A 57,671-nucleotide genomic window follows, 5' to 3' on the forward strand; every position below is an offset into this window, starting at 1 on the left:
AACGCGTGTCCTGGATTCCTGGCGGCAACACCCCCCGGATCATCAATAACAGGGCAAAATAGCCATACCAGGACCAGCGACCAGACCCCACCATGGGGCCTACCAATGAATATAGGGGCACCCCCCAAATACTGGTCCACGGTTTCGGGTAGTCGTCCGCTCCGCGCCTGCGGAGATGAGCCCGAGGTGGCGACGCTGATGAGTGAGGCCCGCACGTCCGCTCCGCGCCTGCGGAGATGAGCCCCGGACGGCAAGCACACGGACAAGCGGGGTTTCGTCCGCTCCGCGCCTGCGGAGATGAGCCCCTGACGTGAAAATCATCCGCTCGGGCAATGACGTCCGCTCCGCGCCTGCGGAGATGAGCCCCCCTCGCCGGAGACGGCCACCACTTACTGGGCGTCCGCTCCGCGCCTGCGGAGATGAGCCCGGGGTTCACACGTTCTCTCTGTCGGTTGACGGGTCCGCTCCGCGCCTGCGGAGATGAGCCCTGGAAGTCGCCGGCGGAGAGCTTGTCGACCTCGTCCGCTCCGCGCCTGCGGAGATGAGCCCTACCGCGGGTCCGCCTACATGATCTCGGTCGAGTCCGCTCCGCGCCTGCGGAGATGAGCCCATCGGGTGAGGATGCGGGTGTGTGGAAACCCAGTCCGCTCCGCGCCTGCGGAGATGACCCCCAGAAATCAGCCACACCCGCGCATACGGGCAAGTCCGCTCCGCGCCTGCGGAGATGAGCCCGACTCGTGGTTCGTGGGGCAGGTGGGTCGAGCGTCCGCTCCGCGCCTGCGGAGATGAGCCCGAAGTCCTCCGTGTACGGCATCTACGTTGGTTGTCCGCTCCGCGCCTGCGGAGATGAGCCCATTCGGCGTGAACGCCTCACCACCAACGGCGAGTCCGCTCCGCGCCTGCGGAGATGAGCCCAGTGGGCAGCCGACAACGTCGATATGTCGCAGGTCCGCTCCGCGCCTGCGGAGATGAGCCCTCGATCGGCTTCAAACTCTCCGACGAAACGATGTCCGCTCCGCGCCTGCGGAGATGAGCCCCCGACCGGTACTCGGGCAGCTTCTCGGGCGGAGTCCGCTCCGCGCCTGCGGAGATGAGCCCCGAGATGGATCTCGGGATTGATTGGCGATCGCGTCCGCTCCGCGCCTGCGGAGATGAGCCCGAGGTTCGGCGGCAAGTCGGTAGCGAGGTCGGGTCCGCTCCGCGCCTGCGGAGATGAGCCCCACCCGGACACGGGGCACGTGTGCGCCGACCTGGTCCGCTCCGCGCCTGCGGAGGTGAGCCCCGCGTTCACGTTTCTTTCCGCGCTCATCGCCTGTCCGCTCCACGCCTGCGGAGATGAGCCCAAGTGCATCATCGACACGTTCGTCATCCCCGGGTCCGCTCCGCGCCTGCGGAGATGAGCCCATGATTTCGGAGGTGGTCTCCTCTACGTTGTTGGTCCGCTCCGCGCCTGCGGAGATGAGCCCGCGGGGTGCCAGGTCCAGTTGTCCTCGTCGTCGTCCGCTCCGCGCCTGCGGAGATGAGCCTCGAAATCGAAGCGAAAGCAGCGGGGTTCGTCCGTCCGCTCCGCGCCTGCGGAGATGAGCCCGGCATCAGTGCCGCCGTGAACGCAGCCAAGGGGTCCGCTCCGCGCCTGCGGAGATGAGCCCGCTCCGGTGCCCTGGCCGCAACCGTCAGGGCAGTCCGCTCCGCGCCTGCGGAGATGAGCCCCCGGAGATCCCCGAGGATAAGAAGGCTCCGACGTCCGCTCCGCGCCTGCGGAGATGAGCCCGCCGAGGCGCGGTAGTCGGAGAGTTCGACCCGGTCCGCTCCGCGCCTGCGGAGATGAGCCCTGTTGGGCGTTCGCGTAGCTTCTGATCGGGGCGTCCGCTCCGCGCCTGCGGAGATGAGCCCGACGAGCCGCACAGCAGGCCACCAAGCAGGCCGTCCGCTCCGCGCCTGCGGAGATGAGCCCCCGGCCAGCAAATCGACGCGACCGGCATCTATGTCCGCTCCGCGCCTGCGGAGATGAGCCCCACAACAAGCGCTGAGGAGATCAACCATGGCAGTCCGCTCCGCGCCTGCGGAGATGAGCCTTACTCGACGCCAGTGGCACGGTAACATGTGTGGTCCGCTCCGCGCCTGCGGAGATGAGCCCCTCCTTGCCAGTCTCCCGGTCCGTGGTGGAGCGTCCGCTCCGCGCCTGCGGAGATGAGCCCCATGGCTGATATTCCATCGACTCCGGCGGACGGTCCGCTCCGCGCCTGCGGAGATGAGCCCAGCCCGGACCACTACGTCATTCCCGTCCTCGGGTCCGCTCCGCGCCTGCGGAGATGAGCCCGCGCGGTAGGCGGTCGCCTGGGACTTGTACGGGGTCCGCTCCGCGCCTGCGGAGATGAGCCCGCGCGGTAGGCGGTCGCCTGGGACTTGTACGGGGTCCGCTCCGCGCCTGCGGAGATGAGCCCCCCTTGGCGAAGTCGAGGAAGCGTTTCCAGTCGTCCGCTCCGCGCCTGCGGAGATGAGCCCGCGAGTTTCCGTGCCGCTACGACCATTGAGTCGTCCGCTCCGCGCCTGCGGAGATGAGCCCTGCTCTGCGAGTCCCTCCATGAGGATTGTCGGGTCCGCTCCGCGCCTGCGGAGATGAGCCCGCGCGTGTCCTGTCTGCGTGGTGGAGGGTTGGGTCCGCTCCGCGCCTGCGGAGATGAGCCCATATTGGTGATTCGTTCCATGCCGTGCGTGTAGTCCGCTCCGCGCCTGCGGAGATGAGCCCACCATAACGACTCCACTCGACTACCTGGTCAAGTCCGCTCCGCGCCTGCGGAGATGAGCCCCGGAATCGGCTCAGTCCGCCGACGACGAGGGCGTCCGCTCCGCGCCTGCGGAGATGAGCCCTGCTGCGCCTCAAGCCACAAGGCATCCTTGGGGTCCGCTCCGCGCCTGCGGAGATGAGCCCCGCACGGTCTGCCCGTTCGGGGTGACTTTCGAGTCCGCTCCGCGCCTGCGGAGATGAGCCCGAGGAACGATTTCGTCGCGAATGAAAGCGACCGTCCGCTCCGCGCCTGCGGAGATGAGCCCTTCCAAATCCACCTACTCCACCGATACGACGAGTCCGCTCCGCGCCTGCGGAGATGAGCCCACCCCGATCTCCTTCCCATACTCGTAGTGCTTGGTCCGCTCCGCGCCTGCGGAGATGAGCCCTAGCGAAAGGACAGAACGATGACTGAGTACACGTCCGCTCCGCGCCTGCGGAGATGAGCCCTAGCGAAAGGACAGAACGATGACTGAGTACACGTCCGCTCCGCGCCTGCGGAGATGAGCCCCTCCATGACCCGTCCGCAGGTGCGGCTGCAGCGTCCGCTCCGCGCCTGCGGAGATGAGCCCGGCCATGAGCGAAGAAGACTACATGCTCACCCGTCCGCTCCGCGCCTGCGGAGATGAGCCCATGGCTGTGTCTCTCTTTCGGTGTGGTGGGTGGTCCGCTCCGCGCCTGCGGAGATGAGCCCGCCGAGTGCGGTTGGAGCGTTGCCCCAACTCCGTCCGCTCCGCGCCTGCGGAGATGAGCCCCGTTTTGCCACATCACCGAAACGTGCAAACAAGTCCGCTCCGCGCCTGCGGAGATGAGCCCGAGCATGACATGCGACTCGCCCTGCAGGTAGCGTCCGCTCCGCGCCTGCGGAGATGAGCCCCCACGCGGGCCGTTACATGCCGGTCGTACAGAGTCCGCTCCGCGCCTGCGGAGATGAGCCCTCGATGCACGCCTGGTCTCGGGGCGATGCAGCGGTCCGCTCCGCGCCTGCGGAGATGAGCCCCGCACCCACGTCGCCGACAACCCCCGATACGAGTCCGCTCCGCGCCTGCGGAGATGAGCCCTCGACCACAGTGGGTCGTTCGGGGTGATCTTCGTCCGCTCCGCGCCTGCGGAGATGAGCCCGTCACCGCCTACCGCGAGACCGTCGCCAGCGAGTCCGCTCCGCGCCTGCGGAGATGAGCCCAGGGGCCTACGAGGGCGTTCTTCTGGGCGGTGGTCCGCTCCGCGCCTGCGGAGATGAGCCCCAGGTGCCGACCTCGACGGGTGCGCACCGTTCGTCCGCTCCGCGCCTGCGGAGATGAGCCCCACGTTGGCCGGGGGATTGTCGTCGCCGGGGGGGTCCGCTCCGCGCCTGCGGAGATGAGCCCTACGGCAAAGAGACCGTGAGCAAAGGTGACTAGTCCGCTCCGCGCCTGCGGAGATGAGCCCCCAATCGCCTTGTGAGCATCCGGTGCTGAGCAGTCCGCTCCGCGCCTGCGGAGATGAGCCCAGCCGCGATCAAAGCCGCCGACGAACTCACCAGTCCGCTCCGCGCCTGCGGAGATGAGCCCTGAGCTTGCGGATCTCATGGCCGAGGTCTTCGGTCCGCTCCGCGCCTGCGGAGATGAGCCCTTGTCCGGCGAGAGCGCGAGCTCCTGCAGGTCGTCCGCTCCGCGCCTGCGGAGATGAGCCCCCTCGGCTGCGCGTCGGTGTGCAGACGAAGGCGTCCGCTCCGCGCCTGCGGAGATGAGCCCTTGCTGTATTTGATTCCCATCCCGGCTCTGTAGTCCGCTCCGCGCCTGCGGAGATGAGCCCAGACGGATCGAACGCGATCTGGATGGACCCCGGTCCGCTCCGCGCATGCGGAGATGAGCCCTCTGGCTCCTCGGGCGGCTCTCCTGGGCACACGTCCGCTCCGCGCCTGCGGAGATGAGCCCGTGGACCGCTCCCCGTCGATCGTCGCCGTCAGGTCCGCTCCGCCCCTGCGGAGATGAGCCCGCCATTCTGGACGAGTCGGTGACGGCCCCGAAGTCCGCTCCGCGCCTGCGGAGATGAGCCCAGTCCCTGCCAGGGAGTCGAGCTCGATGGACTGGTCCGCTCCGCGCCTGCGGAGATGAGCCCCGAGCGGGGCGGTCGCCATACTGGGGGTCGCAGTCCGCTCCGCGCCTGCGGAGATGAGCCCGACCCGATCAAGACGAGACCACTTCATCCAGTGTCCGCTCCGCGCTTGCGGAGATGAGCCCCCAAATCAGCAGCCGCCCGGCTGCTCCTGGTGGTCCGCTCCGCGCCTGCGTAGATGAGCCCTCCCCATCTCCGAAACCGTCCTCGAAGCCACCGTCCGCTCCGCGCCTGCGGAGATGAGCCCTCCACACCAACGCCGCCGGTATCCCCGACAAAGTCCGCTCCGCGCCTGCGGTGATGAGCCCCTCGGAGCAGGTGCGGCAGAGTCTCGGAGCAGGTCCGCTCCGCGCCTGCGGAGATGAGCCCGTGCGATTACGGGTGCGTACTGTCCGAAGTCGGTCCGCTCCGCGCCTGCGGAGATGAGCCCGAGTACAGGTGCACCAAGTCCCGGTCACCGTCGTCCGCTCCGCGCCTGCGGAGATGAGCCCACCGCGTTGTGCCCACCGAATGGTGGAACGCGGTCCGCTCCGCGCCTGCGGAGATGAGCCCGCCTCACCGTCGTGTCCGTACCGGGAAACCATGTCCGCTCCGCGCCTGCGGAGATGAGCCCGCCGACGAGAGCAGCCCGGTCAGCAGCCCGGCGTCCGCTCCGCGCCTGCGGAGATGACCCCCCGAAGCCGACCCTGCCGCGTACTCCGTGTACGTCCGCTCCGCGCCTGCGGAGATGAGCCCTCCACGGCGGGTTCTGCGACGGCCACTGCTGCGTCCGCACCGCGCCTGCGGAGATGAGCCCGCAGGCGAGCACGTTCGCCGCACACAACACCGGTCCGCTCCGCGCCTGCGGAGATGAGCCCCCATCGAAGCGTGCGCCCTCCGGCACTCCCAGTCCGCTCCGCGCCTGCGGAGGTGAGCCCGACACCATCCAGGCCGTCCACTGCATCCACAGGTCCGCTCCGCGCCTGCGGAGATGAGCCCTTGCCTGCACTGCCCCAAGTCAGGTACCAGTCGTCCGCTCCGCGCCTGCGGAGATGAGCCCCCGTCGCCGACCCGAATGCCGCCATGAAACTCGTCCGCTCCGCGCGCGGAGATGAGCCCCAGGCCCGGGTAGTAGCGGAGGTAGACCTGTGATCCGCTCCGCGCCCGCGGAGATGAGCCCGGGCCGACGATCATGCCGGGCTGTCCGTCTTGGTCCGCTCCGCGCGTGCGGAGATGAGCCCTCGACGGGCATGAGGGCCTGCGGGTTCGGGGTGTCCGCTCCGCACGTGCGGAGATGAGCTCATCGGCGGCGACGTGAACGCCGAGAACAAGTCGTCCGCTCGGCGCCCGCGGAGATGAGCCCAGTGGAAGGCAGTCAGGACGGCCTCCACAAAAGTCCGCCCCGCGAGCACAGAGGTTTATTTCGCTGGTCCCGCTCGCTTGATAGAATCGTCCGTGCCCTAAATTCTCCGCGTGCGGAGATGACCCTATTGCCCTCGAAGAGTCTCCGGCAAGGATCTCTGGCCCCGCTTCTGCGGGGATTGGAGCAAGTTGAAATTGCGCTGATCGTCATACTGCATTGGCTTCCGCTCCAGCCAAGCATCAGCAACAAACTAGGAAAGCAGAACGATTCAGATCAGCAACGGTGGATCTCAAAACTTATCCAACATTGCTCTAGACGAGTCTCCGAACATCCTGCTACAGTTGTCATCAGTTGCCGGGGCCACCTCACAACCCGCGTTCCAGGCGAAGCCCGGCAACTACCCAAACCTTAGACGTCAGCGCTGACATAGGAGGCAGAAGACGATGGAGCTCGACACTGTGCGTGCCCTGTGGGCCAAGTACCTGTCCGAAGAGGACCAGTCGCTATCACTCGTCCAGCACATGGAAGACAGCGCCGATGTCGCACGCAAACTATGGCGGACATACGTTGCCAAGAGCACCGCTGACTGGATCGAGTCCGAACTCCAACTCAGCCCAATCAGTACAGAGAACCTCGTTGCATGGATCATCGGTTGTCATGACGTAGGCAAGGCCACTTGGCAATTCCAGTCTCAGGTCGACCACACACCTCAAGGCCGCAGCAAAGTCGAAAAAGTCAGACGTGCCGGATTCGGATTTCCGCAGATGAAATCCAAAGACGACAAGGTTCCGCATTCCCACTTCAGCCAACTGATCGTCGAGGGCTACTTGTGTGCGAGATTCGGCATGGAGATCGACGAGGCCGAGACGTTCGCATCCGTGGCTGGCTCACACCATGGTCTCCCTCCGTTCTCAAACAAACTCAGTCACGCCTCGAGAAATATGGACGAGAGCCGCCTTAATGCCACTCATTCATGGAAAGACGCTCAGACCACGCTCCTCGACCACATGACCACCTATACGAACGCCGAATCGGCATTAGAACGTCTCTCCACGATCAGACTCTCAGCTCCGGTACAGTTCATGCTGACCGGACTTGTTCTCATGGCCGACTGGATCGCATCCAGCGCGGAACTGTTCCCGCTGGACCAGGTCCTACCTGACCGAATCGACACCGCGTGGGAGAGGTTGAACCTTCCCCAGAAATGGCACCCCGACAACGGCAGCACCACCTCGGCGAGCAACTTCTACCGTCATCGTTTCTCCTGGCCACCCGAGCGAACTCCATTCGATGTCCAGGACTCGGCCTTCCACGAGGCACGACGAACAGATCCTCCGATGCTGATGTGTGTCGAGGCAACCATGGGCCAAGGCAAGACCGAGCTGGCATTGGCAGTGGCAGAAATTCTCGCCCATCGCTGGAACAAGAACGGCATTTTCTTCGCGGCCCCCACCATGGCCACGACCGACGGATTATTCCAGCGTGTATTGGCCTGGGCTGCGATTGTCACCCATCCCGATACGATCGCTTCGATGTATCTCGGACACTCCAAGAACAACCTCAATCAGTGGTTCCGCCAGCTTCCCAAAGTGACCTACGCTCCGATCGGCGACGACTACGGCAATCGCACGGGGGCCCACTCCGAGACGCAGGGCGATGTCATTGCCCACCAGTGGTTCTCGGGCCGGAAGAAGGGGATCCTCTCCAATTTCGTGGTGGGCACTATTGACCAGGTGCTCTTCTCAGCGCTTCAGTCCAAACACGTCATGCTTCGTCACTTGGGCCTGGCTCAGAAGGTCGTCATCATTGACGAAGCGCATGCGTATGACGCCTATATGAATTCCTATCTGGAAGCTGCACTGGAGTGGCTGGGTGCGTACCGAGTCCCGATTGTGCTTCTCTCGGCCACCCTCCCTCCAGCCATACGTGACTCCCTCATCTCTGCATATCAACGAGGATTGCACCCGCGCAGTGATGCAGTTTTGCTGCCCGAGGCTGACCCATTGGAGTATCCACGATTGACCACAGTCGATCGCGCCGGCCAACGACGAACGATAGAAGTCCCACAACCCACTGCAACGACAACTGTTCAAGTCAGTGTCATCGACGACTCCACGGCCTCGCTCCTCGACGCACTCTCACCTTTCAAAGATGAAGGCGGTTGCGTGCTTGTCCTCTGCACCACCGTTGCTCGAGCGCAGGAGACATTCCTTACCCTTCGGGAAAATTTCGGAAAGTGCGCGGAGCTCCTCCATGCTGGTTTCACCGCGAACTCTCGGGTCGACAAGGAGACGCGGTTGCGCAAAGAGCTCGGTGCCGACGCACACCGAGGTGAAGACCGCCCGTTCCGTAGACTGCTTGTCTCAACGCAGGTGGTGGAACAATCACTGGATCTCGACTTCGATCTCATCGTGACCGACTTCGCTCCCATGGACCTCCTTTTACAGCGGACCGGTCGCCTTCACCGCCACCAGCGCCCTGAAATCGATCGCCCGAGGTGGACGCGTCAACCACGAATCCTGGTGCGCGGAATTTCATCGCATTCCGTCCTCACTCAGCCTCCCACGTTTCACTGGTCACTGACTCTCATCTATTCCGAATACATCCTGCTGAAAAGCTGGTGGCAGCTCGGCGATATCCTGTCCGGAACGCCGCTGAGAATTCCTCAAGACATTCCTCGACTGGTCTCACTCGCGTATGGGGATGGCACCATGTTCCCGAATCATACGGACATCGTCGAGGAGGCGCTCAACACACATAACACAGCTGTAGAAACCAGCCGAAAACGCTCACGCACGTTCCAACTGCAGCTCACCTCCAACGGCTATCCAGCAACCACGATCGCGGAGGCTTTCCCAACTCAGGGAGCCGACAACGAACTTGATGGTCCCTCCGGCGAGATTCGGGGCGAGGCTATCGTGCGTGGTTCCGATCCGACGATCGAAGTCATCGTAGTCCAGAGGTACGGGTCGGGGTATCGAGTGCTTCCATGGCTTGCCGATGACGAGGATCCGCCGACACTGTTCCCCGACAGAGAACCAGATACAAGCTCTTCGTATCTGCTGGCCACGTGTACTGTGCGTCTTCCTTACAAGTTCGGAAAAGACTATCTATTCAATGAGGTGACCGACCAACTCGAATCGCAAACCTACGCCGGGTGGAGAAAGTCCTACCTGCTCGGTGGCATGTTGGCACTCGAACTCGATGATGACTTCTCATGTGTTGTTGCGGGCAAGACCCTGCGCTATGACGAACTTCTGGGACTGCACGAAATCAAGAACGAATCGATCGAGGACCAATCGTGAATAGACAATCAGGCGAAAGAAACACTTTCAACTTAGTCGACGAACCATGGATCATCTGCCTGCGGCGTGACGGGGTCATTGAAGAACTGTCGATCTCTGATGTATTTGCCAGGGCGAAAGAGATCCGAGAGCTTCTTGGAGAACAGCCGACGGAGAGCTACGCCATCCTCCGAATCCTCCTCACGATCTTCTGGCGGTCATGGCTCACCGGTAGTTCGAAACACAGCGATCCGAGATCATGGTGGAAAGAACTCTGGAACTCTAACGGTGATGGATCAGCCATTCCAGCAATCACCGATTACCTGGATGAGTGGAAGCACCGATTCGACCTACTCGATCCCGAACAACCATTCATGCAGGTCCCTGACCTTCACACGGAGAAGGGAGAGTTCAAGTCGCCACGACAGATCATGAGCGATTGCGAGTCGGAGTTCCTGAGCATGAGCGTCGGCGCATGCACGGAGAACTTGGAGCTTGCTGAAGCGGCTCGTCGTCTCGTCGCAACACAGGCCTGGGACTACAGCGGAATCAAGTCCGGAGCGGTGGGTGATAAACGAGTGAAGGGAGGCAAAGGGTATCCCATCGGCACCGGCTGGGCAGGAGAAACCGGAGGGGTCGTTCTTCATGGCTCCAACTTGTACGAGACGATTCTGCTCAATACCCCCGCACAATGGCTCAGCCGAAACTCCGGAGATGAGGACCTTCCTGCATGGGAGCGTGACTCTCAAAACGCAGCCGCTCGTTTGTCAATGATGCCCGATGGCCCTTGTGACCAACTCACATGGCAGTCGCGACGCATTCGTCTGATCGAGGATTCTGCACATATCGTCGCGGTGCTCGTCTGCAATGGCGACAAGATCGAAACCAAGAACCAGCACGCCGACCCAATGACCGGCTACCGATTCTCGAAGAACCAGTCGAACAAGTCGCAGAAAGTGCACATGCCTCAGCGCCACCCATTGGAACGCACGATGTGGAAAGGAATACAACCGCTCATCATCAGGGAGTCTGTATCGAACGGATTTCCTCCTGGTGAAGAGCCTCGGGCACCAGAGACGGTCGAACATCTGCACGACATGACTCGAAAAAATCGCATCGATCGCTCTTTCGTCGTGGGATTGGAGATGATTGGAGTCGAGTACGGAACGCAGAATTCCTCGGTTTCCGCCATAATCCATGAGCGCCTCGACTTGGCCACAGCGATCTTGGCATCAGGCGAACAGCCCTGGGCCAATATCGTGCTCAATGCGGTTCAGCGCACCATGGAGGCGGCAGTTTCTCTGGGTAGATTCCACGGAATGGTAATGCAGGCAGCCGGTGAAACCTACACATTCCAACCACAGCCGGTCGAAAGTGTACTGGCTGACCTCACCGTGCCATTCAAGGATTGGCTGGGAATGTGGCACCCCGACATCGACCCGGAAAAGTGGCAGGACGCCTGGTACCGGAGAGCTCGACGGCTGATCCTGACCGTTGCAAACGAATTCATCGCCGGTATTGGACCAAGGGCCACAATCGGACGCTTCATCGCATCAAGTGATGGCCGTGAAACGCTCATCACCTCGGGCACTGCATTCGGTGCTCTGAACAAGAAGCTGAATGATCTGTTTCCGCTGAACAGCCACTTGCCATCTACTCCGCAGAAACCTGAAATGGAAGGAGCTCTACTGTGACAGACTCCAACACAGTCGAGAAGCCGGCTCTCCGGCAAGTTGTCGGCAAAGCAATCGCAAGTCTGCAGATGGACTTGCTCGAATCGCCGCCGGCGAAATCTGCAGCAGCGCGAGCCACCCTCGCAAAGCTGAGACGCGCGGCAGGCGAAGCGGCGGAATCGAATCCTTTGGCATGGGCAGCCGCGTTCGACATCCTCGGCGAATCATTCGTGCAACGATACGAAAATTCTCCCAGCCATACGATGCCCGACGAATTCGCAGCGTTCACCGCCTTGACTCTCTATGCCGTGCATCAGCAGTCACAGTCGAAACCTATGCACTTCGTCAGCAATAACACGAGTCCTCTCCGCAGCTTCGGTCATGCGGCGGGTGAGTTGGCCCGAACTCGGGACAGCAACTCGATCAAGAAGAGATTCGATGCGATCGTCACTACTCGCAATGCATCCACGCGACTGCATCATCTCAGAGGCCTCACTGAAATTCTCAGCACCGACGGCATCGGACTCAATTATGGGAACCACGCTGAAGACATCCGCTCGTCCCTCTTCCCGGAGTGGGATCAGACCGTCCTACGCTGGATCCGTGATTTCGCGCGCTCCTACAACTCACCCAAGACCGACCAAGTGTCCAAGTAGTTCCCCTTCTCGAAAGGAAACGCCATGTCCCTCTACATCGATATCCACGCCCTGCAAACACTTCCTCCCAGCAATATCAACCGCGACGAGTCAGGAGCCCCGAAGTCGGCCGTCTTCGGTGGGGTGAATCGTCAACGAGTTTCGTCGCAGGCGTGGAAGCGAGCAATCCGCAACGAGTTCAAGGACGAACTCGACAAGCTTCAGGTCGGCACTCGAACCAAACGCATCGTCGACATCACCATCGCTCGGATCGAGGAGATCGACAAGAGTTGGCTCGAGGCGACTGGCAAAGAGGCTGTGGTCAAGACCATCACTGAAGCGTTCAAAAGTGCTGGCATCAAGAAGATCGAGCCGCCGAAAGCCAAAGAGGGTTCGGAAGAGGAGCCCGAGCTTCCTCGTACCGACTATCTGATCTTTCTGAGCAACCATCAGATCGATAAGCTGGCACACTGGATCGTCGAGAATAATGGCGCAAAGATCTCGAAAAGGGACGCGCAGGGCATCTTGGACAGCGATCACAGCATCGATATTGCCATGTTCGGCCGCATGATCGCCGATCTCCCGGACTACAATGTCGACGCCTCGGTCCAAGTCGCCCATGCCATTAGCGTGCATGGTGCTGAGCCCGAGTTCGACTACTTCACCGCGGTCGATGATGAGGTGGAAAAGAAGGAAGAGACCGGCGCGGGCATGATCGGCACCGTCCAGATCATGTCGTCGACCCTCTACCGATACGCAACGATCAACATCGAACAACTCAAGGACAACCTCGGCGAAACCATGGCGACCTCGGCGGCCGTTGCGGCGTTCCTGAGGTCGTTCGTGACATCGATGCCTACAGGCAAGATCAACTCCTTTGCCAATCACACATTGCCCGAAGCGCTGGTGGTGTCTGTTCGTGACGACCGGCCGATTTCCTTCGTCAACGCCTTCGAGGTCCCTGTCTCCGACAAGGGCGAAGGAGGACGTCGTGTTCAGGCCGCGAACCGGCTTGCGGCCGAAGCCAAGGCCATCGAAGAGGCCTACAGTTCTCCAGCAAAGAAGACGTTCGTCCTCGGTATCGGCGAAGTGAACAAGGAACTCGAGAAGATCGGTGAGCCTGCCACCCTTGATGCGATCGTGAACGGTGTCACCGAACTGGTCGAATCCGAAAGCAGCAAATGATGTCCACGCTTCTACTCAAGTTCTCCGGCCCCTGGCAGGCCTGGGGGAATGACAGTCGGTACACGGTCAGGTCCACGGAGCTGGAACCGACGAAGTCTGGAGTTCTCGGATTGCTCGCCGCTGCTCAAGGGAGAATGCGAACCGACGAAGTCTCCGATCTTGCTGCTCTCCGATTCGGGGTCCGTGTCGATCAACCGGGTACGGTCGAAATGGACTTTCAGACTGCAAGGGACTCGAAATCAGGCAAGTCCTGGCCTCTGACGAAACGCTACTACTTGGCAGACGCTATATTCCTCGTCGGCATCGAGGGACCGGATGAACTTCTGTCCGGCCTCGAAGAAGCGATCAGACGCCCTCGCTTTCCACTCTACCTCGGTCGACGGAGTTGCCCAATCAATCACGATGTGGTCATCGGCATGGTCGAGCTGCCGCTGTTGCCCGCGCTCCGTGAACAAGAATGGCTGGCCAGTGAACGGCACCGCAGAAGTCGGCCCAATCCTGCAAATCTCAGGATCGTCAGAGATTCCGAGGCAGGCGAACAAGGTCAAACGGCCCGAGATGTTCCTGTGAGCTTCTCACAGGAGCGCAGATTGTATACCTGGCGAACAGTTGTCAGTGAAGACGTCGTCACAGTCGACAACCCTGATGGCAGTAGCACGTTCGACGATTTTTTCGAAGTGGTGAGAACCGGATGACATTCTTCTCGAGAATATTCCTCAACCCTCAGACGCGAGGAGGACGAAAGTTCCTGACCAACCCACATGCAATGCACTCGGCAGTGATGGCTTCATTCCCGCCGGACGCCAATCTCCAGCACGATGGTGGGAGAGTCTTATGGAGGATTGATTCCGATCACCCCAGACACGTCCTCTATGTGTCCAGCCCAGAACTTCCCGATTTCACCGGCATTCGGGAACAAGGCGCCTGGGCGACGAGCACTTGGGACTCGACTGACTACAGGCCATTCCTCAACCGCCTCTCACGTGGCCAGAAATGGGAGTTCAGATTCACAGGAAACCCCACCAAAAGCATTCCAAACGGTGACGGTAGAGGCGTGGTCCGTCCTCACCTCACGGTCGAGCACCAGAGCGAATGGTTTCTGAAGAAATCCGAATCCAGCGGCTTCGCAGTGCTTGAGACCGAAGGAATCAAGGATTTCGCAGTCATTGGACGTCAGGACAGCAGATTCAGACGGAACCCAGGAAAAGACGGCGGATCACGAGTCACGATCAAACGTGTCGACTTCAAGGGATCACTTGAGGTCACCGACGCCGAGGCGCTGCGATGTGCCATGGTTCAAGGAATAGGCCGAGGTAAGGGGTACGGCTGCGGTCTGCTGACATTGAAACCGATTGCTGATCGTCGATGAGTTCTCGTATGGGCGCACCACCCCCGGAACCGACAAGCTTGGGTCGTTTCAGAGACCGGTCTTCATTCCTCTACGTTGAGCGTGCAACCCTGCATCGCGATGCGAATGCGTTAACAGTGACAGATCAAGAAGGGACTGTGCATGTTCCCGGCGCAATGCTCACCACGCTGCTCCTGGGGCCGGGAACTCGGGTGACGCATTCAGCGATGTCGCTGCTGGGCGACTGTGGTGTGACGGTCGTATGGGTAGGCGAGCAGGGAGTACGGTACTACGCACATGGTCGCTCGATGGCTCGGAATTCTCACCTTCTAGCAGCTCAAGCACGATTGGTCACGAACAAGAGAACGCGCCTGGATGTGGCTCGTAAGATGTTCCTCCATCGTTTTCCTGGTGAGGATGTCTCGTCATTGACGATGTCCCAGCTTCGTGGTCGCGAAGGCGCCCGGGTCAAACAGATTTATCGCGAACAGTCTGCCCGAACCGGAGTGTCGTGGACTCGTAGGGACTACCGTCCAGGGCAGATCGCAAGCGATGATTTCATCAATCAGGCGCTGACTGCAGCGAACTCGATCATGTATGGCATTGTACACGCGGCCATCGTGTCAATTGGGTGTTCTCCCGGACTCGGCTTCGTTCACACAGGAACCGACCGAGCATTTGTCTACGATATTGCCGATCTGTACAAGGCCGAGAGCGTTATCCCCACCGCATTCGAAGTTGTGGCGGGCGGAAGTATAGATCCGATCGCCGATGTCCGATATGCGCTTCGAGACTCGATCGTGAAGACCAGAATCTTGGATCGCATCGTTACAGACATCGTCGAGCTGTTCGGTATCGCTGACGAAGCTGCGGACGAAGTAGGTAGTGGAACTTCCGACTTCGATGATTGGCTGTCCGAAGACGTGATCTCCCTCTGGTCGCCGCGAGGAAATTCTCAATCTGGTGTCAACTATGGCCAAGGGTCAAAATGATCACGCTCGTACTTTCGGCTTGCCCTGTAGGCCTTCGCGGCGACCTGACGAAATGGCTGCTTGAGATCAGTCCCGGCGTTTTCGTCGGGCAGGTCTCTGCGCGCCTCCGAGATAATCTGTGGGATCGGGTGCTCGATCAGTGCAAAGAGGGTCGCGCAATCATGGTCTTTCCCTCAGGACGCGAACAGCGATTCGAGTTCAAAGTACATCGGCACGACTGGGAACCTGTGGACTTTGACGGGCTGACGTTGATCAAGAGGACCGCAGCAACGAATTACAGTCCACGGAAGACAGGCTGGAGCAACGCGTCAAATGGTCGGCGAGCGCGTACTCCTTCATGGACGAAAGCACGTGATGCCGAGGAGACGTAACTCGCCCAAATCGTATGAAATGTGTCTGTAGGGACGACAAGATCCCTCGTCAGCAAGGGTTCTCGCCCTGCGTGCAGGGATGAGCCCCCGGTAGCACCCTGCATCAACAGGAACTCAGAGTTCTCGCCCTGCGTGCAGGGATGAGCCCGCACTCGCAGACGCCGAACACTACGAAATCCAGTTCTCGCCCTGCGTGCAGGGATGAGCCCGAAATGAGACGGTCGCCGTGTAGCGGGGTTGGGTTCTCGCCCTGCGTGCAGGGATGAGCCCCCCGCCATGCACCCGAGTCGACGCATTCGGTCGTTCTCGCCCTGCGTGCAGGGATGAGCCCTCCGATCGCCGCTGGATGCGCCGAGCCTACGCGTTCTCGCCCTGCGTGCAGGGATGAGCCCGTGAAGCTCACCGGCTGGTAGTACCTGCCGGGGTTCTCGCCCTGCGTGCAGGGATGAGCCCGAGGAAGAGGTGGCCATCCGGCATGAGGATGAGTTCTCGCCCTGCGTGCAGGGATGAGCCCTCAACGCCCGGAATCGCCCGCTCTCGCCGCAGGTTCTCGCCCTGCGTGCAGGGATGAGCCCACACTCTCGAAACGACGAAACCGCCCCCACCTGTTCTCGCCCTGCGTGCAGGGATGAGCCGCCCTGTCCGGTGACCTCGATGTCACTGAGGTTGTTCTCGCCCTGCGTGGAGGGATGAGCCCAGGGCGACGTTGCCGGTCTTGATGCCCAGCTGGTTCTCGCCCTGCGTGCAGGGATGAGCCCTTCTGGATCTGCTCGGTCGCGACGTCGACCTTGTTCTCGCCCTGCGTGGAGGGATGAGCCCTGGTGCAGGTCAGCCCCGATGAGTCGCCACTGGTTCTCGCCCTGCGTGCAGGGATGAGCCCACTCCCTCGGACTTCGCCCAGTGGATGAGTTCGGTTCTCGCCCTGCGTGCAGGGATGAGCCCGGTGTCCTCGTCGAGCCCGCCCGGAAGCTCAAGTTCTCGCCCTGCGTGCAGGAATGAGCCCCAAGACTCCATTCGCATTTGGGGCGACGAGGTGAATCGCTCAGGGGATAATAGAAGCAGGGAGATTGGAGGAAGGAGATTCTCTCTTGCCAGTGAAATACACCGACGAACTCAAGACTCGGGCCGTCGAGTTCGTCATCCATCCCCAGGCCTATCCGACCGCCGCCAGCGGGGCGATCACCCGGTTCGCAAAGGAACTCGCATTGAGCAGAGAAACCCTGCGGGTCTGGGTGAGCACCCAAATGAACTCGGGCAAATCGATACAGGCGGAATCGGTGGATTTGGAAACCGAGAGCCGCACGCAGTTGAGTGCCGTCAACTTTCTGAAGTACTCCGCGTACCGACCTGCTTTCTCATACGGTGCGGCCAGTTCACGCGAAATACCTCTGGAAACCACCCGTCACAATTCGATGGGATCCACGATCTTCAGGCCAAGATGCTGCGCGACGGACTTCATCACCGAATCGTGACTGGCCACCGTCACTTCGTCCCCGAGCAGCAGGGCCGTAGCAAGATGAATCGCATCAAGAGTCTTTATGTGACGTTCGATGGACTCGGCAATTGAATGAGTTTCGCGAGTGATATCGATCAGCCCGACCCGATCAAGCAGCGGCGTTCCATCGGACAACGGCCTGGAATCCCTCCGCAAAACGCGGATCACCTCGGTGCGCAATAACCGAGACGATACGTGAACGGCACCGGGGGTCTGCATCCACATCTTCAACTGCTCACGCTCGGGAACATCAAGGATCGTGCGCAGAGCCAGAGAGGAATCCAGATAGAAGACGCTCATGATTCAGTGATCACCGTGCTCATCACTGAGCAGAGCGTCAACCTCCGCCTCGGTATATGGTGGACCGCCCGGATGCTCTGGCCATGGCGCTGGCGCTTCAGACGGCGGGGAGTAGCGGCCTTCGTGCTCCAGACGAGCCAGCGTGGAATCTTGCGGACGGAAAGAAGTTACTCGCCAACGAGGCTGTCCGCGCTCAGTCACCACGATGTCACCCGATTTCAGCACCTGTTCGAGGACCGACGCGGTGTGCTGGTTGAGCTCGCGCTTCGACACCTTATTCATATCGCATATTGTACTACCAATGTCTGACATGCTGAAGGCTCACATCCCACGGAAACCGGCGGCGCAAGGATACCCTCTCCCCCAGCTCCCTTGCCACGCCGCCTTCACCGCTCCGGGTAAGATGCCCCAAGTGAGCAACCACCAAGCAAACTCCCCTGCCGCGACAGCGGTTGAACCGAACAGCGGCCTCAAGCCCGGGATGAAGCCTCGCCACCTCGTCATGATGAGCCTTGGCTCGGCGATCGGCGCGGGCCTATTCGTCGGCGCAGGTGCCGGCATCCAGGCAGCGGGGCCCGCGGTCCTCGTGTCCTATGTCGTCGCCGGACTCATCGTCATCTTCGTCATGCGCGCCCTGGGCGAGCTCGTCGCCGCCGACCCCAACCCCGGCGCATTCTCCCACTACGCAGGCAAAGCCATGGGGCCGGCAGCCGCCTTCGCCGTCGGAGCGCTGTGGTGGGTCCAGCTGTGCCTCGTCGTCGCCGCCGAGGCCACTGCCGCTGCCCAGATCGCTGCCGGTTACATCCCCGGCATTCCGCAGTGGGTGATCGCACTCATCATCATGATCGTATTCACCGCGATCAACCTCACGACCTCGGGCAGCTTCGGCGAATTCGAGTTCTGGTTCTCACTGATCAAGGTTGCCTTCGTCACCCTCTTCGTCGTCCTCGGCGTCGCCTTCCTGCTCGGCTGGACGCCGGCCGAGCCCTCCGCAGGTATCTTCGCCGACGGGTTCATGCCCACCGGGTTCCCCGGTGTGGCCGCGGGACTCCTCGTCGTCGCCTTCGCATTCGGCGGCATCGAGATCGTCGCGGTCGCCGCTGCCGAGACCGCGAACCCTAGCCGCAGCGTCGGCAAAGCGATCAAGGGCGTCGTGTGGCGCATCCTCTTCCTCTATATCGGTTCCGTGGCGATCATCGTCACCGTCCTCGACTGGAAGGATCCACGCCTGGCCGACTCCCCGTTCGTCGCCGTCCTCGAGACCGCCGGACTGCCGCTCATCGCCTCGACGCTGGCCGCCGTCATCGTCATCGCCCTGCTGTCGTCGATGAACGCCAACATCTACGGCGCCTCCCGCATGTCCTTCTCCATGTCCCAGCGTTCGATGCTGCCAGCGGGACTCGGCACCACCAACAGGCGCGGCGTCCCCGTCCCCTCGGTGCTCGCGACCTCCGCGTTCGGGTTCATCGCAGTGGCGCTCAACTACTTCTGGGCCGCCGAGGTGCTCGGCATCCTGCTCAACATCGTCGGTTCCACCCTCATCGTCACCTGGGTCGTCACCCTGGTCTCCCACATCGTGCTGCGCCGCCGCGCCGAGGCGGCCGGAACCGAGCTGCCTTTGAAGATGTGGCTGTTCCCGTGGCTGTCGTACGCCACCCTGGCCGGGATCGCCGCGATCATCGTCCTCGGCCTCACCGTCGAAACCGTCCGCTTCCAGATCATCGGCACCCTGATCTTCACCGTCGCCCTCTACCTCATCGGCATCCTCGTCACCCGACGGCACAGCCGAGACCACTCCCCCGCCGTCTGACCAGACCGTACCGAATCCCCGCGGAGGATTTGCCACCTATCGCGCCCGTTGTGAAGAATGGCGGTTTTGGCTTGAGAAAGGACGCACGTGGCACTGAAACCCAAGTGGATGATCGCATTCGCCGTTCCCCTCGCGCTGGGACTCGCGGCATGCTCGACGACCCCGTCGAACTCCGAGGAGAGCACCCCCGCCGAGACGACGGCTGAGTCAGCGAAACCAGGACCGGCTGCCCAAGGAGCGGAGACCGGGACCACCGATGCCGAGGAACCCGGCACCGGCGACGCGAGCGCCGAGGCGACGATGATCGAGGTGGAGCCGGAGGGCAACGGCCCGATCGGGCTGAAGTCGAAGACCGACCCAGGCGTGGAGTCTGCACCCGTCAGCGGGAAGCTCATCACCGGACCGGGCGGCTGCTTCTCCTTCGTCGATAGCGACCAACCACGGCTGCTCGTCTTCGGCGATGACGCCGAGTTCGTTCTCCGAGAGGACAAGCCGTCCGTGACGAGCGAAGCGGTGGGCACCGTGGAGGTCGGCAGCCAGTTCTCGGCGTCAGCGGCGAGCGTCGGTCTGAGCGAGACGACGGGCATTCCCGAGCGCTGCACCCATGGCGCTCAGGATCAGGTCCTGATCGTCACCGGGAAGTAGAGGTCGGCCGCCTCCGGATCACGGACGGTGCTTCATTGCCGAGGGCACTGCTCGGCGGCAGTACCCTCAAGCGACAGCCGCAGGCTCTGAAGCGCATGTGGCGATCGAGTGCCACGCTGGTCGGCCTCTTCGATCCACCCGTCAAGCATGTCGACGGTCTGCCCGCGGTGCCGTCCGAAGTGTCGTCCGGCGTACTCGCTGACGTCGATCGGCAGGACGCGCTCGGCCATCTCCAATGCAAGTCGGGCTGCAGTGGAATTCATGGGCACACGCATCCCCGTCACCACACCGACAGCTTCGGCGGCAGCGGCCGTGGGGAGATCGAGATGTGATTTCAGCGCGTCCCAGTTCCCATTCCGGGCACTGAGTTCGGCGACGTACGGGATGAACACGGCTGGGGTGCGCAGCAGAACGGCGAGCGGCACCGAGAGCACCAGCGACCCCAGTTCTCGGCGCAGCCGCCTCTCGACCACAGAGTCGCCGGCCATGAGAAAGGCCGGACCTGCAGGAAGCGACCAATAGCTGACGTCGGTCCCAGCGGGACGGTCGGAGACCAGCGCGGGTGAGAACACGACGACCTCGGCCGGCGCGAACCGAGCACGTGCCTCATCGAGGTCGCCCTCGACCTGACTCGTGATAGCGAGGAGTGGCGGAGCCAGCACAGCGATGGCGTCCACCACCTCGGCGTCCAATTCGCACGGTCGAGTGGTGAGGACCAGAAGATCCCACTCGAACTCGAGAGCAGTCTCCCACGCTGTGATCGGAACCCGACGTCGCGCCCGCGGACGCGACGTCAGCGCAGACAGACGTTCTGGATAGGCGGACCCGGTGCGCGGATTCCGCGAGACGACCGCGACTTCATGAGCGTCGATGAACAGCGCGGTCCCGGCGATTCCGACCGCGCCCGCGCCCTGGAACAGAACCCTCATCACTCGGCACCCGTCGTGCGCGAAGGATTCGGCTCGGCCCCGTGCGGCTGCGGAAACCCCGAAGGGTCCTGTTCGGATGCGTGCGGTTGAGAGGGCGCGCGTTCTGGTCGAGCGGGCACCACCAGAGCGTTCGCGATCGCGGCCACCCCTTCACCCCGGCCGGTCAGTCCCAGGGCGTCGGTCGTCGTCCCGGACACCGAGACCTCGGCGCCCACGGCCGTCGACAGGGCCAGTTGCGCTTCCTCGCGCCTCTTACCGATCTTGGGGCGGTTGCCGATCACCTGCACGGCGACGTTGCCGATCTCGAATCCGGCGTCCCGGACGAGGCGTGCCGCCTCGGCGAGGAGACGGACCCCGGACGCTCCGGCGAACTCCGGGCGGTCGACGCCGAAGTGCTGACCAAGGTCACCGATGCCCGCGGCGGAGAAGAGGGCATCACAGCAGGCGTGCGCGGCCACATCGGAGTCCGAGTGCCCCTCCAGCCCCCGTTCGCCCGGCCACAGGAGCCCGGCGACCCAGAGCTGACGAGACTCATCGGTCGAAAAGGCGTGAACGTCGACGCCGAGTCCCGTGCGCGGAATGATCATGGGCTCTCCCCCTGCTCTCGTGCCAGTGCCAGTGCCAGTGCCAGTGCTGATTGGGCGGTGCCAGTGCTGATGGCGGTGCCGGTGCTGCCTATGCTTGTGCTCGCGACGCGTCGCGGTGCTGCGCGATGTGCTCCCCCACGACGAGGTCGAGGGGGTAGGTGATCTTCAGGGCCTCTTCGTCGCCGTCGACGGCGACGACATCCACGCCGAGGCGCTCGACGAGTCCCGCATCGTCGGTGGCCTCCCGGGCTCGGGCGCCGAGTTCGCGCACTTCGTCGTCGTAGCTCGAGTGCGCTCGTTCGAGGATCTGCGAGGTGAAGCCCTGCGGAGTCTGGATCCGACGCAGGGATGAGCGTTCGAGGTCGCCTCTGAGCATCCCGTCTTCCCCCACGCGACGGACGGTGTCGGTCATCGGAAGGACGGGCACGACGGCCTCGGCGCCGGAGTTCAGAGCGGTCACGACCCTCCGGAACACCTCGGGCGGGGTCAGGCAGCGGGCCGCATCGTGGACGAGTATCAGCTCGGCATCGGCGGCATGTCGCAGGGCCAGGTGGACGGACTCGACGCGGTCCCGTCCGCCGGGCACAGCAGTGATCTCCACGTCCGCGGCACCAGCAGTGCCTGCCGTCACCTCGGCGATCTCGTGACGAGCCAGAGACAGAGACTCCTCAGGAGCGGCGACCACGATCGTGGTGGCAACTCCTGAGGAGATGATGGTGTCTATGCTGCGACTGAGGAGGCTTCGGCCATGCAACCGAACAAATGCCTTCGGCTCAGCACTTCCCAGACGCGTTCCCGACCCTGCGGCCGGGATGATGACGCAGGTGCTCAGGACGCGAGGACCTCGTCCAGGATGGCCTCTGCTTCGGATTCCTCTTTCTTCTCCGCCAATGCGAGCTCGGAGACGAGGATCTGACGGGCCTTCGACAGCATGCGCTTCTCACCGGTCGACAGACCGCGGTCCTGCTCGCGACGCCAGAGGTCACGAACCACCTCGGCGACCTTGATGACGTCACCGGACTGCAGCTTCTCGAGATTGGCCTTGTAACGGCGGGACCAGTTTGTCGGCTCTTCCACGAACTCCGCGCGAAGAACGTTGAAGACCTTCTCGACGCCTTCTTCACCGACAACATCTCGCACACCGACGAGATCGCAGTTCTCTGCGGGAACCTCGATCACGAGGTCGCCATGGGCGACCTGGAGCTTGAGATACAGTTTCTCCTCACCTTTGATGGTTCGCTTCTTGATTTCTTGGATTGTCGCTGCACCGTGATGTGGATAGACGACAGTGTCGCCGACCTGGAAACTCATATTCTCTTCAAACCCCTTTCGCGGACTTCCAGTTTACCATGAGGCGCGCCACAGAAATCGTTCAGGTGGATGTCAGCAGGTGCTAAGCTCCGCCGCTCCCGAGGCGATGCGAGACCGATCGTGGGTCCACCGAAGGGGTTGCCGCAGGGGTCAGAAGTCGACGCCAAGCGGGTTCTACACGCGGTCAAAAACCAGGTAGTATACAGACGGATCTTGTATTGCCACTTCAAGGAGCATAATGAAACGGCACAACCGCGCGGCCCTCGCAGTTGCCGCACTCGCTCTCGTTGTTCCCATGAGCGGATGCGCAGCTCTGCTGTCTCCCCAGCAGACGGCGGATTACCAGTACCACGGCGGCGACGGCGCGTCGGGAGCCGTGGGCGACGTCAAGGTGCGCGGCCTGCTCCTCATTGCGGACGAGTCCGGACAGGGCCCGGCGCAGCTGTTCTTCTCCCTCATCAACGAGGGCACGTCCCCGGCCGAGGTCACCGTCAGCGTTGCGGGCACCGAGGTCAAGGAGAACGTGGCGGCCGGTGAGGACTTCATCCAATACCCCGACAGCAAGCTGTCGAAGGCCGAGCCGGTCATCGTCGAGGACCTGAAGGCGAAGGTCGGCGACCTCGTCGACGTCACCGTCGCCGCCGGTGGCGAGGAGACCGTGATCAAGGCGCAGCTCCTCACCGACGTCCTTCCCTACTACTCGGACCAGGTGCCGAGCCAGGACCCCTCCCAGGTACCGAGCGGCGAGCCGACCAGCGGCCCCGAGGGCGGACAGTCCGCCTCCCCGAGCGAAGAGCCGACCGGTTCGGCATCCGCGGAGTCGACCTCCGGCACGGCCGAACGCGCGTCCTCGAGTGCCGGCGAGGGTTCGGCCGAATCCGGAGCTTCCGGACACTGACCAGCCGAGGCCCTGCCCCGCAGTCCTCAGACGACGAACGGCTCACTCCGCACGGAGTGAGCCGTTCGCTTTGGTCCCGAGTGCTCAGGCTTCGAACTTGTAGCCGAGTCCGCGCACAGTCGTCAGCAGCCTGGGCTCCGACGGATTCTCCTCGACCTTGGCGCGCAGGCGCTTGATGTGGACGTCGAGGGTCTTCGTGTCGCCCACGTAGTCCTCGCCCCAGATCCGGTCGATGAGCTGACCGCGGGTCATCACCCGGCCCGAGTTGCGAAGGAGGATCTCCAGCAGCTCGAACTCCTTGAGCGGCATCGACAGCTCTTCGCCGCGCACGGTCACGACATGGCGTTCGACGTCGATGCGCACTCCCCCCGCCTCGAGGACGGAGTCGTCATAGGACTCGGCCTCGACGTTGCGGCGCAGCACGGCGCGCACGCGCGCGAGCAGCTCCCTGGAGGAGTAGGGCTTGGTCACGTAGTCGTCGGCTCCGAGCTCCAGGCCCACGACCTTGTCGATCTCCGAGTCCTTCGCCGTGAGCATGATGATCGGCACGTTCGACTTCGAGCGCAGCTCCCGGCACACCTCGGTCCCGGACGCCCCGGGCAGCATGAGGTCGAGCAGGACCAGGTCGGCGCCGCTGCGGTCGAACTCGGCGATGGCCTTCAAACCGTCATCGGCGACCGTCACCTCATACCCCTCCTTGCCGAGCAGGTATGACAGGGGGTCAGAGAACGAGTCCTCATCTTCGACGAGCAGAATTCGCGTCACGTCTTGAGCTTCCTTTGTTCGCTTCCAGTGTCCAAAACCTGTGTGCCGCCGTCCGTGGCGGTGTCGTCGTCCGTGGCAGTGTCGTCGTCCTCATCCGCCGAGGCGGTCCCCGAGCGCTCAGTCTCGGCCGCGGCCGAGTGCGTGAGCAGGACACCGGCCGGGGCGGTGGCACTGGCCGAGTGCTCGTCGGCCTCCTGACCGGCCAGCGGCAGGACGATCGTGAAGGTCGAACCCTTGCCGAGGCGGCTCCACACCCGCACCTCGCCGCCATGGGTGGCGACGATGTGCTTGACGATGCTCAGCCCCAGTCCGGTTCCCCCGGTGATGCGCGACCGCGCCGGGTCGACGCGGTAGAAGCGTTCGAAGACTCGCTCGGTGTCCTGGCTCGAGAGGCCGATGCCCTGATCGGTGACCGTGATCTCGACGCGTTCGTCGACGAGTTCGACGCCGACTCCCACCCGGGTGCCCTCCGGCGAGTAGTTGATCGCATTGTCGACGAGGTTGCGCACGGCGTTGACGAGCAGCTCGTAGTTGCCCTCGACGAGCAGCGTGTGCGGCGTCGACACCTCGATGTGGATGTTCTTCGCCTCGGCCCGGGTGTGCGCACGGTCGACGGCGTCGGCGACCACCTCGGCGGCGGAGACCTTCTCTGTCGTGGAGGGCGCGGCATGGTCCTGAACGCGGGAGAGATCGATGATCTCCTGCACCAGCTGGGTCAGGCGCTTCGACTCCCGCTGCATCCGACCTCCGAAGCGCTCGACGGCCTGGGGGTCGTCGGCGAAGTCGGTGACCGCCTCGGCGAGGAGCGACATCGCCCCGATGGGGGTCTTGAGTTCGTGCGAGACGTTGGCGACGAAGTCACGGCGGACGGCGTCGACGCGCTTGGATTCGGTCTGATCGTCACAGAGGACGAGCACGAACGCGGTGCCGAGCGGGGCGATCCGCGCGTGCAGGTAGCGCAGCACCGAGCCGGAGAGCTCCCGCTTCTGCTCGAGTTCGATCTCCTCGATGAGGCCGCGGGCGCGCACCCTCTCGACCACCCGCAGCATTTCGGGAGAGGTCAGGGAATGGCCGCGGACGAGGCCGAACGTGTACGCGGCCGGCGAGGCCTTGACGACGTCATCGCCGGCGTCGAGGACGATCGCGGCCGAGGGGAGCACGGCGAGCACCTCGGCGATGCCCTCGGGAAGGTCGTCGTCGGAATGCAGATCGGCAGCATCGCGGGAGCGTTCACTGAAACGGAACGCGAGAATTCCCGCTATGCCCAGGCCCAGTCCGACGATGCCGGTCAGGACCGCCACAATCAACAGATCCACGTGTCCAGCTTAGGCGGTGTCTGCGCGGTGTCTGCACTCGATCCATCCGACACCAGGGCTTGTGACGAGGAATTCACTCTCACGCCAGACACAGTTCACCGGCGGATGGCAGGCTGACGACGGTGTGCTTGTCCAAGGGATAGGCTCAGAAGCTACGCACTGGCGTCTGCGACGCCGACGATCGACATTAAGGATGCATTGCCCATGCGCGAAGTCTTCAGGAACGAACTGGACGATCTGGCCACTCAGCTGGTGGAGATGTCGACCAGGGTGAGCGAGGCGGTCCGCTTGGCGAATCAGGCCCTGCGCAGCAATGACCTCGAGCTGGCCGAACAGGTCATCGAAGCCGACATCAAGATCGACAATCTTCAGCACGTGCTCGATCAGCAGGCCGCGGAGATCCTCGCCCTGCAGGCGCCGGTCGCCGCGGATCTGCGCGCCGTCATCGGTGCCCTGCGGATGAGCGCCTCGCTCGAGCGGATGGGCGACCTCGCTCGGCACATCGCCCAGCAGGTGCGCATCCGCTACCCGGAGAGCGCGATCCCCGAGCACTTCACCCACACGTTCGTGCGGATGGGTGAATCGGCGGAGAAGATCGCCGAGGCGACCCGGGAGCTCCTGTCCCACCCCGGTCTGGAGATGGTGCCGACGATCAACGCCATCGACGAGGAGCTCGATGAGCTGCACCTGAGCGTGTTCTCGAAGATCGCCGAGGCGCCCATCGGCTCACTCGCCCCGCACCACATCGCCGACGTCACCCTGCTCTCCCGCTACTTCGAGCGCTTCGGCGACCACGCGGTGTCGGTGTCGCAGAAGGTCGAGTACCTGCTCACCGGGAACTGGGAGCCGCGCCTGTCGAAGAAGTGACGACCCGGCGATCGCGGCGGGCGGCCCGGCGTCCGTCGGGCCGGCCCCACACCATGCTCTTCAGCACGCCTGTGGTGATCGCGACGCCGAACACGAGCAGCGCCCCACCGATGAGTTCGGGCACGCTCGGGCGCTGACCGAGCACGACCCAGGCGGAGAGCACCCCGACCACGGGCACCAGAAGCGTGAACGGGGCGACCTGGGAGACGGGGAATCGGGCGAGCAGTGAGTTCCAGATGACGTAGCCGATGAGCGACGCACAGCCTGCCGTGTACGCCACCGATGCCACGACGCCCCAGGTGGGATGCGTGATCGCATGAACCACCTCGGCGGGACCGTCGAGGAGAAGGGACAGCGCGAACAGCGGAACGGGCACGACGATCGCCGACCAGACGGTCATCTGCACTCCGTTGACGCCCTCCTTGACCCCCCGGGCGATGACATTGCCGATCGCCCAGGACAGCGCCGAGGCGATGGCGACGACGAAGGCGAGCATCGGCACCTGGGTCTGCAGGCTGAATCCGATCACCGTCAGCCCGGTGATGCCGACGAGGATGCCGACGACCTGGCGCCGCCGCGGGAACTCGCGGAGGAACACTGCGGCGACGATGACGGTGAACGCGGCCTGGATCTGGATGACGATCGACGCCAGTCCTGCCGGCAGCCCGAGGAACATCGCCGTGTAGAGCAGGGCGAACTGTGCGGCTGACATGAAGAGCCCGATGAGCAGGATGCGACCGAAGGAGCCGCGCGGGAACTTCACGAAGAAGATCGCGGGCAGGACCACGAACACGAAGCGGGCGGCGACGAGCAGCAGGGGCGGCCAGTCCCGGAGTCCGAAGTCGATGAAGATGAAGTTGATTCCCCAGAGGAGGACCACGAGGAGAGCCAGACTGATGTGCACAGGACGCATGCACCCAGGATTCCAGGTCGAGCTTCAAAATTCCATTGAGCAAAAGTCCATGGTCTCGTTAGAATAATTTGATGATCGATGTCGTCGCCCTCCGCACCCTCGTGGCCCTCGACTCCTGCGGATCCGTCACGGCGACCGCCGAGTCGCTCGGCTACACTCCTGCCGCGGTCAGCCACCAGCTGCAGAAGCTCTCCCGCTACCTGGGCGCTCCGGTGACCGAACGCACCGGACGCGGCATCGCCCTGACGCCGATGGGGCGGGAGCTGAGCAGCCGCGGCGCGACGATCCTCCAGAACCTCGAGGGACTCGAATCCGATGCCCGCGCGCGTTCAGGCGATCCGCGTGGCCGGATCACCGTCGGCGGATTCTCCACCGGCATCCGCGGCCTGCTGGCACCGGCGCTGCCGCGGCTGCAGACGCGGGCACCGGAGCTGACGATCACGAATCTCGAGGAGGAGCCGGAAGAGCTCATCGACATGGTCGTCGCGGGGCGCATCGACGCTTCGCTGATCTTCGACTGGAACAACTCATCGCTCTACCTGCCGCCGACCCTGACGACCGCGCAGATCGCCGTCGACCGCGCCGACATCGTCATGCACCGCGACCATCCCCTCGCCGGCCGCGCCGAGGTGACCCGCCGGGATCTCCTCGGCGAGGTGTTCGTCTCGGCTCCGCGGGGAGCCGTGTGCCATCGCTGGCTCACGGCCCTGTTCGAGGACCTGCACAGTGAGCCGCGGATCGAGTACTGGGCGATGGAGTACGACACCCAGATCGAGTTCGTCCGCGCCATCGGAGCTCTGGCCCTGGTGCCCCGGCTGGGGCGACCCCACCTGCCCGACGACGTCACCGTCGTCCCGCTCGATGACCCGAGCATCGCCCGGACCATCTATCTCGTGTGGCGCAACTCCATGTCCTCATCACCGGCGATCGGGATGCTGCGCGAGGCGATGACGGCGGTCGCCGAGGGCGTCACCCCTGGCTAGGCTCACTCGCTGCGGTTTCAGCGCCCCTGGTTGGCGACCTGACCGATGGCCGCTTCGGCAGCGTCGGCGTCGAGGTACGTGCCGCCCGGCTTGACCGGGGTGAGGTCGTCATTCAGCTCATAGAGCAGCGGGATTCCGGTCGGGATGTTGAGGCCGGTGATGTCGGCGTCGGAGATTCCGTCGAGGTGCTTGACCAGGGCGCGCAGAGAATTGCCGTGGGCGGCGATGAGCACGTTCTTGCCGACCCGCAGCTCGGGTACGAGCACGTCGTACCAGTAGGGCAGGAGACGGTCGATGACGTCGGCGAGGCATTCCGTGCGGGGCAGCGCGTCGCCGAGGTTGACGTACCGCGGATCGCCCACCTGCGAGAACTCGGAGCTGTCCGCGAGCGCCGGGGGCGGGGTGTCGAAGGAGCGGCGCCAGATCATGAACTGCTCTTCGCCGAATTCGTCGCGGATCTCCTTCTTGTTCTTCCCCTGCAGAGCGCCGTAGTGGCGCTCGTTGAGCCGCCAGCTGCGGTGGACGTCGATCCACGAGCGGTCGGCGGCCTCGAGCGCCAGATGAGTGGTGAGGATGGCTCGCTTGAGGCGCGAGGTGTAGACGACATCGGGCAGCAGCTCCGCCTCTCTGAGCAGCTCCCCGGCCCGCTGACCTTCGGCCCGACCCTTCTCGGTGAGAGTCACATCGACCCAGCCGGTGAACAGATTCTTCTGGTTCCATTCGCTTTCGCCGTGGCGCAGCAGGATGAGGTTATGCGTCATGCCACCCATTTTGACACGAGAGCCGAGCTCCTCCCCCGCTTCTCAGCATCCGGTGTGCCGTCTTGAATGCCGGTACGACTCGGTAGCCTGGGACCATGCCTGAACCATCCACTCCCCAGTCCCTGGTCCACCCTGTCCGCGAACGTTCGTCTCGCGACCGGTCCTCGATCATCGCGGTCACCGCCCTGCCGGTCCTCGTCGTCCTCGCCGGCGTTCTCGGATTCCTCTCCCCCGACACCTTCACCCCCTTGGCGCCGACGATCACGTGGAGCCTCGGCATCGTCATGTTCTTCATGGGGCTGACCCTGACGGTCCCCGACTTCGCGCGGATCGCCAAGCGCCCCTGGGTCGCAGCCCTCGGGGTGCTCACCCAGTACGCCGTGATGCCTGCCCTCGGGCTGCTCGTCGTCACCGTGTACGGTCTCCCGCCCGAGATCGCCATCGGCGTCATCCTCGTCGGCTGCGCCCCCGGTGGAACTGCCTCCAATGTCGTCACCTACCTGGCCAAGGGCGACACCGCGCTGTCGGTGTCGGTGACGACACTGTCGACTCTGCTCGCACCGGTGCTCACTCCCCTGCTCACGCTGTGGCTGGCCGGCTCCTACATGGATGTGCCGTTCTGGTCGATGTTCCTCTCGATCTGCCAGACGGTGCTCATCCCGGTCATCATCGGCGTCCTCGTCAGGCTCCTCGCCTCAGGGTTCGTCGACCGGATCTCGCCCATCCTGCCGTGGCTGGCATCGGTGGCCATCGCCTACATCGTGGCCATCGTCGTCGCCGGCTCCGCCGCCTCGATCGCGAGCGCCGGCCTCCTCGTGCTGCTCGCGGTGATCACCCACAATGTGCTCGGCCTCGGCGTCGGCTACGGAGTGGCGACCGCTTGCCGCCTCGACACCCCCACCCGCCGCGCACTCGCTTTCGAGGTCGGGCTGCAGAACTCAGGGCTCGCCTCGACTCTCGCCACGACCTACTTCTCTCCCCTGGCTGCCCTGCCGGGCGCTGTGTTCAGCGTCTGGCACAACGTTTCCGGAGCGCTCCTGGCCTCCCTGTTCGCGCGCCGGCCCTACGGCAAGCCTCCCGTCGGAGCACGCAGTGAGCACGCCGAGGCGAGTGCCGGCGCTTGAGCTGCCCGAGATCAATTCTCGGTGAGGAACTCGTTGTCCGGTCCGCTGAGCACGTCCTCGAAGGCGGCGAGGTTCCGCGTCGATTCGCCGCGGCTGATCCTCCACGCCCACTCTCTCTTCATGCTGGTGATGAACCCGATGAGGAGGAGTTCGTTGAACGATTCATCGGCGGCGACGAGGATCGACCCGAGCAGCGAATCCAGTTCGTGGGGCAAGCGTTCCCGAGGCAGGCTCGCGGTGAGGTAGACATCGCCGAGGCGATCGGTGCCGAACGCGACGCCCTTGAGCTTCATGTTCTTCCGCAGCAGCCAGCTGGTGAATTCCGCATGATTCTCATCGGGGTGGCGGATGACGAAGGCCTGAAGGTCGGCCGTCCGCGCCGACAGCTTGATCGACACCGTCGTCTTCAGCTTCTTCTCGCCGGGCAGCTGGACGACGAGGTGGTTCTCGCCGGCTGATTCGAACTCGACGTCGTTCTCGCGCGCCCACTGCTCGACGGCGGCGAGGGTCTCCTCGATCGACGCCGGCTCGTGCCTCTTCGTCTCGTCCGTCATCGCCTTGCCTTTCGTCAGCAGTGCCGAGCAACCAGTTCCGCGTCCTCTGCGGCACCGGTCGCCAGATCGATCTCCGTGTCGAGCTCCGAGCTCAGCCCGGCACACACCTCGGCGAACTCGTCCGTCCTCACCTCGGCGAGGGCCGACAGCACCCGCTGAGCCATCGTCGACCAGTCGAAGCGCGACGACCGAGCCACGGCATGGGAGGCGAGTTCTCGGCGCAGCTGCGGGTCGCAGAGAACCCGCTCGAGCTCGAGAGCCCAATGGCGGGGATTGTGGTCGGCGATGAGGATTCCCGACCACCCGTGTTCGACGATGTCGGGCAGACCGCCCACCGCGGCGGCGATCGCCGGCAGCCCGCTGGCTGATGCCTCGGCGGCGACGAGCCCGAAGGACTCGCTTCGCGAGGGGACGAGGATGACGTCGGCAGCGCGGTAGTACGTGGCGAGTTGGCGGGCGGGCACCGGCGGGCGCACCTCGATGCTCGGTTCGGCTGCGATCGCCGAGGTGAGCTCCCGCATGTACGGTGACGTCGACCGTGCGGGACGGCCCTTCGTTGCGTTGCCCGCGGCAGTGCTTCCCACGGCGGCGTCTCCCGCGGCAGTGCTGCCCGTTGCGCTGCCCCCGGCAGTGCTGCCCGGCGGGTTGCCCGCGGCGTCTCCCGATGCTGCGCCGAGGAGGAGCGCCCGCGTGCGCGCGGCCAGATGCGGGTTGTTCTCGCGCAGTCGGGCCAGGGTGTCGACGACGACGTCCGTGCCCTTGATGAACTGCATACGCCCCACATAGAGCACGATGTTCTCGTCATCCTCGAAGCCCAGCTCGGCGCGGGCCGCAGCCCGGTCTCCCGGGGCGAACAGGGCATGGTCGACTCCGGGGCGCGCAACCACGACAGAGTCGGGATCGGCGCCGAGTTCGCTGATGAGGTCGCGTCGTTCCGCGGGAGTGTTCGCGACCAGCAGGTCCGCCGCCGAGGCGATCCTCTCCTCCGCGTCCAGCCGCTGCGGTCGTTCGTGGTCCGTGTCCGAATCGCGGTTCTTCACCGCGCCGATCGTGTGCATGCTGACGATGAGTCCCGGCCCGGTCCCCTCGCCGAGTTCTCGCGCCTGCAGCGCTGCCTCGGCGGAGATCCAGTAATGGGCCCAGATGACATCGGCGGAGGCGAAGCTCGGCTGCGAGAGCAGCAGTGCGGCGATCTCATCGATGGCGTCGGCGAGGTCGTCCTTGTCCACGGCGTCGACCGGCAGGTGGTGGAGGCGGACGGCGTCGGGCAGTCGGGCTCCGGCGGGATCCTCGAAGGTGGGATCGGCGGTGAAGACGTCGACCTCGTGGCCCGCTGCGGCCAAGGCGCGCACCGAGTGGTCGACGTAGACGTTCATGCCTCCTGCGTCGCCCTGGCCCGGCTGAGCCACTGGCGAAGTGTGGATGGAGAGGACTGAGATGCGCACGCGCCCAGTCTAGCCAAAGAAATCGGAGAGAATTCGGCGGACCTCGGCCCGGCCCTTCCACAGGATCGACCCGGCCGGAAGGACCTCGAGACGCGAGCCCGGGATGGCCGCGGCGATGTCGGCGGCGATCTCGACGGGATGAGCCGGGTCGTCTTCGTGGGTGAGCACCAGGACCTCACCGGGGAACCGCGCGAGGGTCTCGAGCGCACCGCCCTTGGTCTCGACGGCGACCTCGAGTGCGAGCCCGAGTCCGTCGGACAGATCCGTGTCGACGAGGTTCTCGGCCTTCGTCCGCGTCCACGCCCGGGCAGGAGCCAGCTCGGCCACCTCGGCGGGCTCCCGGGAGAGCATGAGGTCAGCGATGCCCTCGACGTCACGGCTGTCGACGAGGGCGCGCAGCTGCTCGAGGTAGGAGCGGTTGCGGTCACTCACCTCGGCGGGGAAGCCGGTGAACGAGGCGGGCAGGACGAGTGCGACCTTCTCCAGCGTGTGGGTCGAGGGGTCGCCGGTGGACAGCAGGCGGAGCAGTCCGCCCGCGGACATCGAGACGCCGAGGGCACGCGTTGCCGAGGCGGCATCCAGGCCCTCGGCGAGCACCTCGGCGATCTGGGCATAGGTCCACCCGGGCCCCGGCGACGGCCGGCCGCCGTGCCCGGGGAGGTGGAGGTAGTGCTTGGTCCCGGTGATACCGGTGCCGAAGGGGCGGGTGTCGCGGATCGCGCCGGCGAACCCGTGCCCGAACAGGGTCTGGGGATCGCCGGAGCCGAACGTCGCAATGTACCCGGTGTCAGCACCGGGATGATTGAGATCGAACGCCATCAATAGTTGCGGTGACGGCGGTCGACGGCCTTGATCTTCGGTCGGACGTCGGTGAGGTAGACGATGGCGGCGACGAGAGCGGCGAGGTTGAGGATGATGATCTGCATGCCCAGTGGCGGCAGGGCGATGAGGGCGATCGCCAATCCCACGCCGAGGATGATCGTCCAGAACTTCTTGCTCTGCTTGTCCACGGCGCGATAGTTCTCGTCCTTGTATCTGAGGCAGTCGATGAAAGCCCAGATCTGGACGACGAACGCGGCCACGGTCAGGCCGACAAAGACGAGGCGCTGAAAACCAGCAATGTACTCCATGACGTCCAGCCTAGCAACGGCTCGGCCGGTGGGGGCGCGAACGGGGATGATACCCATCCGCTCGCCATCATTCTCACAACTGGACCGCAGACTGACCGGGTTGCCGGACTGGGCGGATCACAGCAGGCCGGTGGTGCGGATGATTGCGCAGACGACCATTCCAGCGATGACGCAGATGAGCATCGGCACACGCAGGATCGCGGCGGCGACTCCGACTCCGACCCCGATCAGGCGGGCAGGGTCGGCCAGTTCCTTCCCGTCGAAGATCGCGGTGGTCGCGCAGACGGCGGCGATGAGCACGACCGTCGCCCGATCCATCCATTTCGCTGCCCCAGGCGTCGGCTCGGCGGCTGTCACCGCGCCGGAGCCTGCCGCGGGCGTCGACTCGGCGGGCTTGACCGCTCGCCGCCCTCGGGTGGCGACAGCGGCGCCGACCTTCACGCCGGCGAGGCGCATGGCGTAGGTGCCGAGGCTCAGGGCGGCCAGGGCGACGAGGAAGCTGGTGGCGCTCATCGCGCGTTCTCCTTCTCGTCCGTTGTGTCAGTCCTGCTCTTCCGTGTCGACAGCGTTCGTCTGACCATCCAGCCGATCGCCACGAGGATGAACACCGCCAACGAGGTGACTGCCCCCAGGCCCAACGGCAGCAACGGAGTCAGCGCCACCGAGATGACCACCCCGGCCGCAGTCAGCGCGAGGGTCGACTTGCTCTTCAGGTCACCGCGGATGAGGCAGAACAGGATGATCGGGAAGGCCGCGTCCAGACCGAGCAGGTCCGCGTCGATGACGCTCCCCAGCCACTGGCCGAGCATCGCTCCGCTCGGCCACGTCAGTGCGATCGCCATTCCCATCAGGAGGAAGGCACGCCAGCGCGCCCGGGTTCCGGTGACGCTCCGGGCAACGGCGATCGATTCGTCGTTGACCCAGTGGGCGGCGATGAGAGCCCTCCAGTCCTGTGGGACGAACGGTCCGGCCGACATCCCGAAGGCGAAGTTCCGTGAGTTGACGAGGAGGCCCGCGAGAACCGCGAGGACCGGAGCGCCACCTGCCGCGATGACCCCGACGAAGGTGAACTCGGCGGCACCGCCGAGGGCGAAGACCGCGAGCAGCAGAGTCTGCCACCAGACGAAACCCGAGACCGCGCTGATCGCACCGTAGGACAGCGCGACCGCGAGGATCGTCACGCTGATGATCGCAACCGCACGGTAGGTCGACCCGGGAAGAACCCGTTCGATCGACAGACCGTCTGTACGAAACACTGAACTCATGTTCCCTATACTGCACGCGCGCCCTTCGTTCGTCAACACGAACAGTGGATCGATCCGCAGAACGATCTCCCACATCTCATTTAGACTGGCCCCATGAGCTCTCACACTCGCGCTCAGTCGTCGTCGCCTGACTCACCATCGTCCGCAACCACGTCGCCTCAACCGGACAGCACACCCTCGGATCCCGCCACCGTGCGGCCGTCGCCGCGGGAGCAGATCGCCGCGGCGATCAGGCGTGAGCGGACGAGGGCGGGAATGTCGCTGTCCGAACTCGCCCGGAGGGCAGGGATCGGCAAGTCGACGATGTCCGGGCTCGAGACGGGCACCGGCAATCCGAGCATCGAAACCATGTGGGCCCTCGCCTCCGCCCTCAACATCCCGCTGGCCCGACTGCTCGACCCGCCGCAGCACGAAGTCGCCCTCATGCACGCGAAGGATCTGCCGAGCCTGCCATCGATGTCCTCGAACTACGCCGCGACTCTCCTGTCATCGGCACCGGCCCACTCACGACGCGACATCTATCTCATCCGCGCCGAACCCGGGGAGCCGCGCGACTCGCAGCCGCACCCTCCCGGCACCGTCGAACACATCATCATGGGCAGCGGTTCGGCGCGCGTCGAGGTGCTCGGCGAATCGTATGAGATCCATGTCGGCGACTACCTCACCTATCCCGGTGATCAGCCGCACCTCTTCACTGCCCTCGAGCCGGGCACGACCGCGACGTTCGTCGTCGAAAGCGTCTAGGCGCCCAGCCTCATTCGACCGGCGGCCCGTCGGCGTTGTCCTCGGCAAGCACGGGAAGTCTTTCGTGGGCGGCGTCGCTCGTCAGCCCGGCGGCCTGCAGGAGGTCGGAGGCCAGAGGCCGCAGCAGGAGCACAAGGGACTCGTCGTGCAGGTCCCAGCTCTTCTCGGCGCGAGGATCGAGCCGGCTTGCCGCCTCGGCGAGAGCATTCTCAGCCAGGGTCCGATCGGTGCCGCGGCGCACGGCGATCTCAAGCTTCTTCGCCCCGTCGGCCAGCGACTCGACATAGTCGGCGATGATGGGCTTGGGGACGCCGAGTTCGGCCATTGCCAGGACACGGCGGGCGATGACCCGGATCGTGCGCATCGCGCGGTCGGAGAAGGTGTGGGCTCGAGACAGCCGGGTCACCTCGGCGGCATGGCGTCTGCCCCGGGCGTTGATCTTCGCCGCCTCCTGGGACACCTTCAGCGACGACCCCCAGGAGTCGATGATGTCCTGGGTCTCCCGCGCCCGCTCGAGAGCGCGGTCGGCGAGTTCGGGATCCGCTGCGCGCAGCGCCTTGGCCATCATCACGAGCACGGCATTGATCTCGTCGAGGAGGTTCGCAGCCTGGGCACGCGGAACCTTGCGAGCATCCCGCGGAATGATGAGCGCGAGGATGATGGCGCAGGTCGCGCCTACCAGGGCGTCGATCGTGCGCGGGAACGGCTGGGTCGTGGCGGTGGCCGGGATCGCGATGACATAGACGGACTGGACGGCGATCTGAGTGATGAAGATTCCGCCCGAATTGATCATCGTGCCGATGAACAGACCGATCGACAAGGTCACCGCCAGCTGCCAGATCCCGCTGCCGTAGAGGTTGACCAGGACCTCGCCGACGAGCACCCCGAAGGTCGCCCCGATGCCGAAGTCCAGCGACCGGCGCAGGCGCTTGTCCGTGACGACTCCGATGCCCACCGCCGAGGCGACCGCCGCCAGAAACGGGTAGGGGTGATCGAGGACGTAGACGCAGAAGGCGTACGCGGCGGTGGCGGCGATCGGGATCTGGACCATCTGCGCGAAGTTGGCTCGCACACGTCGCAGACCCATCCGCAGACGATGGGCCACGGTGGAGAAGGCGCGCTCCGGCAGCCTCCTGACCTCGGCTTTCTTCATCAACCCTTTCTTTGATCGCTCTCGCTGTACTCAGAGTACCGGAATTATGTCATGCTAAAGTCGGTGCGCCGAGGAGGCTATTGAATGACAACGAATCTGACCAGAGTCGAAGCGCAGAGCCGGTCCCAGCTGCTGAAGGTGAAGACCTACACCGTCCATATCGACGTCAGCAACGCCGAGACGGATGACCCGACCTACCGCTCTCGCACGGAAGTCGCCTTCAAGGCTCGCACCGATGGTCAGACGTTCATCGACCTCATCGCCGACTCCGTTTCACGGGTTGTCGTCAACGACTCCGAACTCGATCCCGCCGAGGTGTTCGACGGCGCCCGGGTGACCTTCCCGGTCCGGGAAGGCAAGAACACTCTCTCGATCGAGGCCCACGTCAGGTACTCCACCTCCGGCGAGGGGCTGCACCGATTCACCGATCCCGCCGACGGCAAGGTCTATCTCTATACCCAGTTCGAACCGACCGACGCCCGACGCGTGTTCGCGAACTTCGACCAGCCCGACCTCAAAGCCAAGTTCCAGTTCAGCATCACCGCTCCCCCGCATTTCCAGGTGCTCTCGAACCAGGCCGAATCGAGCCGGGAACCCACGGACACCCGCGCCACCTCCGCCGACGCCACCGACGCCACCTCCACCGATGCCACCGCCTCGTCGACTGCAGAGGAGGCGGCCACCTCGGCGCCGGTGACCCACCACTTTCCACCGACTCTCAAGCAGTCGAGCTACATCACGTGCATCACTGCCGGCCCCTACGAGGGCGCCACCGACAGGTGGACCGACCCCGCCACCGGCAGGGAGATCGAACTCGGTGCGTGGTGCCGGGCGAGTCTCGTCGACCACCTCGACGCCGCTGACATCTTCCAGATCACGAAGGCGGGCCTCGAGTTCTTCAGCTCCGAGTTCGACTACCCCTACCCCTGGGGCAAGTACGATCAGATCTTCGTGCCGGAGTACAACCTCGGCGCCATGGAGAATCCGGGACTGGTGACATTCACGGACTCTTTGATCTTCCGGGACAAGGTCACGGACGCGCAGTACGAATCGCGCGCGAACGTCATCCTGCACGAGATGGCGCACATGTGGTTCGGCGACCTGGTGACGATGAAGTGGTGGGACGATCTGTGGCTCAAGGAGTCGTTCGCCGACTACATGGGCGGGCTGGCGCTGGCCGAGGCGACCCGGTTCAAAGACGGTTGGGTGACCTTCGCGCTGCGCCGCAAGGCCTGGGCGTACCGGCAGGATCAGTACCCGACGACGCACCCGATCGTCGCCGACATCCCCGACGTGGAAGCCGCGAAGCTCAACTTCGACGGCATCACCTACGCCAAGGGCGCCTCCGTGCTCAAGCAGCTGGTGGCGTTCGTCGGCCGGGAGGCGTTCTTCGCCGGGTCCCGGCTCTACTTCCGGAGGTTCGAGTACCGGAGCACGGAGCTCGCGGACTTCCTCGAATGCCTCGCCGAGGTGGCCCCTGAGAAGGACGTCGCCGGCTGGGCGAGTGCGTGGCTGGGCACCTCCGGAGTGTCCGAACTGTCTCTCGAGCTCAGCACCCGCGAAGCCGAACCCTGGGGACCGTCCGCGTCCTCCGGTCCGGCAAGCGCCCCGCTGCCCTCGGGACGCGACATCATCACCGAGGCGAGAATCACTCAGCTCGACTCCGCTGCCGGCGCCGGACTCCTGCGCCCCCACACTCTGGAGATCGCGACCCTCGGCCGCTCCGGCCGGGACCTCGTGCCCCTCGACACCGTCGCGATCGACTTCTCGACGCAGTCCTGCCAGATCGAACAGCTGATCGGCCGGGCCCGCGGGGAGATCACCCTGGTCAACTACGCCGACCACGACTACGCCAAGGTGCGTCTGGATCCGGCGTCGACGGAGACGGCGATCACCTCGGTCTCGCGCATCGTCGACCCGCTCTCGCGCGCACTGACCTGGTCGGCGCTGGAGAACGCGGTGCGCGACGGGCTGCTGCCGGTGCATCGGTACTTGACCGCGTACGCCCGCAGCCTCGGCAAGGAGAGCCATGCCGGGATCATGGCCGGTCTCAGCCAGACCGCTCTGACCTGCATCGACCAATGGGTGTCGGACCGCAACTATGAGACCGCCATCTCGGGTCTGCTCGGTGCCGCGCTCGACGCCCTGGCTGCGGCGAAGTCCGGTTCGGACGCCCAGCTGCACCTGGCGAATCTGGTTCTGGCGCTGACGTCCCGGACCGCTCGCTGCCTGAACTCGAGCCCAGCGATACAGATGGGACGCTCGTTCGCCGCGCAGATCCTCGCGGTGCCCGCCGGGGAGGAGATCGAGCGCCTCAGCCCCGAGGGCCCGGAGTCCGGAGACGATGGTTCAGCCGGGACAGGCTCGGCCGAGCACGCTGCCACATCTCGATCGTTCAAGGGACTGATCAACGATCACTCCCTGCGCTGGAACGCTCTGACGGCGCTCGCGTGCCTGGGCTGGGCGGACCATTCCGACATCGCCAAGGAGTCACAGGCCGATCCCACCTCGTCCGGTCGGCTCCACGCGGCGACGGCCACCGCCGCAACGCCGCTGCCGATCGCGAAGATCCGCGCTTGGTCGGCGATCACCGACGCGAAGTCGTTGAGCAACGATGTGCTCACCGCGATCATCTCCGGCTTCATCGCCCCGACGACGATGCCGCTGATCGAAGACTACGTCGACGAATACTTCGACCGGCTGAGCACATTCTGGGCCGACAACTCTATCGAGATCGCGCGCAGGCTCGTCCTCGGGCTCTACCCGCAATGGTCGATCGACGACGAATCAGTCGTGGAGAAGACCGATATCTGGCTCGGCGAGCATCAGGATGCCCCGGCGGCCCTCCGGCGCCTGCTCATCGAACGCCGCGATGACCTGGCGCGGGCGATCTACCTCAAGTCCTCCCAGAGTTCACGTCACTGACCGACGGCGCGCCACCTCGGCGAGCATCGGTGCGGCCCCGCGCCACCTCGGCGAGCATCTGTGCCACAGCAATCCGCCCTGTGCAGGAGAAACGCCGAGGTGGTCCGTCGCAATGACGGACCACCTCGGCGGTGTCAGGGGATGCTGCGCGCCTGCGTCAGCCTGTGCCCTCAGATGACTCGGCGGGCTCCGGAGAATTCGCCGCCCTTGTCCCAGGACTTCCAGTCGACGATCGAGACGTCCTTCGAGGCGTTGGGTGCGTGGATCATCTTTCCGTCGCCGATGTACATGCCGACGTGGTGGACCTTCCCGCTGCTCGTCGAGAAGAACAGCAGATCACCCGGTTCGAGATCTTTCTTCGACACCTTCTTGCCGACCGTGGCCTGGTCTCCCGAGTCGCGCGGGAGGTCGATGCCGTGGGCACGGAAGACGCTGTAGGTGAAGCCGGAGCAGTCGAAGCCGTACGCGGAGACGCCCGCCCAGAGGTAGCGCAGACCCTCGAACTGCTTGGCAGTCTTGACGAGGTCCTCACCCTTCGGCTTCTCGGGTTCCTGGTCGACGTCGTAGACGGCGACGTGGTCGGCATCGACCCATGCCGCTCCCCCGCCGGGCAGGGCCACGCGGACGTCTTCGACGTCTTGGCCGATGACCGGGAGTTCGGCGTTGAAGCTGAGGCCGGCCTCGGTGTCCTTGGTGAATTCGACGCCTTCGAGTTCGGACTTGGGCTCGGTGACCACGGCTCGCGGCTGTTCGTCCTGCAGCTTCGCGAAGCGGTCGTTCTCCACTAACTGCTTAGTCGGCAACCATCCGGGGTAGCCCTTGTCGTCCTTGGGGGTGGACTGGTCCCTGACGCTGACGCGTGCCCAGTCGCCGTCGATCTTGTCGACTTCGACCTCCGCGCCATAGGGCGCCTGGGTCTCGACCTTACCGGTCAGATCCCGGCGCACCTCGGTGTCGGACAGGTTCTTGTTCCAGGCATCGAGGTCAGCGGGATGCTCCAGTGCCGGCTGATCGACTTTGCGCGGAGCATCCGGGTCGGTCCAGAGCGTCGCGACGGTGACGTCGATATAGGCGGTGTCGCCCTTCTCGATCTTCCCGTCGGTGATTGGTTCGAGCTCCTGACCGGGAACCACCGCCGCTCCCATACCTCCTGCGGCAGCTCCTGAAGCGGACACGTCAACGGTGGTGGACTGCGCTGCCGCAGCCTGAGCGGTTGCGGATCTGCCGACAGCGGACGCGTCAGCGGCGGAGGTCAGATTGCCTGAGATCGCGGGAGCACCTGCGGCGAACACCAGTCCGAGCCCAAGTGCCGTCGAAACAGCAGTTCTGGTACGCATTATTTCTCTTTCGGTCTGCGGGTTTGCACCCGCGTGGGGGAAGGATCCGAAATGTCAGCGCCTCCCGGCGCTCATGAACCGCCGGTCAGGGCAGTGACAATGCTTCATTCGGCGTGCACGCCCGGACCTCAATGGACCGGTTCGACGAGCACGACCGAGCGCTCGTCGAATGCATGCACAGTGCCGATTGTACTGCCCCTGTGCAAAGGAGCAAGGGATCTGAACTGGTCCCGGGCCTCGATGGCACCCATTTCGGATCAGCCCAGGAGCTCGGAGGCCAGGAGTTCGAGCGTCTGGATACGCGCGCTGTCAGCACGCAGGTCCTCGTCCTCCGTCGAACCTGTGACGGGCTGGATCATGATCTCATCGACCTCGAATCGTCCGGCCAACTCGTCCAATTGGGCCGCGGCGGTCTTCGGATCGCCGATGATCCAGTTCCTCGACAGTTCCTCGGCGACCATCCGCTCCTGGTCGGTCATGACGGACCGGACATCGTCTCCGACGAGGCGAAGCGGCCCCATCTTGCCGCCGGTGCGCAGTCGAGCCATCTGCAGGAGGAACGGTTCGGACCGCAGGTGCGCCTCCTCGTCACTCGACGCCACCACGGCGTTGGCGGTGACGAAGGTGCGCGGTTCGGGTCCGTATGCTCCCGGCGTGAAATTGTCGCGGTAGATCTTCATCGCAGTCGTCGCGCCCGCCGCGAAATGGTTGGCGAAGACATAGGGCATGCCGAGCTCGGCAGCGAGGCGGGCCGAATAGCCCGAGGACCCGAGGAGCCACGGCAGCGGCTGGGTGCCTGGCACCGGAGCCGGCGTCGCACGCAGAACGTGTTCGCGTCCGCCATGCAGCGGAACTCGCACTCCCTCCGGAGTCATCAGACTCAGCGTGTCGATGACATGCTGAGGGAACTGCTCGACCGGGTCGATGGTCTTCCCTTCACGGTCGACCATCCGTCCCTCGCCGAGGTGACCCCTCATCGCCGCCGAGGTGATCGGATCCGTACCGGGAGCACGTCCGATCCCCAGATCGATGCGGTTGCCGTAGACCGCGGAGAGCAGTGCGAAGAGCTCCGCCACGGCCAGGGGCGCATGGTTGGGGAGCATGACCCCTCCGGAACCGAGTCGGATCCGTTGCGTGCCCTGGCCGAGGAACATCAGTTCGGCGCCCGGCATGGTCGATGCGACTGATGGCATGTTGTGGTGTTCGGCCACCCAGTAGCGGGTGTATCCGAGCCGGTCGGCGGCCTGAACGAGTTCATGTGAGGATGCGAGTGCGTCGGATGTGCTCTGGCCGATGCGGACCGGCACGAGATCGAGAATAGAAAGCTCCATGCTCTGAAAACAGCGGCCTCACCAGGATCATTCCTTGACTTCGATCACGTCGGGAGCTTCAGTCATCTCGGGACTACCGTCACATCTGGAGCACGATCACCACGGAACGACGAGCGCTTTTGGGATTTCGGCCGGCGAAGCGGGGAAGACGCACTTGTCCCCTTGTGGTTTCGGCAGGCAGCTAATCGAAGAGAGTCTCAGCGATACCACGAGCCACGAACCGCGCATGCAGAATCGGGCGACGAGCAGGATCCACCGTGGCAGGAGGCACCCACGCCGGCCGACCATCGACCAACATCACCGTCTCCCACCCCGACTTATCCAGAAGCCGATGATGGACACCACAGGCCAGGGTCATATTGTTGACATCCGTCTTCCCACCCGCAGCCCATTCCACAATATGGTGAGCATCGCACCACCCCGGAGGAGTGTCACACCCCGGGAACGTACACCCCTGATCCCGGGCAGTCAGGACCGCCAACTGCTTCGCATTCGCAAACCGCTTCTCCGTACACACCGCCACGGTGCGCGCTTTCTCACTCATCAAATGGAAGAACACCGCACCATTGAGCCCGTCTCGCACCGCCGTGGCCATCGGGAACCGGGCCTCGGCACCCGTCTCCGCCCGCCCCGACCCCTTCGCGAGGTCACTCGCCTTCGCCGTCACCACCAGAGCGAACGGGGCACCGGCACCGACCCGGTTCATCTCGACCCGCGACACCAGGGTTGCGAACCGTGAGTAGATCTGAGTCCGAATACTCGGTTGCTGTAATGTCATCGCGACCCGGGTCCCGTCCTCACGCACCCCGTACCCAGGAACCCCGGTGGCGGATTCGCCACTGACAGTCGGGTCGCACACATCGTGACGGTCCCCGGACAACACCGCGTCAAACGCTTCCACCACCGCCGCATCCAGGGACTCATCGCCTTCAGAACTGGTCGCGCCATCGGCAGCAGACCCTGCAGTCGCGCCAATAGCGGCCGATCCCGCAGTCATGGTGTCGGTTGATCCTGCAGCCACATCAGCATCACCACCGCCGCTCATGACCTCTTCAGCGTCGGTCGCGTCTTTGTCACCGCCGGTCTTGTCTTTCCCTGCGTCGGGGTCGGTGGTGATCCGGGAGGTCAGCAGCCCGTGCATGATCCCACCCGTGGTCGGATCCAACAGACCCTTGAGCACCCACGCCCCATCCTTCCGGGCACGCAGATTCACACAGTACTCCTCCGGTCGCGGCTCCTCATCCGGCACCGACCCATCCGGATCGACCCAGGCCAGAATCTCGTCGAACAGCAGGCGAATATCACGCACCCGCACCGCCTGCGCATTCTCAACCAAAACCCGCTCCGCCTCACCCCGCTGCTGATCACTGGTCCAGACCGGCAGCTTCCGCAGACACTCCGCGATCACACTCGCCTGGTTCGCCGACAACACCCCACTCATCAGTCCCGCCGCGACCTGCGGGAACTCGGGTGCCCGCGACTGGCCACTGATCTCGACTCTCTTGCCCAACGACTTCGCCAAGTTCGCCCGACGAGAGGCCTCGTATCCACTGACGTGCAACCGGTCCTCGATCAACGCCCGGGCGTCTTTAACCCCGTAGTCGCGCGGCGTCCCCGACCGGTCGAACACCGACACCCCGACCACCGACAACGATTCGACCAAACGACTCAGCGCCTCGACACCATCGAGCATGACCACTGCCTGCTCAGGTCCCATCGGACGAGCAAACGAGAACAAACCCTCGACCAGACTCTGCAGGGCAGTGATCGAATCAGTGATCTCGGGAGCGAACCGGGCCAGATCCGCCCACGCCTCCTCAGATAACAACGGGTGCCCGGACTCGGCCGCCACGGCGTCATCGCCAGACCCGGCATCGACACCGTTCTCAGTGCCGCCACGGGGTCCAGCGTCGGTGCTGGCCGTATCGTCAATGCCGGGTTCGGGGAGTCGGGTTTCGTCTTCTCGTGCCTGCTCGGCCCGGGTGTCGACGCCCCACACAGCAGTGGTCGCACCCTCACCCGGGTCAGGAGTGGCCGGCCACACCCGGCCGGCCTCGTCCTCGGCGGCATGTTCACGGGCTTCGTCCGCGGCGAGTTGGCGGGCGCGGATCTCGGCGTCGCGTTCGGCACTGATCCTGCGACACTCAGCACGGGCGGCGGGATCATCGACACCTGCCTCCCACAGGGACCGGCCACCCCACGTGCCGGCACCGGCACCAGCACCACTGCCCGAGTCAGATGACACAGGCGCCACAAGCGGATCAGGCGTCACAGACGTATCGGAAGACAGTGGTGATTCGGGAGGTAGGGGCGTGTCATCGGCTGATCGGGCGGTGGCTTTCGGATTGTTCCCGCCGGTGCACCAGGGTGAAGCGGCGCGGGTGTTGCGCGTGTTCTGCTTCGGGTGGTTCCGGTCGGGGGTGAGAGTCATTGTCTCGGTCCGTTCGTCAACGTCTGTGTTGCCCGCTTGGTGTCTATGTTACGCGCATGATTCGAATGTGTCTACGTTTTTCTCCTATTCTTATTCGTTCTCCAGGGATTAAAGAAGATAAATTGCCATTTTGTTTCCTGTGCCCGATGTTTGTTGGCGCTTGGTGTCCTCAGGCTATCGTGAGGGGCTGACACGAGATTGTCGGAGGAGCGTCACAACACTGCCACCGAGGGGCGCCGCCCCGCGCGAACAGGGCGTTCACGCGGGGAACCGACGCGAACGGAACGTTCACGAAGGGAACCGATGCGAACGGTGTGCTCGCACGGAACCACAGCACCACCTCGGCGGCAATGGGTTTCGACGGCTCAGCCAAACGGCATCGAATGACCGAGCTCGGGATCGCGGATCAGCTGGACTGGCGCGTCCAGAAGCCGCGATGCGCCTCTGCCGCCTCATCCTCGAGCAGCGGTCCGAGGACCTCGATCTCCCGCTGACCACGGGCAATGACCTCACGGCACGGCAGGTCGAAGGTCGGGTTCTCGGGATCGTCGCCGGTCAGCGCAAGCAGACGGGACTCCGACAGCGCGTAGACGATCCGTCCGATCCCGGTCCAGTACACGGCACCGGTGCACATCACGCAGGGCTCAGCGCTGGTGTAGAGAGTCGCCGAGGCGAGCTCCTCCGGAGAGTGCGTCCGCGCAGCTTCCGCCGCCGCACTCAATTCGGCGTGCTGGGTCGGATCGCCCTCTGGCGGCATCGAGTTGTTGCCCTTGGAAGCGAGGACCGTACCGTCGGCGGCGACGACGGTTGAGGCGAAGGGGTGACGACCGCGATTCTTCGCATCCTCGGCGAGCGCGATGGCTTCGCGAAGTCGAGCCAGGTCCTCTGCGGTCGCCTCGGCGACGTCGATGAGGGTGGTGGTTCCTGCTAGCTGTGCGTCTGACATTGCTGAGTCCTTGTCTTTCATTGTCTTCTCTCTGTCGATGGTGGGATGAGTGGATGAGTCCGGGACAGGAGCCGCCAAAGGAACCGTGGCTCCGGTGGAAGAGTCGGTGGCGGGCTCCGTGGAAAGGCCCGTGTTTCCGGCGAGTGAGTCAGTCGCGGCTGCAGCCTCCGGATCCGCATCGGCCGCGGACCTGTTGATGGCGGCGTTGAGCAGGACGGCGACGATGGCGCAGAGGAAGATCCCGCTCTCGAGGATCAGCGCCAGCGGTCCCTCGACCTTCTCGAGCAGCTCCGGCTTCGCCATCGGAAGCACTCCGACACTCAGGGACACGGCAACGATGAGGGCGTTGTGCGTGCCCTCGTACTTCACCCGCGCGAGCTCCTGGATTCCGGCCGCAGTCGTCATGCCGAACATGACGGTCGCACCGCCGCCGAGCACCGAGGGCGGGATCGCCGCCACGATGGCACCGATCTTCGGGATCAGCCCCATGAGGATCATGATCACCCCGGCCACCGCGACGACGTAGCGGCTGCGCACCTGGGTCATGGCGATCAGTCCGGTGTTCTGGCTGAATGCATTGAGCGGGAAGCCGTTGAAGACCGCACTGAGCATGGTCGCCAACCCTTCGCCTCGGAAGGCGTTGCCCAGGCGGCGGGTCGAGATCGGGGTGTCGACCATCCGACCGATCGCCAGCGTGTTCCCCGTCGTCTCCGCCATGATGACGACCATTGCCAAGGTCATGATGAGGATCGGCACGAGCGAGAACTGCGGCGCACCGAAGGCCATCGGTGCAGCGATGCCGATCCATGCAGCGTCGGACACCCCGCTGAAGTCGCTGAGGCCGATGAACATGGCGACGACCGTGCCGACCGCCATGCCGATGAGCACCGACAAGCTGCTCATCAGGCCCTTGAAGCAGACGTAGACGACAACGGTGACCACGACGGTGAGCAGCCCGACGAGCAGATGCTGGGGCGCACCGAACGTCTCGCTGCCGACTCCTCCGCCGAGCCAGCCGGCGGCCGCCGGCATGAGGGAGATCCCGACAGTGGTGATCAGGCAGCCGATCACGACCCGAGGGAAGAACCGAAGCAGCCGGGAGAACAGCGGTGCCAGCCCGATCGCCAGCAGTCCGGCGACCATCACGGAGCCGAACACATAGGACAGACCATAGTCCGTGCCGATCTGCATCATCGGCGCCAAGGCGATGAACGAGGCGCCCTGGATCAGTGGCAGGCGGGCGCCGAAGCGCCAGATGCGCAGCGTCTGCAGCAAGGTGGCCAGACCGCCGATGATGAGATTGCAGTTGATGAGGATGACGATCTGCGCCTGGTCGAGGCCGAGGGCTCCACCCAGGATGAGCGGGACGGCGACCACGCCCGCGTAGATCACCAGCACGTGTTGCAGCCCCAAGGTCAGCATCGACCGCGCGGGGAGGATTTCGTCGACGGGGTCGACCTTCCGGACGCGAGCTTCTTCGACCGCGATTCCCATGTCTCCACCTTTCCATTCGTTGGTTCACCCGTGAGTGCACTCACGAGCGACACGTGCACTCACGATTGATTCGCTGAGCGCGATGGAAGCGACACTATGCGCCTTTCTTCGATGGATGAAATGAGTTTCCATCGAACCATTCGATAGGTCGAAGGCTTTCGGGTGCATTAGATTGAAGAGATGCGTCTGAGTCTGGAACAGGTCGAAGCCTTCGTGCTCACCGCCCAACACGGGTCGTTCTCCGCTGCGGCCAGAGCACTGGGCCGGACCCAGTCGACCATCAGCTCGGCCATCTCCTATCTGGAGATCGCCCTCGACGTCGAAGTCTTCGACCGCAGTTCACGGATGCCGACCCTCACCGAGGCGGGGCAGGCACTGCTCCCCGAGGCGCGGGCACTCTACGATCGCGCCGTCACCTTCGAACGGCACGGCGATGCCCTGTCCGAGAACGACTCGCCGAGCGTGACACTGGCGATCGGGATCCCACCGCATCAGATCATGCCTGCGCTGGAGGACTTCGCCGAGACCTTCCCGCACACCGATCTCATCATCAGGAATCCCGACCGGGGTGATGCGAGCCGGCTGGTCCTCGCCGACGAGGCCGAGCTGGGCATCGCCTTCCTGCTCCCGGAGTACCCGGACGAGCTGGGATTCCATCAGATGGGCAAGCTCCTCATGACTCACGTTGCACACCGGGATCACCCTCTGGCGACGATGGAGAACCCCGGCTTCGATGAACTGCGCGGGCATCGTCATCTCGCCTACATCACCCACTCGAGCTCGCTGCCGACGAGCGAGTATCTGCAGTCGACGCAGACCTGGCACACCGATTCGTACGAGGCGCTGACCGCTCTGGCCCGCTCCGGTCTGGGATGGGCGACCCTGCCCAGGCAGCTCATCCTGCCCGAGATTGCATCCGGTGAGCTGGTGGAGCTGCAGCTCGACGCCTACCCCTACACCGATTGGCTGGTCTCGGTCGACCTCATCTGGCGCCGCGGACGCCGGTTCGGCCGCGTCGAGCAATGGCTCCTCGACCGACTCCGGCAGCACCGAGTGCACGAAGTCGGCCGAGACGGTCAGGACACGACCCGCCTATTGTGACCGGGACCGAGTCACCTCGACAGGCGCCGCAGCAGATCGTGTGCACAGTTTTGATCAGGCCTCTGCCTGGCAGCGGCTTCACCCAGCCCCAGCGGGCCGTTCCCGTCAGCCGGCGTGCGTCGCCTTCACGCACAGCACCGGGGCATCTGCGTCGAGGATGACCCTCTGCACGGTCGACCCGAGCAGGAACTTCCCCACGGGCGTGCGCTTCCGGGTTCCGAGCACGATCAGCTCAGCGCCCACCTCGGCGGCGGCATCGAGAATCTGCTCCGCAGGGTCGAACTCGTTCTCAGAGATCAGCACCCGCCCGGTGACCCCGGCGCGCTCGAGGATGGAGCGCACCGATCCGACCTCTGCCTCGGACAGACGACGGGGATCGCTGCGCTGGGATTCGCGGGAGGCATTGACGACGAGGACGTCGCTGCCCTCCTTCGCGGCGTGAGCGATTGCGGCGTCCAGGGCGGCGTGCCCCTCGGGAGCATTGGTGTATCCCACGACAATGGTCATTGTTCATCCTCTTCTCGGTAGGACGTCCAGCCTTACAGGCGCGGACGAGGGCTCACACGAGCTCTTCGGGGTTGCGGAACCTGGTGCTCGCACCGCGCACGGAGCGGTTCCACAGCCAGGTCGCCGCCCACAGGATCACGCCGACCCCGATCAGCGCCGCCGCGATCTGGTACTGGATGAGGTCATCGAGCCTGGCCCACGGGCCGACGAGGAACAGGCAGGTGGCAAGTCCCAGCCACGGCAGGAAGGTGGGAGCCCGGAAGTGGTCATGCTCGACGGTTTTCTTCCGCAGCACCAGGACCGCGAGGTTGACGACCGCGAAGACCGCCAGCAGCAGCAGTGAAGTGGTTCCACCCAGTGAGGCGATCACCGTCTCCGGCAGGATGGTGGAGACGGCGATGATGAGAGCGAAGGCGATGAGGGTGGTGAAGATGATCGACACCCACGGCGAGCGACGCTCCCTGAGGACGCGGGCGAACACCGGAGGCAGCACGTTCTGCTTCGCCATCCCGTACAGCAGGCGGCTGGCCATGAGCATGTTGATCAGGGCCGTGTTCGCGACAGCGAACATGGTCAGGAACGGGAAGATCTCGTCGATGGGCAGGCCGGGAGCACCGGCTTCGAAGACTTCGAGCAGCGGCGTCTTGCTCTCCGTGAGCACACCGATCGGCACTGCGGCGACGGCCACGATGGACACCAGCACGTAGATGACGCCGGTGATCGACAGGCCGGTGAGCATGATCTTCGGGAACACTCGCGGATCCTTGGTCTCCTCGACCATGTTCACCGAGTCCTCGAATCCGACCATCGAGAAGAACGCCAGCGAGGTCGCGGCGGTGACGGCCAAGAAGATGCTCTTGTCATCGGCGGTCTCGAAGATCATCACCCGCGAGAAGTCGGCGCTGCCCGAGCCGAGAGCGAAGAATCCGACGAGGATGACCAGGAGCAGACCCGTGAGCTCGATCGAGGTCAGCACCACGTTGAACCACACGCTCTCACTGACACCGCGGAGGTTGATCGCGCCGACGAGGGCGAGGAACCCGACCGCGATCCACATGGTGGCGGTGGCCGGAAGGTCCCAGCCGAAGCCGGCAGCCATGTTCTCCGCGAACACCGTCGAGGCCGTGGACGCCGAGGTGATTCCTGAGCTGAGGACGGCGAAGGCGACGAGGAAGGTGACGAAGTGGACCCCAAAGGCCTTGTGCGTGTAGAGCGCGGCACCCGCAGCGTGCGGGTACTTCGTGACGAGCTCCATGTAGGAGAACGCCGTGATCGTGGCGATGACGAAGGCGATGATGACCGGCAGCCAGCCGGCACCTCCGACCTGACCGGCGACTTTTCCCGTCAGCGCGTAGACACCCGTTCCGAGGATGTCGCCGACGATGAAGAGCAGGAGCAGTTTGGGGCCCATCACCCTTTTGAGGGTCTCGGGCTGCTTCCCCGGTGCGGATTGCGCAGCGGTGGGACTCTCGTTGTGACTCACGATTCCTCCATCTTCCCTGTTGGAGCGGCGTTCGCGACTTCGCGACCACCACGGATTCGGCAGCGTCTCTTCATTCAAGCCCAGTTCCTGGACTGCGCAAGAGAACCGAGGGGCAAATCTACTGAAGGTTCACTTGTCGTCCAAGTCTCACCGCTGCCCGAGGAACGCCGTGCAGGCGTCGTCGTGCGCCTCGAGGACCCGCATCGCGTTGTCGAAGCCGAGCTTGCGCAGATCAGCATCCGACCATCCCCGGTTCGACAGTTCCGCGAACAGGTTCGGGTACTGCCCGGCGTTGTCGAGGCCGATCGGCAGTTCGTCGACTCCGCAGATGTCGCCGCCGATGCCCACATGGTCGACGCCGATCCTCTCGCGCACGTAGTCGCAGTGGTCGGCGACGTGGGCCACAGTCACCTCAGGGGCGGTGCCGACCTTTCCGGCCAGTTCCCACTCCCAGCGTTCGCGTGAGGCGAACGACGGAACGAACGTCATCATCGCCACTCCCCCGTTGTCGGGCAGGCGATCGAGGACGTCGTCGGGAATGTTGCGCGGATGCGGGTTGAGCCCGCGCGCGCAGGAGTGGCTGAAGATGACCGGCAGGCTCGTCAGGTCGAGTGACTGATGCATGACGGTGGGCGCCACATGGGAGAGGTCGACGATCATCCCGATCCGGTTCATCTCCGACACGACCTCGCGACCGAACTCGCTCAGCCCGTTGTGCCGGGGTTCGTCGGTGGCCGAGTCGGCCCACGAGTGAGTCGTCGACCACGTCAGGGTCATGTAGCGGGCGCCGGCCCTGGCATAGGAGCGCAGGACGGCGAGCGACTCGTCGATCTGCTGCCCGCCCTCGACACCCATGAGAGAGGCGACCTTGCCGGCCTCACGCGCGGTGACCACCTCGGCGGCGGTCCGGGCGAACTGCAGCGTCTGCGGATAGGCGGCGATGAAGCGATTGACCGCGTCGATCTGCTCCCATGTCGCCTTGACGGCCCGCGAGCCGGTGATGTCGGAATGGACATACACCGACCAGAACTGGGCGGCGACGCTCCCCTGTTCCAGCTGACCCATCGTGGTGAAGGGCGAGACGCTCGGATCGTCGAGCCCCTCGACGCTGTAGTCGCGTTCCTCGCGCAGCCACCAGGCGAGGTCATTGTGTCCGTCGAAGACGTCGAAAGTCATGAGCCGAGACTACCTGAAACGAGGTCCGCCTCTCCCGCCTCGGCGAGGACCTGCTCCACGGTCTGACCGGGCCTGATGAGGAGGAACTCGAGCTCCTCGGTCGACGACTCGGACCGGAGACGCCGGTAGCCGTGGATCGGAATCCGGGGCAGGAGGTTGTAGGAGTAGTGGTTGCTGAAATAGTAGGCGCCGGTGTCGGGGACCGCGACGAGGTCGCCGGCCTCCAGCCGCGGCAGCATCCGATCTCGGGCGAGGAGATCGCCGGCGAAGCAGGCCGGGCCCGCGACATCGGTCGGCACCGGATCCTCCTCCGACTTCGCCCGCCCCGCGCGGTCGAAGGGCAGGATCCGCAATGGCCAGTCCTCCGGGGCGTAGGCAGTCCGAGCCGCGACCTGGGCCCCCGCGTGGGTGATGGCGATGAGCCGACCGCCGGTGGTCTTCGTGTACTCGACTCGGCTGAGGACCGTTCCCGCCTTCGCCAGCAGCGAGCGCCCGAACTCAGTGACGAGCTCGAAGTCGAAGAGACCCGGGACCCTGGCATCGAGAGCCGCCCGGTACTCGGCGAACGTGGGTGTGATGTCCTCGCTCGCGAAGTTCACCGGCAGTCCCCCGCCGATGTCGATGCGAGCGATCTGGCGCACCGCTGCCCGAGCATTGATCTCTCGCGCCAGCTCGACGACCTCCGCGATGCTCTCCGCCGCCTGGTCGAGGCCGATCCCCTGGGAACCCGAGTGAACGTGGATCTGGTTCAGCCACGGGCGCTCGAGGTATGCCCTGATGAGCTCCTCGCGGGCACCGGAATCGGTGATGCCGATGCCGAACTTCGACGTCGAGGTGGCCGTGCTCATCGCCGCGATCGTCCCCGACCCGGTCTGCGGGTTGACGCGGAGACCGATCCTCGCCGAGGTGGTGCCGGAGGCTCTCGTCCCCGACGCGGTGCCGGCGTCGGCGTCTCTCCTCGCCGAGGCGGTGCCGGCGTCGGTGTCTCTCCTCGCCGAGGCGGTGCCGACGTCGGTGTCTCTCCTCGCCGAGGCGGTGCCGACGTCGGCGAGGAGTTCGTCGAGCCGTGCCAGCTCCTCCCAGTTGTCGACGTTCATCGACACTCCGAGCTCGATCGCGCGCCGCAGTTCGGCCCGGGTCTTCGCCGGGGAGTCGAAGACGATGCGCTCGGGGGTGAATCCCGCGGCGACGGCGAGTTCCAGCTCGCCCGGGCCGGCCACTTCGCAGCCGGCACCGATGCTCGCATAGAGATGGAGCAGCGAACGCAGTGGAACCGCCTTGCATGCGACAGCGTGCAGGACGTCGTGCTTCCCGGCGAAGGCCGAGTCCAGCCGCTGGTACTGCTCCACCAGCAGATCGAGGTCCATCAGACCCACGACCGGGTTCGTGTCGTCGAGCGCGGGGACGCTCCCGGTGCCCGCATTCCTCGCCACCATGGAGATCGCCAGCGCACGAGCGAGCGCGTGGTCGAGCTGCTCACCCGCGGCGCCGGTCGGCTCCTCCGGTGGAACAGCGCACTGTTCGCGAGGTGCTGCGGTCTGTCGATAGGCAGATTCTCGGCGGGTCATCGCGTCCTTCGTCGGTGATTTTCCTTCACCTTAGGACGTCAGCCGCGGGGCAATGCCTGAGGATTCACCCGTCTTCTCGGGAGTCTGTTGTGGGATTCTCACAACGTCGCTGCCGGTCGACGACGAGCAGCGCCAGTTCCAGCCACAGTCGCTCCGCGCGGATCAGCGCCGACAGTCCCGTCAGCTCCTCGATCCGCGCCAGGCGGTGACGCAGCGAGTTGGAATGGACATGGAGTCGACGTGCTGCCTCGGCGGAGTTGCCGACCGCATCGAAGTAAGCGCGCAGGGTCGGCAGCAGCTGCCCTTCGTGGCGCTCGTCGTGGAGCGCGAGAATGCGCGCCGGAGCACTCAGCTGCGCGTCCGCCTCGGCGAGGGCATCGGCGACCCTGAGGCCGACGAGCTCCGCGGGCACCTCGGCCGCGTTGGCGCCGTACACGCCCGAGGCGATCTCGAGGTCATCGACAACGGCGTATTCACCCCCGCGACTGTTCGCGCTCTCGAGCCTCTGCCGCACGGCCTCGCAGACGTAACGCGCCTCGGACCAGGAACGATGCACGTGATCGAGCCTCTGAACCGACTCACCCATACCGAAGGCCAGCGGTTCGATCGACGGCCGGGTGCGGGCCAGCGCCTCGGCGACGGGCTCCTGGAGGCTCTCGGGGTCCGCCTCGGCCTCGGTCTGGAGAAGCGCCGCAACCAGCCCCGTCGCCTCATCGCGGGCGACCACGGCATCGGCGAAGGCGGCGCGCAGGTGGAACCGAAGCTCCGGCTCCCGCTCGGCGCTCACCTCGGCGACGGCGACCGCGGCATAGCGGCCGGCGAACGGCAGCGCCAGCAGGGTGGCCGCCGGACCGAGGTCCGCAGACCCCTGCAGGATCGAACCGAACGCCTCGCGACGGATCCGCTTCTCGAACGGAGAGCGCCGCAGAGTCCGCAGCATCACCGGCAGGGCGGCGCGGGCCGCGTCACGAAGCACCTCGCGGATCCTGCGCGGATCCGCGCCGTCCCCATGGGCGGCCCAGATCGTGCCGAGCAGCTCACCCTCGCTGCGCAGGGCGATGACGGAGCGGGCAGGCTCCGTGTCAGTGGCCGGGCGCTCCACGACGTCGGTCGACGCGCGGATCGCCGGCAGGAAACCCGACTCCTCGAGCTCCTCGATCCGCCACCCGGGAATCGCGCCCGTGAGGATCGTCTGCCTCCTGATCTCGTCGATGTCCTCGCCGAGGTTGGCGTGGGCGAGCACCCGCGACGCCGGGTCCTCGATCGTGATCGACGCACCCGTCAGGTCTGCGATAACCGCCGCCACAGAACTGAGATCATCGACATCGGGCCAGGTCAGTGCGCTTGATGCCCCTTCGGTCAGCTGACGCAGGTGCACGAGGACCTCCGACCAGGTGACCTGCTCCGAGCGCTCGAGCACGAAGGGCCCGGCACTGCCGGACCCGCCGCTCGACCCCTCGCCGAGGTGGGCGCGCGTTCCCGGTGCCACGACCAGAACTGCGGCAGCACCGTACCGCTGCCGGATCCGGGCGAACTCGCTGGGACTGCCGATCACCTCGGCGACGAGGACGACCATGCCCGTGTGGTCACTGCCGGGCCGGAGGTCGAAGTCGAACTCGATCCGGGTGATCGCCGGATCACCGACTACCTCTGCATCGCCGGCGACGGCACCGGCGAACTCTGCATCGCCGGCGACCTCGGTCACGGGCAGCAGGAACCCGGCGGTCTCCCGAATCATCCTCGACACGCGCAGAGCACGGGTTCCGGTCATCGCTCTCCTCAAATCGGACGTCGCCACGATCCTATCCAAGCACTTGCAGGACCGCGGCTATTGACTTTCGATAGATTCCGATCAATACTCAACACATGAGTCGAATCGCCATTCTCGCCCTCCGCGCACTTGTCCTCCTCATCGGCCTCGGCGCAGTCATCGTTCAGATCGCCCTGCTCTTCCCGGTCTTCACGCAGACCCTCGCTCAGGAGCGGGACTTCACCTTCCTCCCTCTGCCCATCGTGGTTCTCGGCGTCGCACTGGCCGTCTGCGTCGAGGCCGCCCTCATCGCCATCTGGGCGCTGCTCTCGATGGTCCGCCGGGATGCGATCTTCACGCAGCGAGCGTTCCGCTGGGTCGACGTCATCATCGGCGCTGGCCTCGTCGCCACTCTCCTCGTCGGCGGCTTCGGCATCCTGGTCATCGGGATTGCGCTGCGCGACGACGCGCCGGGACTGATCGCGATCGTGGGCGGAGTGGTGGTCGCCGGACTCGCATTCGTGCTGCTCATGATCGTCATGCGCGGGCTCCTGCGCAATGCGACGGCAATGCGGAGCGAACTCTCCGAGGTGGTCTGATGGCGATCATCGTGCGCCTCGATGTGGAACTGGCGCGGCGGAAGATGAGCGTGGGCGAGTTCGCCGACAAAGTCGGACTGACACCGGCCAACGTCGCGGTGCTCAAGAACGGGCGGGCGAAGGCCGTGCGCTTCAGCACCCTCGAAGCCATCTGCCGGACGCTGGGCTGCCAACCGGGCGACATCCTCGAATGGGTCGACGACGAGGATGGCCATGCCGAACCCGGCACCTGAGCACAGTGATCCGAACCCCGCGAACGATGACGAAGGACCAAATGCAGAAAGATGCGCCGAGGTGACCGGGCCGGAAACACGAACCCGCACCCTGTCGGCTGACGTACTCGTCGTCGGAGCGGGCCTGGCCGGGCTCACGGCCTCCCGGATCCTCGCCGAGCGTGGTCACAGCGTCATCCTGGCCGAACGGCATTCGACGCTGACGACAACCGTCCGCACCACCGGCATCTTCGTGCGCCGCACCCTTGACGACTTCACCCTGCCACCCGAATGTCTGGGCCCACCGATCAGGAGGGTGGCGCTCTACCCTCCGGCACGGGATCGCTCGGTGACCCTGGAGAGCGAACGGGACGAGTTCCGGGTCGGAGACATGGGACCGTTGTATGAGGAGATGGCGCGGGCGGCAGTCGTGGCGGGAGCCCGGATCCTCCTCGGCACCCGCTATACGGGCCGGCGCGGCGATCTCTTCTCAGCCACAAGTCCTGACGGTCCGTTGAGGATCCGGGCCGCGTTCGTCGTCGGCGCCGATGGTGCACGATCGCGCGTGGCCCGTGACCTCGGCCTGGACCGCAACCGCCGTCTGCTCATCGGCGCCGAGGAGGTGTTCGCGATCTCCGCCGGCGCAGAGCCGCCGACGTTCCACTGCGTCCTCGATCCTTCGCTTGCGCCCGGGTATCTCGCCTGGGTCGTCAACGATGGGGAACACGCGCATGTCGGTGTCGCCGGCTACTCCCATCGGTTTCCCTCCGGAATCCAGCGCGCACTGCAGCGGTTCTCCGCCACGGCACCGGGGCTCGAGGGCAGCGAACGCTCAGGCGAGGTCGAACGCCGCGCCGGCCCCATCCCCGTCGGCGGAATCCTGCGCAGGATCGCTTCACCCGAGGGACTCCTCGTCGGCGACGCCGCGGGCGCGGTCTCCCCACTCACCGCCGGCGGCCTCGATCCCTGCCTGCGGCTGTCGGAGCATGCCCCTGACGTCATCGACGAGGCGCTCCGCGGCCAACCCGAGGCCCTGGCCGACTACGACGGGGCGGCTCTGCGCACACGGTTCCGCGGGCGGCTGGCGATGCGCAGCGCGCTGGCACTGGTCCGCACTCCCGCGATGGCGAGAGCGGCGTTCGCGGGGCTGAGCACACCGCCGGGACAGGCGGCAGCGAAACGAATCCTCTTCGGCGACAGATCCTTCCCCGACCCGGCCTGAACCGTCGCGACTGAGTCTCAGCGGTCCCGCCCGCAGGGTGAACCCGACAGCGGTCGACCACTCCACCTCCGCACACACATGACGGCGGCCCGGATACCTCGTATGAGGTGTCCGGGCCGCCGTCAATGAGCTGGTGGAGCCGGCTGACGTTGGCGCCGACCGGGTCAGGCCAGGGCCGACTCCAGCGCCTCTTCGATGACGTCGAACGCCTCGCCCAGCAGTTCGTCCGAGATCGTCAGCGGCGGCAGGAAGCGCAGCACGTTGCCGAAGGTTCCGGTCGAGAGCACGAGGACACCGTTCTTCGCGCAGTGGTCGACGACCTTCTTGACGAGTTCCGGGTTGGGGTCGATCGAGTCGCGCTGGATGAATTCGGCTGCGACCATGGCGCCCCGGCCGCGGACGTCGCCGACCTCGGGGAACTTCGACTGCAGCTTCGTCAGACGACCGGTGATGAGCTCGCCGATGTGCTCGGCGTTCTCGAGGAGTCCATCGTTCTCGAAGGCGTCGATGGCGCCCAGCGCCGCGGCACAGGCGGTGGGGTTGCCACCGTAGGTGCCGCCGAGGCGACCCGGACCGACCGAGTCCATGATCTCCTTGCGACCGGTCACCGCCGACAGCGGCAGACCGCCGGCGATGCCCTTGGCCGTGGTGATGAGGTCAGGGACGATGCCCTCCCACTCGGAGGCGAACATCCTGCCGGTGCGGGCGAAGCCTGCCTGCACCTCGTCGGCGACGAACACGATGCCCTTCTCGCGAGCGAACTCGACGAGCGTGGGCAGGAAACCCTCGGCGGGGACGATGAAGCCGCCCTCACCCTGGATCGGCTCGATGACGATGGCGGCCACGTGCTCGGAGCCGATCTGCTTCTCGATCATCGTG

Annotated in this window: 47 protein-coding genes and 2 CRISPR repeat arrays (1 of these 49 running past the window's edge); of the genes, 20 read left to right on the plus strand and 27 right to left on the minus strand. The window is 64.8% G+C overall.

The window, feature by feature from the left end:
- Positions 1–153: 153 nt before the first annotated feature.
- Positions 154–6,227: direct repeats of the CRISPR family, unit length 29 nt; unit sequence GTCCGCTCCGCGCCTGCGGAGATGAGCCC.
- A gap of 443 nt (positions 6,228–6,670) precedes the next feature.
- From cas3 to cas2e, 8 genes are read left to right on the plus strand one after another with little or no spacing between them, the layout of a single operon-like run.
- Positions 6,671–9,532 carry a CRISPR-associated helicase Cas3' gene (gene cas3, locus RIT73_RS06820; RefSeq protein ID WP_309131317.1) on the plus strand — a complete coding sequence of 954 codons (2,862 nt, stop codon included), beginning with the start codon at positions 6,671–6,673 and terminating at the stop codon, positions 9,530–9,532.
- Entirely contained in the window at positions 9,529–11,205 is a 1,677-nt protein-coding gene (gene casA, locus RIT73_RS06825) for a type I-E CRISPR-associated protein Cse1/CasA (RefSeq protein ID WP_309131318.1), read from the plus strand. The genes cas3 and casA overlap by 4 nt, the downstream gene beginning before the upstream one ends.
- Positions 11,202–11,840, plus strand: a complete 639-nt coding sequence (gene casB, locus RIT73_RS06830; protein WP_309131319.1) for a type I-E CRISPR-associated protein Cse2/CasB — start codon at positions 11,202–11,204, stop codon at positions 11,838–11,840. The genes casA and casB overlap by 4 nt, the downstream gene beginning before the upstream one ends.
- A gap of 24 nt (positions 11,841–11,864) precedes the next feature.
- Positions 11,865–13,004: a type I-E CRISPR-associated protein Cas7/Cse4/CasC gene (gene cas7e, locus RIT73_RS06835; protein ID WP_309131320.1), complete on the plus strand. Its 1,140-nt coding sequence runs from the start codon at positions 11,865–11,867 to the stop codon at positions 13,002–13,004.
- Complete coding sequence (gene cas5e, locus RIT73_RS06840; protein WP_309131447.1) at positions 13,004–13,699, plus strand: type I-E CRISPR-associated protein Cas5/CasD; 696 nt, start codon at positions 13,004–13,006, stop codon at positions 13,697–13,699. Before cas7e ends, cas5e begins: the two co-directional genes overlap by 1 nt.
- On the plus strand, positions 13,696–14,373 hold the full coding sequence (gene cas6e / locus RIT73_RS06845) for a type I-E CRISPR-associated protein Cas6/Cse3/CasE (RefSeq protein WP_309131321.1): 678 nt from the start codon (positions 13,696–13,698) through the stop codon (positions 14,371–14,373). Before cas5e ends, cas6e begins: the two co-directional genes overlap by 4 nt.
- An 8-nt stretch (positions 14,374–14,381) precedes the next feature.
- Positions 14,382–15,344, plus strand: a complete 963-nt coding sequence (gene cas1e / locus RIT73_RS06850; protein WP_309131322.1) for a type I-E CRISPR-associated endonuclease Cas1e — start codon at positions 14,382–14,384, stop codon at positions 15,342–15,344.
- Positions 15,341–15,715, plus strand: coding sequence for a type I-E CRISPR-associated endoribonuclease Cas2e (gene cas2e, locus RIT73_RS06855; protein WP_309131323.1), 375 nt, complete (start codon positions 15,341–15,343; stop codon positions 15,713–15,715). Before cas1e ends, cas2e begins: the two co-directional genes overlap by 4 nt.
- A 58-nt stretch (positions 15,716–15,773) precedes the next feature.
- Positions 15,774–16,718: direct repeats of the CRISPR family, unit length 29 nt; unit sequence GTTCTCGCCCTGCGTGCAGGGATGAGCCC.
- Between the two features lie 399 nt (positions 16,719–17,117).
- Here the strand turns inward: cas2e and RIT73_RS06860 are convergent.
- Complete coding sequence (locus RIT73_RS06860; RefSeq protein ID WP_309131324.1) at positions 17,118–17,510, minus strand: type II toxin-antitoxin system VapC family toxin; 393 nt, start codon at positions 17,508–17,510, stop codon at positions 17,118–17,120.
- Between the two features lie 3 nt (positions 17,511–17,513).
- Positions 17,514–17,792, minus strand: a complete 279-nt coding sequence (locus tag RIT73_RS06865) for a type II toxin-antitoxin system prevent-host-death family antitoxin (RefSeq protein ID WP_309131325.1) — start codon at positions 17,790–17,792, stop codon at positions 17,514–17,516.
- A gap of 121 nt (positions 17,793–17,913) precedes the next feature.
- Between RIT73_RS06865 and RIT73_RS06870 the strand changes: the two genes are divergently transcribed.
- Both RIT73_RS06870 and RIT73_RS06875 read left to right on the plus strand, forming a co-directional pair.
- On the plus strand, positions 17,914–19,320 hold the full coding sequence (locus RIT73_RS06870) for an amino acid permease (protein ID WP_375294982.1): 1,407 nt from the start codon (positions 17,914–17,916) through the stop codon (positions 19,318–19,320).
- Between the two features lie 87 nt (positions 19,321–19,407).
- Positions 19,408–19,965, plus strand: a complete 558-nt coding sequence (locus RIT73_RS06875; protein ID WP_309131327.1) for a hypothetical protein — start codon at positions 19,408–19,410, stop codon at positions 19,963–19,965.
- A 32-nt stretch (positions 19,966–19,997) separates the two neighbouring features.
- On the opposite strand, the gene RIT73_RS06880 is transcribed toward RIT73_RS06875, so the two are convergent.
- From RIT73_RS06880 to RIT73_RS06895, 4 genes are all read right to left on the minus strand, one after another.
- On the minus strand, positions 19,998–20,894 hold the full coding sequence (locus tag RIT73_RS06880) for a hypothetical protein (RefSeq protein WP_309131328.1): 897 nt from the start codon (positions 20,892–20,894) through the stop codon (positions 19,998–20,000).
- Positions 20,894–21,481: a 2-C-methyl-D-erythritol 2,4-cyclodiphosphate synthase gene (gene ispF, locus RIT73_RS06885; protein WP_309131329.1), complete on the minus strand. Its 588-nt coding sequence runs from the start codon at positions 21,479–21,481 to the stop codon at positions 20,894–20,896. The genes RIT73_RS06880 and ispF overlap by 1 nt, the downstream gene beginning before the upstream one ends.
- 88 nt (positions 21,482–21,569) lie before the next feature.
- Positions 21,570–22,313, minus strand: a complete 744-nt coding sequence (ispD, locus tag RIT73_RS06890; RefSeq protein ID WP_309131448.1) for a 2-C-methyl-D-erythritol 4-phosphate cytidylyltransferase — start codon at positions 22,311–22,313, stop codon at positions 21,570–21,572.
- On the minus strand, positions 22,310–22,792 hold the full coding sequence (locus tag RIT73_RS06895) for a CarD family transcriptional regulator (RefSeq protein ID WP_113903757.1): 483 nt from the start codon (positions 22,790–22,792) through the stop codon (positions 22,310–22,312). The genes ispD and RIT73_RS06895 overlap by 4 nt, the downstream gene beginning before the upstream one ends.
- A 238-nt stretch (positions 22,793–23,030) precedes the next feature.
- Between RIT73_RS06895 and RIT73_RS06900 the strand changes: the two genes are divergently transcribed.
- Positions 23,031–23,690 carry a hypothetical protein gene (locus tag RIT73_RS06900; RefSeq protein ID WP_309131330.1) on the plus strand — a complete coding sequence of 220 codons (660 nt, stop codon included), beginning with the start codon at positions 23,031–23,033 and terminating at the stop codon, positions 23,688–23,690.
- A gap of 84 nt (positions 23,691–23,774) precedes the next feature.
- Here RIT73_RS06900 and RIT73_RS06905 read toward each other — a convergent pair whose 3' ends face one another.
- Together RIT73_RS06905 and RIT73_RS06910 are read right to left on the minus strand one after the other, a co-directional pair.
- A complete protein-coding gene (locus RIT73_RS06905) occupies positions 23,775–24,455 on the minus strand; it encodes a response regulator transcription factor (RefSeq protein ID WP_309131331.1) in 681 nt (226 codons plus the stop codon).
- Complete coding sequence (locus tag RIT73_RS06910) at positions 24,452–25,771, minus strand: ATP-binding protein (protein WP_309131332.1); 1,320 nt, start codon at positions 25,769–25,771, stop codon at positions 24,452–24,454. The genes RIT73_RS06905 and RIT73_RS06910 overlap by 4 nt, the downstream gene beginning before the upstream one ends.
- Before the next feature lie 204 nt (positions 25,772–25,975).
- On the opposite strand from RIT73_RS06910, the gene phoU reads away from it, so the two are divergent.
- Positions 25,976–26,638: a phosphate signaling complex protein PhoU gene (phoU, locus tag RIT73_RS06915; RefSeq protein ID WP_309131333.1), complete on the plus strand. Its 663-nt coding sequence runs from the start codon at positions 25,976–25,978 to the stop codon at positions 26,636–26,638.
- Here the strand turns inward: phoU and RIT73_RS06920 are convergent.
- Positions 26,601–27,551 carry an EamA family transporter gene (locus RIT73_RS06920; protein WP_309131334.1) on the minus strand — a complete coding sequence of 317 codons (951 nt, stop codon included), beginning with the start codon at positions 27,549–27,551 and terminating at the stop codon, positions 26,601–26,603. The two genes, phoU and RIT73_RS06920, sit on opposite strands and share 38 nt — an antisense overlap.
- 71 nt (positions 27,552–27,622) lie before the next feature.
- Between RIT73_RS06920 and RIT73_RS06925 the strand changes: the two genes are divergently transcribed.
- Positions 27,623–28,534: a LysR family transcriptional regulator gene (locus RIT73_RS06925; RefSeq protein ID WP_309131335.1), complete on the plus strand. Its 912-nt coding sequence runs from the start codon at positions 27,623–27,625 to the stop codon at positions 28,532–28,534.
- A 17-nt stretch (positions 28,535–28,551) separates the two neighbouring features.
- Here RIT73_RS06925 and RIT73_RS06930 read toward each other — a convergent pair whose 3' ends face one another.
- Entirely contained in the window at positions 28,552–29,295 is a 744-nt protein-coding gene (locus RIT73_RS06930) for a phosphoglyceromutase (RefSeq protein ID WP_309131336.1), read from the minus strand.
- Between the two features lie 95 nt (positions 29,296–29,390).
- Between RIT73_RS06930 and RIT73_RS06935 the strand changes: the two genes are divergently transcribed.
- Positions 29,391–30,419: a bile acid:sodium symporter family protein gene (locus RIT73_RS06935; protein ID WP_309131337.1), complete on the plus strand. Its 1,029-nt coding sequence runs from the start codon at positions 29,391–29,393 to the stop codon at positions 30,417–30,419.
- A gap of 11 nt (positions 30,420–30,430) precedes the next feature.
- On the opposite strand, the gene RIT73_RS06940 is transcribed toward RIT73_RS06935, so the two are convergent.
- From RIT73_RS06940 to RIT73_RS06965, 6 genes are all read right to left on the minus strand, one after another.
- The gene (locus tag RIT73_RS06940; RefSeq protein WP_309131338.1) at positions 30,431–30,973 is read right to left on the minus strand and encodes a YbjN domain-containing protein; all 543 of its coding nucleotides are present in this window, start codon (positions 30,971–30,973) and stop codon (positions 30,431–30,433) included.
- Positions 30,974–30,987: 14 nt separating this feature from the next.
- The gene (locus RIT73_RS06945; RefSeq protein ID WP_309131339.1) at positions 30,988–32,418 is read right to left on the minus strand and encodes a glycosyltransferase; all 1,431 of its coding nucleotides are present in this window, start codon (positions 32,416–32,418) and stop codon (positions 30,988–30,990) included.
- Between the two features lie 9 nt (positions 32,419–32,427).
- Positions 32,428–33,237, minus strand: a complete 810-nt coding sequence (locus RIT73_RS06950) for an alpha/beta hydrolase (RefSeq protein ID WP_309131340.1) — start codon at positions 33,235–33,237, stop codon at positions 32,428–32,430.
- Entirely contained in the window at positions 33,237–33,548 is a 312-nt protein-coding gene (locus RIT73_RS06955) for a DUF2516 family protein (protein WP_309131341.1), read from the minus strand. The genes RIT73_RS06950 and RIT73_RS06955 overlap by 1 nt, the downstream gene beginning before the upstream one ends.
- Before the next feature lie 117 nt (positions 33,549–33,665).
- Complete coding sequence (locus RIT73_RS06960) at positions 33,666–34,061, minus strand: AzlD domain-containing protein (protein ID WP_309131342.1); 396 nt, start codon at positions 34,059–34,061, stop codon at positions 33,666–33,668.
- The gene (locus RIT73_RS06965; protein ID WP_309131343.1) at positions 34,058–34,813 is read right to left on the minus strand and encodes an AzlC family ABC transporter permease; all 756 of its coding nucleotides are present in this window, start codon (positions 34,811–34,813) and stop codon (positions 34,058–34,060) included. Before RIT73_RS06965 ends, RIT73_RS06960 begins: the two co-directional genes overlap by 4 nt.
- Before the next feature lie 93 nt (positions 34,814–34,906).
- On the opposite strand from RIT73_RS06965, the gene RIT73_RS06970 reads away from it, so the two are divergent.
- On the plus strand, positions 34,907–35,557 hold the full coding sequence (locus RIT73_RS06970; RefSeq protein ID WP_309131344.1) for an XRE family transcriptional regulator: 651 nt from the start codon (positions 34,907–34,909) through the stop codon (positions 35,555–35,557).
- Between the two features lie 10 nt (positions 35,558–35,567).
- Here the strand turns inward: RIT73_RS06970 and RIT73_RS06975 are convergent, their stop codons facing one another.
- A complete protein-coding gene (locus RIT73_RS06975) occupies positions 35,568–36,710 on the minus strand; it encodes an FUSC family protein (RefSeq protein ID WP_309131345.1) in 1,143 nt (380 codons plus the stop codon).
- A gap of 84 nt (positions 36,711–36,794) precedes the next feature.
- Between RIT73_RS06975 and pepN the strand changes: the two genes are divergently transcribed.
- Complete coding sequence (pepN, locus tag RIT73_RS06980) at positions 36,795–39,635, plus strand: aminopeptidase N (protein WP_309131346.1); 2,841 nt, start codon at positions 36,795–36,797, stop codon at positions 39,633–39,635.
- 170 nt (positions 39,636–39,805) lie between these two features.
- On the opposite strand, the gene RIT73_RS06985 is transcribed toward pepN, so the two are convergent.
- From RIT73_RS06985 to RIT73_RS07000, 4 genes are all read right to left on the minus strand, one after another.
- Positions 39,806–40,972 carry a C40 family peptidase gene (locus tag RIT73_RS06985; protein ID WP_309131347.1) on the minus strand — a complete coding sequence of 389 codons (1,167 nt, stop codon included), beginning with the start codon at positions 40,970–40,972 and terminating at the stop codon, positions 39,806–39,808.
- A gap of 257 nt (positions 40,973–41,229) precedes the next feature.
- Entirely contained in the window at positions 41,230–42,303 is a 1,074-nt protein-coding gene (locus RIT73_RS06990) for an LLM class flavin-dependent oxidoreductase (RefSeq protein ID WP_309131348.1), read from the minus strand.
- 181 nt (positions 42,304–42,484) lie between these two features.
- Positions 42,485–44,548, minus strand: a complete 2,064-nt coding sequence (locus RIT73_RS06995) for a DUF222 domain-containing protein (RefSeq protein ID WP_309131349.1) — start codon at positions 44,546–44,548, stop codon at positions 42,485–42,487.
- 592 nt (positions 44,549–45,140) lie between these two features.
- Complete coding sequence (locus RIT73_RS07000; protein ID WP_309131350.1) at positions 45,141–47,174, minus strand: solute carrier family 23 protein; 2,034 nt, start codon at positions 47,172–47,174, stop codon at positions 45,141–45,143.
- Positions 47,175–47,354: 180 nt separating this feature from the next.
- On the opposite strand from RIT73_RS07000, the gene RIT73_RS07005 reads away from it, so the two are divergent.
- Positions 47,355–48,275 (plus strand): LysR family transcriptional regulator, encoded by a 921-nt coding sequence (locus RIT73_RS07005; protein WP_309131351.1) that lies wholly within the window; start codon positions 47,355–47,357, stop codon positions 48,273–48,275.
- Between the two features lie 105 nt (positions 48,276–48,380).
- On the opposite strand, the gene RIT73_RS07010 is transcribed toward RIT73_RS07005, so the two are convergent.
- The 5 genes from RIT73_RS07010 to RIT73_RS07030 all read right to left on the minus strand — a co-directional run bounded on the left by RIT73_RS07010 (position 48,381) and on the right by RIT73_RS07030 (position 54,780).
- Complete coding sequence (locus RIT73_RS07010) at positions 48,381–48,782, minus strand: universal stress protein (protein ID WP_309131352.1); 402 nt, start codon at positions 48,780–48,782, stop codon at positions 48,381–48,383.
- 52 nt (positions 48,783–48,834) lie between these two features.
- Positions 48,835–50,193, minus strand: a complete 1,359-nt coding sequence (locus tag RIT73_RS07015) for an APC family permease (RefSeq protein ID WP_375294983.1) — start codon at positions 50,191–50,193, stop codon at positions 48,835–48,837.
- Between the two features lie 219 nt (positions 50,194–50,412).
- Positions 50,413–51,441, minus strand: a complete 1,029-nt coding sequence (locus RIT73_RS07020; protein ID WP_309131354.1) for a dipeptidase — start codon at positions 51,439–51,441, stop codon at positions 50,413–50,415.
- Positions 51,438–53,009 (minus strand): diaminopimelate decarboxylase, encoded by a 1,572-nt coding sequence (locus RIT73_RS07025; RefSeq protein ID WP_309131355.1) that lies wholly within the window; start codon positions 53,007–53,009, stop codon positions 51,438–51,440. The genes RIT73_RS07020 and RIT73_RS07025 overlap by 4 nt, the downstream gene beginning before the upstream one ends.
- A 64-nt stretch (positions 53,010–53,073) precedes the next feature.
- Complete coding sequence (locus RIT73_RS07030; RefSeq protein WP_309131356.1) at positions 53,074–54,780, minus strand: helix-turn-helix domain-containing protein; 1,707 nt, start codon at positions 54,778–54,780, stop codon at positions 53,074–53,076.
- A 95-nt stretch (positions 54,781–54,875) separates the two neighbouring features.
- Here RIT73_RS07030 and RIT73_RS07035 point away from each other — a divergent pair, with 95 nt between their 5' ends.
- The 3 genes from RIT73_RS07035 to RIT73_RS07045 are packed head-to-tail and all read left to right on the plus strand — an operon-like array spanning position 54,876 to position 56,792.
- On the plus strand, positions 54,876–55,358 hold the full coding sequence (locus RIT73_RS07035; RefSeq protein WP_309131357.1) for a DUF2975 domain-containing protein: 483 nt from the start codon (positions 54,876–54,878) through the stop codon (positions 55,356–55,358).
- Positions 55,358–55,591 carry a helix-turn-helix transcriptional regulator gene (locus tag RIT73_RS07040; RefSeq protein WP_309131358.1) on the plus strand — a complete coding sequence of 78 codons (234 nt, stop codon included), beginning with the start codon at positions 55,358–55,360 and terminating at the stop codon, positions 55,589–55,591. The genes RIT73_RS07035 and RIT73_RS07040 overlap by 1 nt, the downstream gene beginning before the upstream one ends.
- On the plus strand, positions 55,572–56,792 hold the full coding sequence (locus RIT73_RS07045; protein WP_309131359.1) for an NAD(P)/FAD-dependent oxidoreductase: 1,221 nt from the start codon (positions 55,572–55,574) through the stop codon (positions 56,790–56,792). Before RIT73_RS07040 ends, RIT73_RS07045 begins: the two co-directional genes overlap by 20 nt.
- 164 nt (positions 56,793–56,956) lie before the next feature.
- Here RIT73_RS07045 and gabT read toward each other — a convergent pair whose 3' ends face one another.
- On the minus strand, positions 56,957–57,671 hold the 3' portion of the coding sequence (gene gabT / locus RIT73_RS07050) for a 4-aminobutyrate--2-oxoglutarate transaminase (protein ID WP_309131360.1). Its footprint extends 650 nt past the window's final position; the window shows 715 of its 1,365 coding nt (coding positions 651–1,365); its start codon lies beyond the right edge, outside the window; its stop codon occupies positions 56,957–56,959.

Origin of the sequence: Brevibacterium sp. (genome assembly GCF_031179145.1) — a bacterium.
GTDB lineage: Bacteria > Actinomycetota > Actinomycetes > Actinomycetales > Brevibacteriaceae > Brevibacterium.

Bases quoted from the DNA above. Each gene is read 5' to 3' on its own strand.
- cas3 (WP_309131317.1), top strand. From the start codon at position 6,671: ATGGAGCTCGACACTGTGCGTGCCCTGTGGGCCAAGTACCTGTCCGAA.
- cas7e (WP_309131320.1), top strand. From the start codon at position 11,865: ATGTCCCTCTACATCGATATCCACGCCCTGCAAACACTTCCTCCCAGC.
- cas5e (WP_309131447.1), top strand. From the start codon at position 13,004: ATGTCCACGCTTCTACTCAAGTTCTCCGGCCCCTGGCAGGCCTGGGGG.
- cas6e (WP_309131321.1), top strand. From the start codon at position 13,696: ATGACATTCTTCTCGAGAATATTCCTCAACCCTCAGACGCGAGGAGGA.
- cas1e (WP_309131322.1), top strand. From the start codon at position 14,382: ATGGGCGCACCACCCCCGGAACCGACAAGCTTGGGTCGTTTCAGAGAC.
- cas2e (WP_309131323.1), top strand. From the start codon at position 15,341: ATGATCACGCTCGTACTTTCGGCTTGCCCTGTAGGCCTTCGCGGCGAC.
- RIT73_RS06860 (WP_309131324.1), bottom strand. From the start codon at position 17,510: ATGAGCGTCTTCTATCTGGATTCCTCTCTGGCTCTGCGCACGATCCTT.
- RIT73_RS06865 (WP_309131325.1), bottom strand. From the start codon at position 17,792: ATGAATAAGGTGTCGAAGCGCGAGCTCAACCAGCACACCGCGTCGGTC.
- RIT73_RS06870 (WP_375294982.1), top strand. From the start codon at position 17,914: ATGCCCCAAGTGAGCAACCACCAAGCAAACTCCCCTGCCGCGACAGCG.
- RIT73_RS06880 (WP_309131328.1), bottom strand. From the start codon at position 20,894: ATGAGGGTTCTGTTCCAGGGCGCGGGCGCGGTCGGAATCGCCGGGACC.
- ispF (WP_309131329.1), bottom strand. From the start codon at position 21,481: ATGATCATTCCGCGCACGGGACTCGGCGTCGACGTTCACGCCTTTTCG.
- RIT73_RS06895 (WP_113903757.1), bottom strand. From the start codon at position 22,792: ATGAGTTTCCAGGTCGGCGACACTGTCGTCTATCCACATCACGGTGCA.
- RIT73_RS06900 (WP_309131330.1), top strand. From the start codon at position 23,031: ATGAAACGGCACAACCGCGCGGCCCTCGCAGTTGCCGCACTCGCTCTC.
- phoU (WP_309131333.1), top strand. From the start codon at position 25,976: ATGCGCGAAGTCTTCAGGAACGAACTGGACGATCTGGCCACTCAGCTG.
- RIT73_RS06920 (WP_309131334.1), bottom strand. From the start codon at position 27,551: ATGCGTCCTGTGCACATCAGTCTGGCTCTCCTCGTGGTCCTCCTCTGG.
- RIT73_RS06925 (WP_309131335.1), top strand. From the start codon at position 27,623: ATGATCGATGTCGTCGCCCTCCGCACCCTCGTGGCCCTCGACTCCTGC.
- RIT73_RS06930 (WP_309131336.1), bottom strand. From the start codon at position 29,295: ATGACGCATAACCTCATCCTGCTGCGCCACGGCGAAAGCGAATGGAAC.
- RIT73_RS06935 (WP_309131337.1), top strand. From the start codon at position 29,391: ATGCCTGAACCATCCACTCCCCAGTCCCTGGTCCACCCTGTCCGCGAA.
- RIT73_RS06940 (WP_309131338.1), bottom strand. From the start codon at position 30,973: ATGACGGACGAGACGAAGAGGCACGAGCCGGCGTCGATCGAGGAGACC.
- RIT73_RS06950 (WP_309131340.1), bottom strand. From the start codon at position 33,237: ATGGCGTTCGATCTCAATCATCCCGGTGCTGACACCGGGTACATTGCG.
- RIT73_RS06955 (WP_309131341.1), bottom strand. From the start codon at position 33,548: ATGGAGTACATTGCTGGTTTTCAGCGCCTCGTCTTTGTCGGCCTGACC.
- RIT73_RS06960 (WP_309131342.1), bottom strand. From the start codon at position 34,061: ATGAGCGCCACCAGCTTCCTCGTCGCCCTGGCCGCCCTGAGCCTCGGC.
- RIT73_RS06965 (WP_309131343.1), bottom strand. From the start codon at position 34,813: ATGAGTTCAGTGTTTCGTACAGACGGTCTGTCGATCGAACGGGTTCTT.
- RIT73_RS06970 (WP_309131344.1), top strand. From the start codon at position 34,907: ATGAGCTCTCACACTCGCGCTCAGTCGTCGTCGCCTGACTCACCATCG.
- RIT73_RS06975 (WP_309131345.1), bottom strand. From the start codon at position 36,710: ATGAAGAAAGCCGAGGTCAGGAGGCTGCCGGAGCGCGCCTTCTCCACC.
- pepN (WP_309131346.1), top strand. From the start codon at position 36,795: ATGACAACGAATCTGACCAGAGTCGAAGCGCAGAGCCGGTCCCAGCTG.
- RIT73_RS06985 (WP_309131347.1), bottom strand. From the start codon at position 40,972: ATGCGTACCAGAACTGCTGTTTCGACGGCACTTGGGCTCGGACTGGTG.
- RIT73_RS06990 (WP_309131348.1), bottom strand. From the start codon at position 42,303: ATGGAGCTTTCTATTCTCGATCTCGTGCCGGTCCGCATCGGCCAGAGC.
- RIT73_RS07000 (WP_309131350.1), bottom strand. From the start codon at position 47,174: ATGGGAATCGCGGTCGAAGAAGCTCGCGTCCGGAAGGTCGACCCCGTC.
- RIT73_RS07005 (WP_309131351.1), top strand. From the start codon at position 47,355: ATGCGTCTGAGTCTGGAACAGGTCGAAGCCTTCGTGCTCACCGCCCAA.
- RIT73_RS07010 (WP_309131352.1), bottom strand. From the start codon at position 48,782: ATGACCATTGTCGTGGGATACACCAATGCTCCCGAGGGGCACGCCGCC.
- RIT73_RS07015 (WP_375294983.1), bottom strand. From the start codon at position 50,193: ATGGGCCCCAAACTGCTCCTGCTCTTCATCGTCGGCGACATCCTCGGA.
- RIT73_RS07020 (WP_309131354.1), bottom strand. From the start codon at position 51,441: ATGACTTTCGACGTCTTCGACGGACACAATGACCTCGCCTGGTGGCTG.
- RIT73_RS07025 (WP_309131355.1), bottom strand. From the start codon at position 53,009: ATGACCCGCCGAGAATCTGCCTATCGACAGACCGCAGCACCTCGCGAA.
- RIT73_RS07030 (WP_309131356.1), bottom strand. From the start codon at position 54,780: ATGACCGGAACCCGTGCTCTGCGCGTGTCGAGGATGATTCGGGAGACC.
- RIT73_RS07035 (WP_309131357.1), top strand. From the start codon at position 54,876: ATGAGTCGAATCGCCATTCTCGCCCTCCGCGCACTTGTCCTCCTCATC.
- RIT73_RS07040 (WP_309131358.1), top strand. From the start codon at position 55,358: ATGGCGATCATCGTGCGCCTCGATGTGGAACTGGCGCGGCGGAAGATG.
- RIT73_RS07045 (WP_309131359.1), top strand. From the start codon at position 55,572: ATGCCGAACCCGGCACCTGAGCACAGTGATCCGAACCCCGCGAACGAT.